Consider the following 57,671-nt stretch of genomic DNA (forward strand, 5'->3'; position numbering starts at 1 on the left):
AAGACGACAAGCCTCGTAATCAGGGTGTGCTGGCTTTTAAATAATTCCTTCACCTTCTTTTGATTAGGACTTGTTGGGATAGCCAGGTGAATTGAACAGCTGCATAATATTATAGAGATGGGTAAATATACCCTAAAGCAGACAGATGTTGCTTTCAGGAAGTATCAATGTCTGAATAGCAGATCCTTGGAGCGTGTTGGATGAGTCCTGAAGAACAAGAAATGTATGAACAATTGGATCAAATCTTAGCTCCCTATACCGTAGAGGGGCGAGCTGAAGTTCTAGATAATTCACATAAATTTGTTCATTATACTTCTGCAGATAATGCTAAAAACATTATTCGAAACAAGGAGCTCTGGCTAAGAAACCCCTCATGTATGAATGATTATATGGAGGTTTCACAGGGTTTTGACATGTTGATGAAATATCTTAAACAGCCTGCGAATGGCAGTAGGTTTAAAGATGTTTTGAACCAGGTTGGTGACAATACTTGGGAAAAGGTCGCAAAAGAATTTGATGATTGGTGGAGGAATTTAAGGTTCGATACTTATCTTGCTTCAATATCAGTTCATATGGCAGATGAAAGCCAGCATGGCAGGCTCTCTATGTGGCGGGCTTATGGTGGTGACGCTGGCAAGGCGGCATTGGTTTTTAATAACCCACCACTGATTCCAAATTTGAGAGTCATTTTTAGTCCCGCTCTATATTATTCGGACGAGCGCCTGGGGGCAGAGCTAGAAAAAATATTGAATAATATAGAGGCTAATGTTGATTATCTGAGAAGTTTGCCTGAAGACATTGTTTGGTCATCTTTGGCAATGACGCTGATTGTTTTAACACTCTGCTTAAAACATCCCGGATTCAAGGAGGAGCAGGAATGGAGGGTGATATATCTTCCGGAACTGGACACAGAAGACAAGTTCTTGATTGATAGTGTCGAAACAATTAATGGTATCCCTCAAATTGTATATAAGCTCCCCTTTGCCAATAATGAACAAATGGGAATAATAGGGTTAAGTCTTTCCGATATGCTAGATAGTATATTAATCGGGCCCACACAGTACCCTGGGGTTATTCATCAGGCCCTCTCTAGAGAGCTAAGAGATGGGGGGCTTAATGATTTAGAAGGTAGAATTAGCTTCTCTGGGATACCTTTAAGAACTTAAAGATAATTATGTTTAGGTTAAATTCATAGTGTTTTTGTAATTATGCGTTTACTTACTTTGCTCGTCTTAGCATCGGCCCTAACAGGCTGTTATGAAGCCGAGACTAGGGCTTACGACCGCCAGCAGTGGCTTCCCCGTTGGGCCGATGCGGACGGTGATTGCTAGAACACTCGCCAGGAGCTGCTGACCCGCCTCTCTCGGATTATTCTTGACCGGAAGCTTATGAAGCAGAGTGGGGAGGTCTTGGCTTTCGGTCCGCGCCTGAGGGGCCACGGTTCAATCTTGGGCGTTGCTGGCGTCTTCAATCAGCGCAATTGAATAAGTGTATAAGCTGGAGCAATTATTTACCCATCGCGGTATGTCTTTAGCATAATCGCCGGACAGAGTATCTTCAATTTCTTTCCGTAACTTATCCGGACCGTGTTTGATAAGTCTTTGATTTATACCTACTAAGGTCTGCACCTCAAATTCTTGAGGTGATTCTTTTTTATTGAGTTTTGCGTAGATGGAGCGAGCAAATAACCTTGCTACATTGTAATGCTCATCTCTGCTAACTTGAGATCCAAAGCCCCCAGTTTTTTCCTTATAAAATCCACAGAGGTAATTTGTGGTTAGAATGTTGACGTTCGCAATTTGTTTTTCTTTTGTACTTAAATCCAAATCGATAGTTTTTGGTAGTTTAGTGTCACATGAAGCGATAACCGAAAGACAAATTATCATTGTCAAGTTTCTGAACGGATGAAGGAAATACTTATTTTTAGGGAAGTTCATGTGATCTATGCTGTGTCACCGGGTATGTTTTACATATTCTGATCGAATATTACACTAAGTTCTAGCGTTTTTCTTTAGCGGCTTAACTCTCTTGCTGTTTAATATTTTGTCTTTGAGTTAGCGGCCTACACTCAGTACGATCCCTTAAAAACAAAGGGGGGACGTCATGCGCCTGTTACTACCTATTATCCTATCTGCCGCCTTGGCCGGCTGCCTCGAAGTCGAAGCCTAAGAAGAGCGGGGCTATGGCCGTCACGAGTGGCTACCGAAGTGGTCCGACACTGACGGCGACTGCCAGAGCACCCGTCATGAGCCTCTGGTGCAATACTCCCTGGCTCCGGTCAGTTTTACCAACGAGAAAGGTTGCACGGTAGATACTGGCCTGTGGTTGGACCCATACACCGGTAACTTCTATATTCTGGCCTCTGATCTGGATGTTGAATACATCGTCCCACTTTCCAGGGCGCACGAGCACGGTGGTGCCAACTGAACTGTAGAGCTGAAGAGGCAGTTTGCCGAAGACCCTGAGAACCTCTGGTTAGTCGATGACGGCTGGAACCAGAGCAAGGGCGACAAAGGCTCGGACGAATGGATGCCGCCCTATGAGCCAGTCTAGGCCATCTATGTTAAGCGCTTTATGGCGATAGTTGAGATGTATGGGCTAAAGTTCTAACGGAAAGAGTTAGCCCAAATGTTGGCATTCTTGGGAGAGTAGGCGATTGTCAGATCTCGGAGTTCATAATCTGCTCTATTTATTAGAGAAGCGGCCTCCCCTTATTGTGTAGGCTGCTTCTCTTAAAATAAGCTCATCAAGTGGGAACATTCAACCTGTTGAAATAGTCCTCATTATTAGTGGTATCGTGAAGTTGTTTGTGGTTATTGATAGCTTTTACCAAGAGTATTTGAGGTCTATCCACTCGCCATTGTCATTACAGTAGGCGTTAACGTCGCAATAGTTCTTACAAATCGAACCTCTGCTTATATTAATTATTGTACCTTCATGATGTGCTGCTTCAACATCTCCAAGCCAACAATCTTTTCCGGTTCTGTTGGTGGTATCAATCTCAACTTTATAGGTGCTGGATCTAAATCCTGAAGTTGTTTCCTTTATGACCCCAGTGCATTGATATAGCTCTCCCTGAAAAACAAAGTGGTGTGACAGTTGTTGGGATGGGCAGGTAGCGCTGTTGGCCATTGTAGTGACAGAAGATAAAACTACGGCTGCCAATAATTTTATTTTTAACATCAATAAATCCTTTTTTGATTAAAAGCTTGTATCAAGTCTTGTTTTTTATTTAAAACAACATTAAGTATTTTCCTTTGCGGGAGGTGTTGAGTTCAAGTTATGAAGATATAGTTTGTGCTGTACTACCGGTAATATATGGGCACAATGGTGCCAATTGGATGTGATAGTGAGTAGATTCGTAGATAGAGATAGCTAGAACAATTTATAGGCAGCGCTTTATGGCGAAAGTGGAGGAGTATGGGCTGGAGTTCTCGGAGCAGGAATCAGCCCAATAACTGGCTCTCTTAGAAGAGTAGGGTAGTTACAGCTCTAGGAGATCGTAGTCTGACTTAGTTCTTAGGGCTGTCGCCTTCCCTTCATTGATGAGTTTCATTGGGCCCTGACAGTTTAGCCTAGTGAATCCTCAGGGTTATGAGGGGCAACAGCAAAGAGGGGGGGGCCTGCAGGTAGAAATCTACATGTTTCATAGTCCCGCTTGATGCCGCAGACTCCACGATGACAGAAGATTGAGACAGGCCAACTTGAATCCTGTTTCTTGCTACAAAGAAGTGTCTTTGGGGTGATACGTCTTCAGGGTGTTCGGATACCCAGAGGCCTCCAGTATCGAGTATTCGCATTGCTAGCTTATAGTTTGCCCGAGGGTTTGCAGTGTGCAGGTCATGGGCAAGCACAGGGATAGTGTCTCCCCCGGCTGCCAGGGCGCCCTCATGGGCTACGGCATCAATCCCCAGGGCTAGTCCGCTTATGACAACATTGCCCTTAGTGGTGATGTAACCTGCGATTCTTCGAGCAATCTCCAGGCCGTTTGGAGAAGCGTCTCGAGATCCAACAATCGCAACGCCTGGCCGATTTAGTAGGCTGACATTGCCGCGGGCAAACAGTGTTGCCGACGGATTGGGAGTATCTTCCAGGACGACTGGATACTCTGGATTGCCGCGTTGAATCTCAACTATTTCCATTAAGAAGCAGTTTTGCAGAGAGCTAGTGTTAAAACTAGATGCTTAGGGTTATTGCCCCCGCGATATGGATGGTACTCAAAAAGATATTCTAAGGACATGCCAAAATCCTTGTAACACTTTACATCCTAGTGAAATTTGATCGTAAATATACAGCGGAAATTTAAATCATAAAACTGGATTTATTTTGGTTAAGCTTCTTGGTTTGGTGCGTTTTGTTTTTGCGTTGAATCATCGGTGGGCTTATCTGTCACTTCATGAGTTGCTAAAGTTTTTCGAGTTGCTTTTCGTTGTAGTGATCTTATTGATGTTTTTGTACTAGTGTACAAAAGGCTGAAAAACCTTTTGAAAGGAAGGGTTTCTTTGGTCTAAAAAAAGTTTTACTTTTTTGTTTGTCTGTGTATTCTTCGCACTCTGTTTTAAAGTGTTAAATGGATTTATTGATGAATAAAATAATTAAAATAACCTCTGCAGTATTAGGGTTAACAATTTCCTCGGCTGTATTTTCTGCAACGTGTTCTACAAGTGGGTATGATCCAAGCAGCTATCCTAAGGGAAGCGAATATCCAGCTGTGGGTGTACCGACAACTTTTTATCACGATACCCGGCATGTTGATTACAGCGGGAAAAAGGCAACCTTCTCAACCTCTACCGGATTTATGGGATGGGATGAGTATAATTATCAGGATTTTAAATGGAGAGCCAAAGAGTCCATTACATTTACGACCAGAGGACCACACTGGGTGACAGTTAAAGATCCTTTGTCAGCCAAAACAATTTGTAATGACGTTTCGGTTCAAAATAAACCTAAAATGAGTTTGCTTTCTTTTAGTTCATCTGATAGAACAGCAAAAATAAGTTATACCGTAGATGAGTATTCCAAGTTTGCCAAAGAAAACAAGTCTATGGCAATCGTATTCCGCTGGAGGTCTGATTTCTATGGGACAACTGGTAGCGCTGGAGGAGTCACTATCAATGGCTTAAGTGGTACTGTCACCGGGAATATATCAGTCCCTGGTGGCGATGATCTCTATGAAATTGATGCCGTCCTATCAGATGGTACTTATACTGCGGCGGTAAACCTGGGCTATATTAGAACTCAGGGCGATTCTAATCGGCCATGTGAACGCTGCAATAAGAACTAGATTACACAAGGCTATGAAAATTTCACTCTAGTCAAAAGAGTGTTGTGTGCTGGGTTGACCTTTTGTGAGAACGAGTCAGCCTAGCAACCAGTCTTTTTGGGTGAGTGAGGTACACCTTCAAGCACTCTCCCGGGAGTATCCTCCAGTTTCTTATTCAGCACCCATGTTTCATGCATACCCTTACTTCCAGTGCGGAACGGAATAGGCGCCGAATTCATTCCTTTTTTTATTCTGTATGTTTACACAGTATTTTGGTAAATTGCTCCTGTGTCGCCGGAAAGAAGGAGTTGGACCATGACATTTATAGATGTTGAGGCCGAGATACGCGCTTGCTTGAACACTATTGAGATGACTGCAGACACTACCGACCCGAAAATAAGGGATATGCTAAAGGTGCAGATAAACAACCTAGATGCAGCAACCAACACCCTGGTTGATGAGCTAAACACTCTTAATGAGAAGCAAGAACAGCTTAGAGAATTATTAAAGTAGTCAGGCAAGGTCAAGAGGTGGCGCTGTGGTCATGCGCCCCCTTGCCTGACCGCTCCCAGCCTCTCGACACTGTATGTATAAGCAGTATCTAGCATTACGGTGAAACTTACCCCTCTATACGGCAGCGGCGTCAGCTGCGGCTTCCCCTCACCGGCAGACGACTACAAAGAAGAAGCCCTCAGTCTAATGATCATTTAATAACCAGCGGCCTGACGACGTTCATGGCTCGTGCCAATGGCGACTCTATGCAAGGGGTGGGAATCTTCGACCGGGACATTCTTATCATTCCCGGAGAGAGCAGGAGATTCAGTATCCTGGCCCCATATGTCCTCCTTTGCTAGGAATATGAAGTCAAATTATCGAGAGAATCCAGAACCCGTGAACGAAGGAGGGTCGGAGGAAACTGATCAAGTTGTTGGTATGTAACTACGAGCGGTAAAGGGGCGCAATAAACAAGATAAGGCCAGAATTGAGTTAACAGTATTTTGGCTCCGTTACTTCCGAAGATGGGAATTGCAGGAGGTGGCAAAGGTGGCAGGTAGCTAGCATTAAGATTCTATGCCAAATCATTAAGTCCAGCATAGAAGTGGGCTACAAGATGCGAGAGAGGCTTTAGCAGGGATGAGGAAAGGCCCTTTCCCTTCCAGTTAATTAAGTACAATTTTTTATTATACCAATTTGCTCTGGCCATTGGCGCCTTAATTATTAAGCCTTATTAACAGTTAAAGTCGATTGTATTCGATATCGTATTTTTACATAGTATCTATGTTTTGGCCTAACCTGCTATTTAAGTATTAAGAATTTCCTGCTATTAAGGAGTTTTACTATGCGAAACAAGACCTTAAAGCTGCTAGTCTTGTTCCCATTATTGCTTGGGTTACCTTTATTCGCTAATACGTCGGAGTTAAAGGTCGCTATAGCTAATGATGCACCTCCTTATGTTGCTGATAACGCGAAGAGCGGGCTCGAAGTCGAAATAATCCAGCAGTCATTACCTGGGTATTCAATAAAATTCTTGCAGATGGGTTGGGGGGATATTCAAAATGCTATTAAAAATGGCATAGCAGATGCTGAGACAAATGTGTATGAGCATGGCGAGACGGGTGGCCATTTTTTCTCAAAGAAATATGTTGGATTTGTTAATTACGCAATTAGCCGCAAGAGTGAAGATATTAAAATAGATAATGTGAACGACCTTGTAGGGCACCATGTCATTGCCTGGAAGGGGGCTCACCTGGATCTAGGGCCAGAATTTGAGCGCCTTTTCTCGCCTGGAGGGGCAGGTAGCAAAAATTATGTTGAGATACAGGATTCACGAGATCAGGTCCGGGATTTCTGGCAGAACGAAGATTCTATTGCCATTATCGATAAGAGTATTTTTGCTCACTTCTCCATGAAACAGGGGCACTCAATGGATGAGGTGGATACTCATAAAGTCTTTTTACCGGTTTCGAAATTTAAAATGGCTTTTAAGGATGAAAAGACTAGAGATGAGTTCAATAAAGGGCTGGCCCGTCTTTGTTCTACAGGTGAATATGCAAAGCTTCTTAGGAAACATGGCATTTCGGAAAAAGCGAATATCTGCGAATGAGCTGGTGATCTAGATGCTATTAGAGGCTTTTAGGATTTATTGGCACGCTAATTTCTACTCTGTGCATATATAAAACTGTATTTATTGACAGCTAGCCATCAAAAGAATAATCTTGGGCAAGCTGTCGAGTTGTATGTATAGCGACCGATCATCCTTTCTTAAACCGGCCCCTAAGCCGGTTTTTTGTGTTTATTATTTAATAAGCTTTACTGTCGTTGATAAGCTTCTGTAGGCTTTAACTCATACTTTATATATTTTTTGATTAGATTTTTCGAAAAGTGTGATCAGGTGCTGAGTTTTGATGTGTGTTATAAGGTTCACTTTCTCTTCAAACGGTTAACTCAATTTATTTTTCAGTGAATTTTTATGTTTTTAAGAAATACCATTAAAACAGTGGCTGTCTCTGTGGCTCTATTTGCCTTCGGTGCGCAAGCTAAAACGTTCAAGTATGAACTTCAAGATCTACATTCATCTAACGGTGAAATACAGTACCCTGGCCTAAACTTGAATGGTGCTAGTTCTGTGATTTTGACTGTTGATCAAGCGGATCATTCAGTGCCCGCAATGCTAACTTCGTTAGAAATTAATTTTCCTCATGCGCCCGGTCTGTCAGTAAGTAATTTCAAAGAAGATGATCAAGGTTGGAGATTTTATTCTACCGTCGATGATGTTTGGGTGTATCGTCAGCTTGATATTGCAGTAGATGGTTTCAATGCTGGAAATCCAAATAATGCAATGGTTCACATTGAAGGCTTTGTCTCTGAAGCTGAAAATTTTATTGGGGAAGAGCGTTCACTAAATTTTGAGCAAAGACTATTTTCTGTTCATGGACAATTAGTTGAAGTTACTCCAAGCAAAGTTGTTGATGTTAAATCGTTTACAGTTGATGGCAGTCAGGTTGAGTTGTCGCTTAAAGATAATCCAGCTGTTGATCCAAATTCAAGCAATGGTGATATGGCATTTGTTATCGAATTGCTGTGGTTTGGAGAAGGGAAAGAAGTTTTTCATTTTCACGCACCCTACGGCGATGAGTCAAAGTTTTTTGAGGCATACAAGCTAGAAGTCTCAGCAATGCCTGGGCCTGATGGTGATGAAACAGCTGTCAGTATTAAAGCTAAAGACGCGCAAGGTATGGAGTTTGAAACACATCATATTTATCTTAAAGATATGCTGAGGGAAGCTTACGAGCTTTAATCGCATCCTTATTTTTGATTTAAGCTTTAAGATACGCTGTTTATTTAAAACAGTTAAAAAGTATTAGTAAAATCGTTCTGTAGCGACACTAATTTTTAAAAATTAACCCGCCCTGTGCGGGTTTTTTTATTTCTGGTGCTTCCATGTTTGATAATGACTATTTCACAGAGTTGGAATTGGCCTGTCGTTGTTGTGGCAAAAATTATTTCAAAGATGAAACGCTCAGGCGCCTGATCCAAGTTAGAGAGCGCTTTGGCAAGCCGATGATTATTAACTCCGGTTACCGCTGCCCAGTTCATAACGCTCGATTAAACGCCACCATGACCCATACCACCGGGCAGGCTATTGATGTTCAGGTGGCGTCAGGCAGGGTCTACCGGTTAATTAAAATCACCCAGGAGGAAGGTTTCACCGTTATAGGGGTATGGCAAAAGGGGGCATTCAAAAGGTGATTCCTTCACCTGGATGACCTTGAATCAATGCCGGGCGAGCGTACCCGCCCTACAGTCTGAAGTTACTAGCCGTCCCGCTGAAGTGTATAAAATTTGTTCGGCAGTCTGGTTTGAAAGATTACTTTGGAAAACTGACGCGGAATTGCTTCCGAGGCAGTGATCAGGATAATAGTGGTCAAGATCATCAGTATATAAATGTTAGTAATAAGTATGAATAAAATCGAAGTTAAGATAACACCCGATGATTACTATCATTCCCAATGGGTTCATCAGAAGCTTAGTGTAAGCAAATTTTTTATCATTACGCTTTTAACAGTATGGCTTGCCTATTTTTTATATAGTGCTTTAAACGTTGAATTATCAATCGCCGTTGGTAGTGCCTCTGGCTGGCTACTTTGGTATTTTGGCTATTATTTGGTCTATCTGCGCTACAAGTGTAATAAAATTTATCGGCAGCAAAAGAGCTTAAATCTTCCAGCTCAATTCGAATGGGATCGTGAGGGCATTAACGCAATTAACGAAAGAGGGGTAGTAAAAATCAAATGGTCAGACTATGTCAAGTGGCGTGAAAGCAAGCGGATTATCATGCTTTATCAGTCAGATTTGATTTTTAACATTATTCCTAAATCATTATTTGAAAACACAGACCAGGAAAATGACTTTTTATCAAATCTGCAAAATATCAGCAGCTAATAAGACTAAGCACAATCGACCACTTCTTTATTATTTTGGGCTGACACCTTTTTGGTACTTCTGCGTTTTGGGAGTATAAATAAGCTACCTTGCGATTGTTGTCTCTAGCAGGTACCTAACCATATAAACCGGCCACTGAGCCGATTTTTTTACGTCTGGATAACTTTTAACTGGTGCAAGTCAAATCTACCCGTCCCACAATCTGGAGCTATTAAAGATTTCAGTCATATCAAATTTACTCGGCAAGGTCATAGATAAGGCATTCCCAGGTAAGACAGAAGCCAACCGCTTAAAGGCTCAGGTGGATTCAAAGTTAATCTCAATGGACCTGGAGGAGTTGAGAGCGGCTACCCAGGTAATCACTGCAGAAGCTGGAGGAGAGTCATGGCTTCAAAGAAACTGGCGGCCAGTAACAATGCTCACGTTCGTGGGGCTGACCGTCTTTCATTGGTTGGGGTGGACAGCGCCAAACCTCAGCGAGAACCAGACTCTCGCCCTTCTGGAAATAGTAAAAATCGGCCTCGGAGGTTATGTGGTGGGGCGCAGCGTTGAAAAGGCAGCTATTGCCTGGAAGCAGTCATGACACTTCAGGATGCTCTGAGAGAAATAGCGGATAAGGTTGGCTATACGACTGCTATTGGTGCCGGAGCTTTCGCGGGTTGGCTCGCAAACATCTGGCTAGGCTTTGCTGGTGTGCTGATAGCTGCAGCAGGTTTAATGGTTAATTGGTATTACAACCACAACCACAACCACAACCACAACCACAACCACAACCACAACCACAACCACAAGCGCTAGAAGCTGCAGGGCGGGCACGATGGGCGTTAGTGTAAAGCTGGATACTTCAAAGTTTGATCAAGCATCTGCTGAATTAAAAAAGCAATTACCTTATGCCAGTTCTGTCGCACTCAATAATTTGGCGCTACGAATCCGGGGAGAAGAAGGTGCAGCTATGGGGCGTGTATTTACAAACCCAGCAAAGTTAACTCTGAACTCCGTATTGGTAAAGAAAGCCACGAAGCGTTCAGGTATTGCCAAAGTCTTTATCCGTGATCAGGTTTCCAACGGTACTGCACCCGGCAAATACCTGGCCCCTTCGGTCATGGATATGAACTGGAACGACAAGTGCTTTGAGCGAGCCCTTTGGCATATGGGTGTTCTGCCTGCTGGTATGTATGTGGTACATGGCAAGGCGGCAAGATTAAACAAGCATGGGAATATCTCGGTCGGAGCCTATAAAAAATCCTGGCTGAATTGCGGGGCAGCTCTGGTACTGCTGGTGGTGCAGGTAGTTCGCAGGGTAAGAAGGGTAAATATTTCGTTGGCAAAGTTAATGGTGTCTTAGGAGTATGGAAGAGGGCAGGCGATAAACGCCGGCCAATGGTTAAGCCCATCCTGATTTTCCCCAAAGGCAAGCCATATTACCGCAAACGTTTCCCTTTTATCCGAATAGCTGAAGGCATAGCGCGGCGTCACCTGCCGATTGAACTGAATAAGACCATGGACCATGCGATTGCGACGCAAAGAAACGTTGAGCGGGTCCTCCTGAGGGGACCAACACACGGGTGATTCGGACCGAGTTTTTTAACAGATATCTGAAATTTCATAGGGGGTTATACCTTGGCTGCTGATATCTCTCTTGATGATCAGCCCACTCAATCGGGTTTTGTATGTCTAGTTGGTGCTTCTCAACCTGCTATTGCCAGCACTACAAAGCTCAGCTTTTTACGGTAGGTGCCAGTTTCAGAGTTTGGCTGCGAGCGGCTGCGAACTACCGCAACCACCTTATCCATTGCAGATCCAAGCACCGCCACGATCACCGTCAGCCAGCTAAGTAGCATCACCGGCCCAGGCCCGTCCGCACAAATCACCATATAAGCAGGAAAAAATCATGAGCAACACACCGAATAACGGCATCCCCTACGCCCAGAAAGGCACCCTAGACCCCGCCGCTAGCCTCAATCAGGCCCTGGATACTGCTGCAGCTGGAAATAGGGGGTATTTTTAGCGGAACCGAAAACTGGCCTTTTAACCCTGTACGGTGCTTAGTTAGCTGCGCTGGTTGACAGAGTATTATAGTGGTTTTGTCCATCTCTAAAGATGACTTCTAAAAGAGCAGCTAACTTCTTTTGAAGCCGCTGAAAATGCTCTTGATCCTTATCCAAAATCCCAACCGACTGCGCGGCAAGCTTAGTTGATTTCCTTAGGTCTTCAATCAGTCTATGTACTTCTGGCCCGAAATGCAGGGCCAGTTTCTCCAGCTTGTCATCAACTTTATTAAAGCGCGTGATGAAGGCTTCTTTGGATTTTGTAACTTTGCGGTCTGAACTATCGCCTTTTCTTATTTTCTCGAACTCCGTTAGAAGGCGGTTTAGTTTCGACTCCAGGCCATGTATCAAAAGCACGGCGTTTTCATATGCCTTCATCTTATGGTCGTAAGGGACTTTTCTCTCAGGAACTCCGCCGTCAAACCTTTTTAATGGCTTTATTACCCGCCAGAATATAAAAGCGCTAATTAGGAAAAAGGCTATCGTGACAACGGCAGTGCGAATGATTTTTGTTCCAAGTTCGAATTCGTCCATGATTTTTCCTTAAAAGGGGGGTGTCGTCGTGCGGCTGGAGGTATAGCTGAGTAGGGCCGCTGATCTCGTAGGCAGTTGAAGTGGTCAACCCTCTAGCCTTACATAGTTCCATTGCGGCTATGACCATTCCGAGTGGGTGAGGATGGTTGTGATAGGAGGAGATAGCCTATTAAAGCAGTAAATAAGCACTTGAAAACCTCGAGTCGCAACACGAGGTTTTTATTGACCTGGCTTTAACGGCTAAAAACTAGCCTTGCCCGGGCTCTGGTCTGACTCCGCCTGTCCCACCTTCTACTGTCCCAGCTTTGATATCAGTTTCTACATTCATCATGTATTCCTTTTAACTAAAAATAAAGAGTATTCAAAAAGGTTGGTGTGGAGTCTATGGAAACTTAAAGTATTCATGTGACTTCCATATGGCAATTATCAGGCCACCTGAAAATACCTAAAATCTATTTATGGGGCAATAGTTGTCTTAATTTATAAAACATTATTTTTAGTGCAATTGTACTTATTAGGTTGTTCTGGTAACTCTGCAGCAGGCCGCGAGGGCTGACTCAGTAGCGAGCTGTATTGTTGAGGTGGTCAACCGCCTGGCCGTGCATCGTTCTATTACAGCTATGGCGAAACCTAGTGGGTGAGCGTTTTATTGGCTGCCTTGTGGTAATCAGGCAAGTTGACTCGCTTTATATATCCGAGATAAAAACACCTTCATCTATCCACAGGAAAAAAGTACTAACCTTTCGATTTCTAAGGGGTTTTCAAAATGATATATAGCAGCGAAAATGTCGGGATATGATGTGGCTGCAATACATCCACATATGTACGCTGGTGCCAACTGTCGGTAGTCTAATGTTCCTACAGGATTTTTTAAATCGTTGCCGAAAGAGGTCTGTAGATATAGTGATGGGTGATATATTACAGCTGCTTTTGAATACATTGTTATAGGCTAAGGAATCGTTCCATGAAGCCAGCATTTCTAATTCTAATTTCGTTATTATCGATTTCCGCTTTTGGATAGATTGGTGGTGCATGGATAGCTGAGAGTACTATCAAAAACAGTTATGGTGAACCAGCGGATATCTTTGAGCTAGTCCTCATCAGAGATGGCATAGACGTGTGTAGTTATTTTTATGGTACAACGCGGAGTAGAGCGAAGATCGATGGCTCCATTTTAGACGATATAAATGACCCAAAGGTGATCGGTACGTTTAAATCGAATGAAAATATGATTTTAACTCTATATAGTAACCATCAGGCACGACCTGTAAATGGATCGGTGAAAATTACCGATGATACTCTAATCTGGTCTGTGGGAAGCAAAGACTATCCACCAACGATTTGGCGCACTGCCGAGCTATCGCGCCGTAAATTGAAAGAGTATTAGCTTTTTACACTAAAAAAAATGTGCAGTAAAAGCTTATAACAAGTGCGTGCATTTGATCTTCGCTGTGGCAAATGACTCGGGCGTTAAGCATCCTATGGAAATTAGCCACGAGGAATATCTCGAAGAGAAGTGTAAGCGTGCCGTTGAATTCGCAAGCGGAATGATTGATGGCTCTATTCACTATCTTGAGGGGGCAATTGAACTTTCTTTACTAAGGTTTGAAGTCGGTCTGCCCGAAGATGATAAAGATTTTCTGGCAATTGCTGGTGTCGCTTCAGAAATCGATCATTTGCCGATCGGTACATCAAGGCAATATTGGTCTAATGAAGCCCTTGAGCGGCACGAGCCAGAAATAGAGCAATCTATCAAGTGGGCAAAGGAAGTCTCTTTGTCAGAATGTATATCTATCGTAGCAAGGTTCAATACTTAGCAAGGCCAGGCAGTATCGCCAGCAAAACTGGCTGGACCCCGCTACGTTCGCCCGCTGTTGGCGGCGTTATGTGTAAAGTAAGGTAGTACTAATAAGTATGGACAAAGAAAATATCTCAGACTTTTCTGGAAAATGTATTTCAATGCGTTTGACAGACTTGGAATGCAGTCATGATTTGCACAATCCACGCTTTGAATATCAAGGTGGAAAACTATTTATTGTTGGTGAGATTTCAGTTGGATGCAGTGAGTCAGGTTGGAATGCTGGTCATATTGGCGCAGCTGAATGGGCGCAAGTTAGAAGCTATATGCTTTTCGATGGTTTTACAGCGTATACAAAAGCAATAAAAGTGTCTGAGTCGTATTACGAAAATAGTGAAGAGAAAAACTCATAAGAAGTTACTGCATCCGACCGCCTACACTGCTCTCCCTTTGTGCTGTACGCTACGCTAGCACAAAGCGGCTCCATTCCGATGGTGGCTGAGTAAGGTGTTAGCCGTTGAACACACGGAGGTATGATGAGGGATAGAAACCAAGCATTAGTCTTTATCGTCTTGGTGCTTGCAATTAGTTGGAGCTTGGAGGCGTTCATCATCGCCAGCGGGGGTGTCAGGAATTTCGGCCCGCTTTGGATAGTCGCCCTGATGTGCATCCCTGGCTGTCTTTCAATAGTGCTGAGACTCATCCTGAAATCTGGATATGAAGATGTCAGCTTTCGGATCGGAAAGGGACGCTACTACGTCTATGCAGTCGCAATTCCATTCCTATTAGTATTGCTAACGGGTCTGGTATCTGCAGCCATCGATATCCGGCAATTCTCGCTGGTGTCATTGGAGCAACTGATCCAACTCAGCCCTGTTCTTCTGTCCGTCTTAGTGCTTGGCCTGATCGGCGCATTTGGGGAAGAGCTCGGATGGCGCGGATTCCTATTGCCAAAGTTGGTAGGTGGTGGTGTTAAGAACCCCTATCTCGTCAGCGGACTTGTATGGGCGTCCTGGCATCTTCCACTCATTGCTTACGGAGGTTTCTACCAGGCAGATTATACGTTGCTCATGGCGTTGATCTATGGCCTAGGTATTATCGCCATGAGCTTTGTATTCAGCGAGCTCAGAATGCGCTCTGGATCAGTCTGGGTTGCCACCATCGCCCACGCTGCTCACAATTTCTTCTTCCAGTTCGCGGCTCCTATATTGCTTTTAACGGAACCGGGTTCGCGTTCAAAGCTTTGGGATATAGTGGCCAGCGATACTGGTTTGTGTATCGCAGTGTTCTATGCTGTTGCGTACCTCGTTTTTCGTCATGTCGTTCGACGGGGCAAGGCTTTTGATCGGTGTTTATCGCCAAAAGCCCCGATAAATCAGTAGCGGGCCTTGGCGGGGGTAAGCCACCGGGGTCAGTGCCTTTGGTGGTTAGGTTTTGTCGTTCCTACAAGGAGGTAGACCATGCCTTTGACCGCTCACGTTCAACAACTTCACCACGTTAATAATCTATGTGCCGGCCTGGAATGGGTGGTTGGTTGCCCCAATCAGAATGCGCGCACCGCCTTGCTGCAGCTGATTGGTGAGGAGGCGGCCCTCAGCCTGGATGAGCACATGCACAACAAGCCGGCGGCGACCTTTATGGCGTGGGCAAATGGGGATTCCATAATGGGGCTCGGTATCTTCGACAAGGATTTGTTGATTGTCGATCGCTTCCTAAAGCCTACCCATGGCGATGTGGTGGTGGCCCTGGATGGGCAGCTGACCTGCAAGGTGCTGGACCAGCAGCAGGAGCGGCTGCTCTCTGCGAATGATGACTACGCGCCGATCCCTATTTGGGAAGGGCAGGAATTGATTGTGGAGGGGGGTAAAGGCTTCGGTGCGTTACCACCGGCTGCGCTGAATGCTGGTATTGGTGGACTGCAGTGAGCAGATATTCCGGCCCGATCTGCGCGGGAGCCCGGTGGTGGTGCTCTCCAATAACGATGCTTTGTGGTGGCGCGCTCCAAGGAGGCGAAGCTGTTGGGCATTGGCGACTTGGAGCCTTTCTTTAAGGTTTAGCACCTGCTGCGTGCGCATGGAGTGGCTAGCTTCTCCAGCAATTACCTTCTGTATGGCGATATCTCCCACCGGATAATGACAACACTGAGGGAGTTCAGTCCCAACGTGGAAGTCTACAGCATCGACGTGATGTTTTTGGACCTGCACGGGCTGCAGGAGGACTGGCAGGACTACGGCCGCAAGATCCGCAATACCCTCTGACGTAATATCTGTATGTCCGTGGGTGTGGGTATTGCGCCCAGTAAAACCCTGGTCAAGCTCGCCAACCGCGCGGCCAAGAAAATCCCCAAGTGTGATGGTGTCTGTGCGTTGGACACGCCAAAGAAGTGGCAGTGGATGCAGCGCCGCACAGCTGTTTTTATCATATCTATTCCTTCTGAAATATCTCTGTAGAAGCCTTGTCTAATTGGTTGATTTAACATTTTTCTGTAGGCTTTAAGTCGGTAAGCCATCCGCACAGAAATGGTCAGATCTTAGCTTTGCCGTTTTGAGGGAATCTCGGAGTTGAAAGGGAATATTTTGAACTCTGTCTTGAAAAAATGCAGCTGGCAAGAAATTGTACTTTTTTGGTGTTATATCGTCTAATTTTGTCATTTTTTTGGGTGCGGTCGATTTGGGAATTATGTACACTTGGTTTTATTAGTTTTAGGGAGTGATAATGAAAAATTTAGGCTTAATTGCAACTTTAATGCTTGCTTCAGTACCAGTTTCAGCAAGTGACTCACTAGATATATGCTTAGTTACGGGGCACCCAGCATCAGATATAAAATATGAAAAGATCCAAAGAATTAAAATAGGTAAAAATTCTTATGGCAGTGTAACTGATGTTTTGCAGGTATTTGCTGATAAGGCTGATGCCTTAGGAGCTAATGCAGTAATAAATTATGTCGGCTCTCAGCGTTTCGGATTTTGGCCTTGGCGTTTTGTTCGCCCAGTGGTTAGAGGTGAAGCTGTCAAGCTATATTTTAGTAATGGTCAAACTTGCAGAGATATTGGTGGTGCAACGGTTAGAGAGGTTATTAAAACCAATAAAGAGCCTCATCACATTTAACTATACAATTGTTGTAATCTAAGTTTTGGTTATGGCTATCTTCTACTGTATCTTAGCGCAAAAGGTGTCAGTAGCCTCAGGCAATTGAGTTGTGTACTGGGTTTAATTCACTTCAGGACAATGGTTCTGAGTAGAAGTAGCCATATAGACGATGGGTTGAATCAGCAAAAAAATAGCAGTGGCTCTTTGTTTATAGGGGACAATGGTGTCCAGAGAAAATTGAATGTGCGGTAAGTATTTACATTGCCTACTTGAATCGCTAGATGGGAAGATTTCCCTTGGGAGTGACTTGAGTTTTGCTGGACTGCTCAAGCCACACCCTTTATTCACTCGGTTAGTCTTGATGCAGATACGTATTCGATAAAGATATGACCGTTAACCCTTCCTATAGGATCGTAACCGTTGCACCAGTACGAATATCCAATGTGAGGACGGTCGGGCCCATTACCTGCGGCACCTGGTGGGATGTCATCCATATCTATAATAAGAGACCAGGTGCGCTCTCGGGTACCATGCCCCACCGTTCGTGAGCATTTCCACTCAACTGGTGTATATCGACTAGTATCGCCTGAAGCCGTCATAGTTACCTCAAAGTCATCCATTGTTAGGTTTAAGCCAGTTGCAACGTTAATTCGCGCTAATGCACGTGCTCTAGCTTTGTCCTCTTTGCCTCTTGCGGCAAACCCAGTGCTTGGTGGATTGTCTTGTAAGTCTTCGTCGTGTTCTGTGAGTTGATAAGGCGGAATTTTTGTAGAACCTCTTAAAGCAACCATTCGGAAACTCCTTGATTAAATATGTGTTTTAAATGGCAGCCAGAATGCATTTTAGGCTACCTCGAGAGGGTTCGATATTTGCCCCCAAGACGAATTTAATAACTTATTAGGAGACTTCTCTATCATGCGATACTTCACAGTGTTTTCCTGATTTTCACCTGAATAAGAGGATAAAAGTTCTTAAATGTAAATTAATATTGTAGCTCCACTAATAAATGCTTCTTTATTTACCCTTTACTTCAGCAGAGCAGCAAAGCTGTTTTACAGTCTCCTTGCTCCATCGATGACATTCGGAATTGTACGATTGAGAGGGGAAAGGTTGTTGCGAATTTAAACCGTCCAGGATGACTTTCTATGAAAGAAGGAATGGGGCATATCGAGATTACTCCCACCAGCGCAATTGCTCAGAATAAGGGAAGTTATATAGGAGATTGATCGAATCAACAAAATATTCGTCCAGGAGTCGCTTCCACTTGTAGTAATACACTAAGGGATGATCAAAGGCTCGCATACTGCCTGCCTTGATCTGAGAGCAGCATAGCACCACTGGGTATTTCTTGATATTCCCGGGCCATTACCAAGGCCTTTGTCGTTAATGTGGCATCTGCTTGCTTTAAGAGGGACCATTTGACGATGCATGTGAGTATGCAAATCTATGGTGGTTGCTAGGCAACGCCAGTCTTAACCAAGCCCAGATATAGGTAATATCAACGCGCTAAATTTTGATTGGGCTTCTCTGCATTAAACTGGCGATCAAGTTCATTTGGCGTGTCTAAGTGCGCAATTATTTCCCTTCTGTATTGATGAGAGTTAGGAATACTTGCATACTAAACCTGTCTCACACACTTGCCTTCTAACTTTGAATCTCACGATTGATATCCCTGCCGATAAGGTAAGTTGACGATTTTGTGGCTTTCTCCTGAGCTATGGCTGCGTTAGAAGGGCTCCGTGACTTGGGAGCGGTGCTACATTCTAGGTAGTTCAGAGGAGTTTTTCTTTCTGCTATATTCGAAACGGTATGTCCGACATGCTTCAATCACTTTGCGGGCCAGCTCCAAGCTAATCAGTCTCTCAGCGTGTGCGATTCTTCTCGTTGAGTACCAAGAGGGCGAGCTCCCTTTTAAACCTTTTTCTCTCTTACTGGGCTGTCAGGATGGCTTTAAACTCTTAAATTTCTATTGCTCAGTTGTTAGCGCTTTATTTGCGGGTATGTCTCCATACGTTCTGTCTCATATCAAAATGTTGATAGTTTAGTGGCGCTATAATCTATTTCTGGCGGATTTCTTAGGTGTCATGTTTAATTTGATGTCTCAATTTTGGCGAATATTTTTGTCTGAAATAGTATGGCGGCATTAGAAAATAGAAACTTGTGAGCTGGTACCTATTGTTGGGAGAAGTTGTAGTTGTACTAATTTAACGAGGAGGGTTAAGGTGGGGCTGGTTTGGAGAAATTATAACGTCTATGGCAATGATGTGAGTTAGCTGGTAAGGCTTGCTGGAAAATATTTAATTGTTGTTTAACTAATTCTGCTGAATTGGTTGTAAATAAAAGCCTAGTTGAACCTTGACAATTGCCTTGAAGAGTAGCGGTTTTGTTTGGTTTTCGTGCGATGAAGATATTTTAACTATTTATTGAAAAGCTTCTCCTTTAACATGAAATGGGTTTGAAAGATGAAAATATTTATGCGTGCATTGGCTTTCTATGTTTTTTGTGTTGGATATTGTAATCAGGCATTTTCTATTGAGATTCTCGCACATAGGGGGGCATCTGGTGAATACCCTCAAAGTACAAGGCTAGCGTTTGATAAAGCATTGGAGCAAGGTGCCGATATATTAGAGTTAGATGTTCATCTGTCGAAAGACTATTTTGTCATCATTAATCATGATTCAGACCTAAAGGATAATGTTGGGATATCTGAAAAAATTGCGGATTTGACGCTGGGTGAAATTAAAAGCCTTGATGCTGGTCACGAATTCACATTAGATAATGGCAATAGCTACCCTTTTAGAGGGCAAGGACTCACTCTGTTAACTCTCAATGAATTGTTTGAGTGTTACCCGGATGGCTATTTTAATATAGAGATTAAGCCCAATGATAAGATTCTTTCTGAGACTCTTTGGCAAGTCATTGCAGATTACCGTATGGAGCAGCAAGTTACTGTTGCTAGCCAGCATAGTAAAGCCATGAAGCGCTTCCGTGAACTTAGCGGGGGTCAGGTTAGAACCAGCGCAACTATAGGTGAGCTTATCGAAGCAAGTCTTGCTTGGAGTACGGGTTTTGGCTGGGCTTTTCAGCCCAAGTTTGATGTTGCACAATTGCCATATAGTATTACGACCAAGCCCTATGTGCGCTTTTTTCAGAGAAAAGGAGTGGCTGTGGACCTTTGGACAGTGAACAATGAAGACCATATTGAGCGCAGTATATCATTGGGTGTAGATGGGATTATTGGCGATTATCCAGGCCGAATTTATCGAGCGCTTGTTGATGCTGGTGAGCGTTAACTGATCACTTTATTTTTAAAGGCTATGGAAGGTTGAAATGTAAAAAATTTTAAAGTGAATTGGATCCTTATTGTATTTTGGGTACTCTAGTGATACTTAGTTGGTTCCAAGGCGGCTTCTTTTAGCCCCAATTCCTGATGAATTAAGTACCTTCCTGATTGAATGGTTTGGATCTGGTTACAAATACAGAGATGCCGTATGAGTAGGCTGGAAATTGATGTATTTGGATTTTTGGTGGGTACTTAGGGGGGATTTCGGTGTGACAATGAATCTAGCAGTTGGAGTTTTGTGTTGATCTGCTGTTTTTAGTAGTGTTTAGTTATCATAATAAGGGGAGGGGGTTAGATGTATAAAACAATTCTTTGCGCTATAGAGGCTTCCAAAGAAGGGCGCTTTGTGCTTTCTAGGGCTGTAGAACTTTCAAGGCAGCATGAAAGTAAGTTAATCGTATTAAATGTGCTTCCCTACAGTTTTTTGCCTAAGGATTATCAGCGAGAGCTTAAAGAGGATGCTATTCCGAAGTTTGAGGAGATAGTTTCAGATTTCGGTATCTCTAAGAAAAATAGACTCCTGAAAGTAGGCAAGCCCTATGAGGTGATTTGCAAGGAAGCTGAAAAAAGAAGTGTAGATTTAATCGTGCTCGGGACTCACTCTAAGAAAGGTATAAGCTCTCTAATAGGCTCTACGGCAAATAGTATCGTAAATTATGCTCATTGTGATGTAACTTTGGTGCGAATTTAATTGACACTGAACTTATTTTTTGTTGTTAGTTGAGTTACTCGCTACCAAACCTAGCCGGTGCTGTTATCTAAGTAATTGTTATGTGAGTAAATCTTAGCCGAGTAACTATTGATTATAGTTACTCGGCTCCGGTTGTACGATTTAAAGCGGAAATTTTAGGCCTACCACAAATCTACCCTGCTACGAGACGGAATGAGGCGGCAGTCCAGAATTTGAGTTCTCAGCTTCCTTGAATTCATCCTCTTGCTCTTCAGAGATAGGTGCATTGCGTAGAACTAGGAAGCCGGCAACTCCGGCGATTACAGAAGCTAGTAGGATACCGGCTTTCGCCTGCACCAGAAGTTCGTACTGGGAGCTAAATGCCAGCTCGGCTATAAAGATAGACATAGTAAAGCCAATGCCGGCGAGTAATGCCACACCTACGATATGCTGAAAGTTCGCAGCCTTGGGTAGCTTGCCCCAGCCAAGTTTCCAGCCTATCCAAGTTGCGCCTACAATGCCAATTAGCTTGCCAACAACCAAGCCGCTAATGACACCAAGTGTTACTGGGTTGAGTACCGCTGCTGAACTACTAAAGCTATCGAAAGGGATGCCCGCATTAGCCAGTGCGAAAATTGGAATTACTATAAAGCCCACCGGGATATGTAAGCGGGTTTCCATACGCTGTAGGGGGGACTGAGCTAGATTTACACCGTTACCCAAGGCCATTACACGTGCATGGAGGGCATCGTTTGCAATGATCTTATCACCGGGGCGAAAGTATCGATCGAAACTGCGGATAATATCTTTAACAAAGGTGCTGAACGCTACGGGATCATACTTTGGCTTGGCAGGTAGTGCCATTGCCGTAATTACGCCTGCTAGAGTGGCATGAACGCCTGCCTTGTAAAGTCCGTACCAGAGCAAAATACCGGTAAAGACGTAGGCAGAGGAGCGGCGAACCCCGGCGGCATTGAGTAAGCCCATGATTGCAACTAGAAATCCGGAGGCCATTAAAGCGGTAGTGTTCACTTGCTCTGTATACCAAATAGCAATTACAAGAATTGCTCCTAGGTCATCTACAATGGCTAGGGCTACCAGAAAAGTTACCACAGCCCTTGGTACTCTGTTTCCTAGTAATGCTATACAGCCCACGGCAAAAGCGATATCAGTAGCCATAGGGATGCCCCAACCGCGTTCTGCGATGTCGCCACTGTTTAGGGAGCTATAAATCAAGGCTGGAACTACCATACCGCCAACCGCTGCCATCACGGGCAGGACTGCTTGGCGTAGATCTGAAAGTTCCCCAACTAAAAATTCACGTTTAAGTTCTAACCCTACCAAGAAAAAGAAGATGGCCATTAGGCCATCATTAATCCAATGATGTAGTGATAGAGAAAGCACCCCGTCACCAGTGCCAATGCTGACAGGCATATGGAGCAGGTGCTTGTAAGCATCCTGTAGGGGGGAGTTGGCAACAATCAGTGCAACCATTGCAGAGAACATCAGTAAGATACCACTGCTGCTTTGGCGATGGATAAATTCTTCAAAAGGTGTAACCAGGCGGCCAAAGGCCTCCTCTAGCGGTGCCTCAAAGACTTTTCCTTTACGAATTTTGAATCTATCCAGAACACTTTTTGCCATCGGCTAATTGCCTCCTTTTATAAAGCTAAGCCCCACTAAATGCAGGGCTATTTCATGCCTATTCAAACCAGAGGTTATCATGGTCATAGTGTCATTTTCTATATTTGACGTGTTTTATTGAGTAGGGTGTAACTGGGTTTAGCTTTGAAAATAGGGGGAGAGATAGGCATATCTTGTTTACGAGTAGGCACTAAGTAAGCACAAATTTATATGTATGATATTGCTTACATATGTAATTGGAGGGTGAAGCATGGCACATACTAAAAGATAATCTCCCTTTTGAATATCAGCTAATTATTAAAGAGTTTATCCCACCTTATAACTTTTTAGGGTTACTTGTTTGCTAACTCTCTGATAGGTTGTGCCATAGTCCTTATGTGGCACTTCTATATGCGGAATGCGGAATGCGGAATGCGGAATGCGGATTATATTTAAAGGCATAGTTGTATATGCTTGCATAATTTCATTAGATGAAGCAAAGCTAGAGTCATAACGTAATATTCAATTGTTTATATGTGTTATAACTGCAATATAGAGCACAGTGAGATAATGCTGCGTGATATGCTTTAATTGCTATTTGGTTAATACTGATTGTTGTTTAATGAAGCTTATTTGAAAGTGCACAGTATTGAGGCATTGAATTTATGATGCTCTCAATAGAATCATTATCAAATTTAGGTTAAATCTATTTGCTGGCCCATAACAGTCAATGGAAAAATAGTCTCTACTTCTCGATTAGGGAAAAAGGCGCTTTTTCTTAGGGTTAAATACCTCAAATTTTTCTATTTTGGGTGCCGTTGTTCTTGCTTGAGGTCAAAATTTAGAATTAAGTGACCAGAGGTGCTTATGCACATCCACCACTATATGTGGTTGAATATGCTATAAGCAAAGCCTTTACGCTAATGCTTCAAATGCCTGATAATTGGCCGTCTAGCCTCTGGAGGAGTGGTTTCCTGCGAACCTCTCACTGAAGAGAGAATAGGAATTGAATCAAAATCTTGGAGTGATCGGTGACGACAACAGTTGAACGCAAGGCGACCAATGTACATTGGCATGATGGCGATGTAACTCGTGACAACAGGGCCAGTATTCTTGGTCACAAAGGCGTGACCCTTTGGTTCACCGGCCTGTCGGGCTCCGGCAAGAGTACGGTAGCAGTAGCGGTTGAGAAGGCTTTGGCTGCGCGAGATGTCCTGAGCTATCGCTTGGATGGTGACAATATACGTTTGGGGATCAACTCAAATCTAGGCTTTTCTGCTGAAGATCGCAAAGAAAATATCCGTCGTGTAGGTGAAATTTCCAAACTGTTTGCGGACACTGGGATAGTGGTTCTCAGTAGCTTTATTAGTCCATATCGAGAAGATCGCGATATGGTTAGAAAGATGCATGAGGATGGCAATCTGCCTTATTTGGAGGTGTTTGTAGACTGTCCACTGGAGGAGGCAGAATCTCGTGACCCTAAAGGCCTTTATAAAAAGGCTCGTGCGGGTGAAATTAAGGGTTTTACTGGAATTGATGACCCTTATGAAGCGCCTATTTCCCCTGAGTTGCGTCTCAATACGGCAGAAATGACCTTGGAGCAAGAGGTGGAAGTGATTATTTCTACCCTGCAAGAGAAAGGTCTTATTGCCAAGGATTAAGCTGACTTTTTTGAGGCATACTATAAGGGAAGCCTGATGGGCTTCCTTTTTGTCTTTGCCTGATTTGTTGGGCTACTTGGTTCGATATTTCTGATACATCCTTCCTATAAGTCCTCCCCGGCGCCAACTGTCGGTTGACCTCTTTATCCCTTCATATACTCAAGCTGTATCACTTGGTGAAGTTGACAGCTGTGGAGGCGTTTATGTCGACAAGGGGAGCTTGGTTTCTCTCTGTATTTTTCTTGGCGCTGCTCGGAGTGCTGGGGGTAGTCGCTTGGATCGCGTATGCGAAATTGCCAAAAGTACATGGTAAAGCAGATGCTCCAGTAATAGGGGTGCCGGCTGGCGCTCTTGATTATGCTTCTACTCCGGCTTATGCGGGGCCTCACCCTAGAATGATGTCACGTCCGCCTGAGTATTTCCCATTCCCTATCTCAATTGGTGAGGTTGGGCCAGTAGAAACGTTATTTACTGGCCCCTCAAAGTACCCCTTCTTTTGTGGTCGTAATGCGATCACCGATAAGCAGCCACTGGTTGATAACCAAGCTAAGGAGGGAGTCCCAGTTTTTGCTTTAGGTCCAGATGGGAAGAAAACCAAAGAGGTGATTGGTTATAGCCGAGACTGTAGCCATGCAACGGAGGTAACGTACTTCTATAGGAGTACAACGGATGGAAGTTTTTATTACCTGCATGAAGCACGTAACGATATTGATAAGGTAACAGTAAATGGTCGCCAAGTAGATTTTATTGTCCGTGTCGAAACAGGCACGATTAACCGGCATCATTATGCTATTGCAGCTCTACGAGGAGACGGCGAAACTGCCGAAAAACCAAATGCCAGCAATTGGAACCGGCGTCTGATCTATCAGTTTCGTGGGGGAGTAGGTATAGGTTGGCGCCAAGGTAATTTGAGCAAAGGAGATGTGACAACTCGGCGAATGGACCAGTTGGCTCGAGGGTATGCCATCGTTTATTCGACGGCGAATCAAACCAGAAATCACTATAACTTATGGTTGGCAGAGGATACGGCACGGCGCCTAAAAAAACAGTTCCAAGCACTCTATGGTGAGCCCATGTATACGGTTGGTATCGGTGGCTCGGGAGGTGCTATTCAGCAGTACATCTTGGCGCAAAATGCACCGGGGCTACTGGATGCGGCGATACCACTTTACTCCTATCCAGATATGGTAACCCAGACTATCTATGCCTTTGACTGTGAGCCTTTAGAGTATTTTTTCGATGTCCTGGATACTAACAACCCCCGCTGGCAGGATGTTGAGGAGCGTCAACGGATACAGGGGTTGGCTGCGAACCCTGAGGCGGATAGCCGCTTCAAGCTGATTACTTTAGCCGCTGGTTTGTTTGATGGCCGTTATAGGGGACGACCAAGCGGCGCAACTGAATGTGTAGAAGGTTGGCGTGGTTTGGTGCCACTGGTAAATAACCCAAATTTTGTACACTTCTTTAAAAGTTTTTCCGGTGATTTGCCGGATAGAGTGCATTGGACACATTGGGAAAATCTTCGCCAGTTCTATGGTGCTGCTGAAAATGGCTATGCGAATACAACCTGGGATAACGAAGGGGTTCAGTATGGGTTGAAAGCGTTGGTTGATGGAGAGATAAGCATCGATAATTTCTTAAAAATCAATGCTGCAATAGGTGGGTGGAAAGCCCCGCAGGATCAGTCGCAAGAAAAGCTCTGGTTTCTCAATGGTGGGCTTTTTCCTGTGCGCCTTTCCGTATGGAGTGAGCAAAATTTAAACATGGGGACTCTGGCGAGCCCAGCTAAGCGTAGCCGCGCGGATATGGAGGCAATCAAGGGGATTTATAGGTCTGGTCATGTTTTCCTTGGGGATGTAGAAATTCCGATAATTGATATGCGCCACTATCTGGACGAAGAACCAGATATGCATCACAGCTCGGCTTCTTTTTCGACTCGAGAGCGTATCCGGAGGGCCCGTGGCCACGCTGACAATCAACTGATCTGGATGAGCCACAAAGACTACAACCCATTGGATGATGCACTTGATTTGGTCGACCGGTGGATGCAAAACATCATTAATGACCCTGCTAAAGGTGTAGTTGGTAATCGACCTGAGGATGCCAGTGACCAATGCTTTGATAGCGAAGGTAATGTACTAGCATCAGGATCTGATGTTTGGAATGGAGACTGGAACCGCCAGTCGAAAGGGAAATGTATGCGGGAATACCCTGCCCACAGCACCTCAAGGCAGGTAGCCGGAGCACCAGTGACTGATGACATCTTTAAGTGCGCGCTTCAGCCGGTGGAGAGGGCTCTTGCAAAAGGCATCTATGGCTCTCATACGGAAGAGATATCAGGTCGTCTCGATGACTTACGACGCATCTTCCCAACAGGGGTATGCAACTACAATGAACAGGATTTGGCCCGTCCAAGAGAGCAGTTGATTCCTAAAGGGGTCCCAGTGCGAATCGCGGGTCATTTAATTGACCCAGACTATCGACAGGGCAAGCTATTGCAGGAGGCAAGTGTTGGGGAGGAGGAGATGCAGCCGGTGTCTGTACCTTCGGAAAGCATGCCCGATGAATAATAGTGGGACTTGGCGCGAAAATTATTGACAGGAAATTATATTCCAGTAATATGCGCCTCGCTCAAGGGGCAAGGCCCTTTAAGAAGATGAGCCGCGGGTGGTTAGCTCAGTTGGGAGAGCGACGGCCTTACAAGCCGTAGGTCACAGGTTCGACCCCTGTACCACCCACCAACTTCCTAAATGGAAGTTTACTACCGAGGACCGGTAGTTCAGTTGGTTAGAATGCCGGCCTGTCACGCCGGAGGTCGCGGGTTCGAGTCCCGTCCGGTCCGCCAGATACGATAAAAGGCCCGTACATACGTACGGGCCTTTTTTATTTGTGTGTAGGCGAAGTGGTATTAGGTCTGAAAAGCTCTGGAACTGCGCCTTGCTTGGCCCCTTCAAGCTATTTGAGGTGAGTGGCACAACTCTTTTTTCTTGTGCTCAAGCTTGTGGTATTTGGCGGGAACGAAGGAGCTTGCAGCAGTTATATTACCCCTGCGCTAGGGGCTCTTCACCTTGTACATATGATCTCTGGTTAAGTGCCGAGCGCTAACCTAATACGGAGGGCGTTAGACTGCTGGCCCTGGATGGGTTGGGATCCACACTTTGCTCGTGAACTTTTTTTGAGGGGGGGATTGTGTCTTTATCGATAAAGGGCTGCTTTTATGGAGTAAACCCTGTCAAACTGCCTCTTTTTAAAGGGGTTGGAGATACGTGACAGTTTCCTACCTGACCACTCTTGATCTGGATGCTTTCACTAAGGCTGCGCGCGCGATTCCTTACCAAAAGGTCCGAAGTAATCTTTTTCCGGGGGTTGAGGTTTGGATTCGTCGTGATGACCTGCTGGACCCACTTATTTCAGGTAATAAAGCGTATAAGCTCATTTTTAACTTGATTAAAGCGAGGGAGCTGGGTGTCGAGACGCTAATCACTTGTGGTGGAGCATGGTCAAATCACTTGCATGCCACTGCTGCTGCTGGAGCGCGGTTTTGCTTTCGCACAATTGGTATTGTTCGAGGTGAGCGCCCACCGGTGCTTAGTGCCATGCTTCAAGATGCCGAGCGCCTCGGTATGAAATTTATATTCGTGTCCCGTGAATTATACAGGCAGCGCAGCCAGTCAGACTTTCTCAATCGCGTTGGTGTTGGCTCTGCTATTGGGGCCTATTTGCCGGAAGGTGGGGCAAATCTTGCCGGGGTAAGAGGAGTTCATTTACTGGGGGAAATTATTGAAGGAACTGTCCCCATCAACTTTGACCAGCTTTGGGTGGCCTGTGGAACTGGACTAACACTGGGCGGCTTAAACTCTTCCATAAGTAGCTTTCCTGTACATGGTGTTGAGGTGCTAAAAGCGGGAGGCTCTGTTCGTCGAGCTGCCTGGCATTGGTTTGCGACGTTATCACAATATAATACATCAGGTCTCAAAAAGAAAAACGCAGGTGAGGTTGAGCTGACTGATGAGTTCCATTGTGGAGGATATGGTAAATACCCCATTCGACTACAGGAGTTTCACCGGGCTTTTGAGATGCAAGCTGGCATCCCTCTAGACCCTATTTATACTGCCAAGCTGCTGTATGCGATTTCGCAGAAAGCTAACGAGGGTCATTTCAGCTGTGGCACCAAGATTTTGGCGCTCCACTCCGGCGGACTACAGGGTCGGCGTGGATTTCAACTAGGCTGCTAGACTAAAAATTCCCTTCTTCGTATGGTAATTTCTCCTACCCCGGGTGTGTTTGTTCGACTCTAAACGCAAGCTAAGGCATAATCTCCTGTCACTTTTTGAGAAGCTTTTCCCGCCGTCGTGTAGTACCAGCTTCGATGTCTGAAAGGTAAAGTATCAATCGCAAGGCCCAGGCTCGGGCACCTGAGAGGGAGCGGTGTCGGAATTTCAAAATATCGGTCTGATCGGCCGCACAGGAAGTGATAGTGCTGTGCTTTCACTCAAACGCCTTATGGTATTTCTCGAGCGGGAAGGTTACACCGTTGTATTGGAGAAGGAGACTGCTGCGGCAGTGTCCGCCCCCAACGCGCGGGTCTCTTCAAAAGAAAAGCTAGGTGAATTCTGTGATTTAGTCATTGTCGTCGGTGGTGATGGTAGCCTACTCGCCGCCGCCCGTGCCTTGGCAAAATTCAGTGTGCCGCTGCTTGGCATTAACCGTGGCCGGCTGGGTTTTCTTACCGATATCACTCCAGATCAAATTGAACAAAAAGTAGGTGAGGTACTTGCTGGCAAATATATGGCCGAGAGTCGCTTTTTGCTAGATATGTCGGTGACCAGAAGTGGCAAGCCTATTGGCAAAGGGTCCGCACTAAATGATGTGGTTCTGCACCCAGGCGAATTTATCCGCATGATTGAATTCAAACTCTACATAGATGGTCAATTCGTTTATACCCAGCGCTCTGATGGGCTTATTGTTTCGACACCAACAGGCTCCACCGCCTACGCTCTATCTGGTGGGGGCCCAATCATGCATCCGAAACTGGATGCCATTGTCTTGGTGCCGTTGAATCCGCATACGCTGAGTAGTCGTCCAATTATTGTCGAGGGCAGCAGCGAATTCAAAATCATCGTAGGTGAACACAATATTGCTAATCCGTATGTGACTTGCGACGGCCACGACCAAGTGATTACGGAGCCAGGAGATGTAGTCCGGATTCATAAAAAGCCACATCGATTGACTCTTATTCACCCCATTGGTCATAACTTTTATGAAACCTGTCGATCAAAGTTGAATTGGCAAATTAATTAATAGCGAGGAAGTAGATGGAAAAGCGAACCATAACACCTGTAATTTTATGTGGTGGTTCGGGCACTCGTTTGTGGCCTAAATCTCGGCGTATGCTGCCTAAGCAGCTGCTAAGCCTTACCGGAGAGCAAACGATGCTGCAGCAGACCCTGGAGCGGGTACGTTGCTATTCGAAGCCTATCGTGGTCTGTAATGAAGATCATCGGTTCATGGTAGCGCAACAGGCTCGAGAAATAGGATTCGATGATCTTACAATCATTATTGAGCCGATAGGGCGCAATACGGCTCCAGCAATAGCCTTTGCCGCCCTTGCTGCAATTCAGAATAAAGGAGATACCAATTTATTGGTGCTGCCTGCCGATCATCTGCTAGATGATGTCGAGCAATTTTACAAGGCTGTGGACAAAGGGCTGCAGACTAGTACAGAGGGAGGCTTGGTCACCTTTGGTATCGTCCCAACTGCGCCGGAAACCGGTTATGGTTATATCCAGATGGCCAGGGAGGACGCAGGGGGAGTTAGGCGAATTGCACGATTCGTGGAAAAACCGGATTTAGAAACGGCTCAGAACTACCTAGATGGTGGCAGTTACTACTGGAATGCCGGTATGTTCCTGTTTAGAGCCAAGGCTTTCATGAGTGAGCTTGCAAGCTATGCACCTGTAATCGCAGAGGCCTCCGAAAGTACCGTCAAAAATGCGGTGGTGGAAAGTGATTTTGTACGACTGCAGAAAAAGGATGTGGAGATAATCCCGGAGGACAGCATCGACTATGCGGTAATGGAGAAGACAACTGTTGGCTATGTGATTCCGCTGGATTGTGGCTGGTCTGATGTGGGCTCTTGGTCTTCGCTCTGGGAGGCTCTCGACAAGGACGAGCAAGGCAATGTCGCCCTAGGTGATGTAATTATGGAGGATTGTAAAAACTCCTTGGTTTTCGGCGAAGACCATTTGGTCGCCGCTGTTGGCATAGATGATCTCGTTGTTGTTGATACTAAGAATGCTACTTTGGTAGCTCCCAAAAGTCGCGCTCAAGAAGTAAAAGCGATAGTAAGTAAACTAAAAACAGATGGACGGGATGAGCATGAGCTACACAGGGAAGTTGTCCGTCCTTGGGGTAAATATGATTCGATTGGAAGCGGTCCTCGATTCCAGGTGAAACGAATTACTGTAAATCCGGGAGCAAGCCTTTCCCTTCAGATGCATCATCATCGTGCAGAGCACTGGGTCGTCGTTTCTGGCACAGCCATTGTTGAGCGAGACGGCGAAGAAATCATGTTGTCCGAAAATGAAAGTGTGTATATTCCGATCGGTACAAAGCACCGTTTGACGAATCCTGGGTTGCTGCCTTTAGAGCTGATTGAAGTTCAAAGCGGTAGTTATCTAGGTGAAGATGATATAGTTCGATTCGAAGATATCTATGGTAGATCTAAGAAATGACAGCTGTTAAATATAGGGTTGAGATTGTCTGAACGTTATATGGAAAAATTTTAAGGTTGGTATTATGCAGTTTGTCTCACACGCCCAGAATTTTGAAGATGTTATGTTAAGGCGTGCATTGAAGGGTGTTGATAAGGGATTTTATATTGATATTGGGGCAGGCTGGCCTGATGAGCACTCTGTTACAAAAACTTTTTATGACATCGGGTGGCGAGGTATTAATATTGAACCAAATCCATATTTTTATCGTAGGCTGTTAAAGGATCGAGCGTTTGATGTAAATTTACAGGTGGCTATTGGAGATTTACCTGGCGTTCATCCTTTCTATTGTATTAAAGATACTGGGTTATCTACTCTTGATTTTGAGATTGCTAATAGGCATCGATCCTCTGGCTGGGAAGCTGAGGAATTGAATGTTTCTGTTCGAACTTTAAATGATATTTGGGAGTGTGAAATTCCAAAGTCAGTCTCGAATGTACATTTTTTGAAAGTTGATGCTGAAGGCTTTGAAAAGAAAATTATATCAAGCAATGACTGGAGTCTGAATAGACCTTGGATTATTCTTGTTGAGTCTACTTTACCTCTTTCCCAGGAAGAGTCCTACAGAGAATGGGAAGGGGAGTTGTTAGGTAGTAGATATATTTTTTGCTATCAGGATGGCTTAAATAGATTCTATCTTGCAGAGGAAAAAATTGAACTGGTTAGGTTTTTTCAATCTCCGCCTAATGTGTTTGATGGGTTTAAGTTGGCAGGTTGCTTTTTTGCAGAAGAGCAGGCAAGAAAATTAAATGATGAGGTTGAATTGCTCAATCGTAAGTTCGCTAAGATGTCTAGTGATTTGGAAAAGGAAGAGTTTAAATATTCCTTATTGCAGGCTGAAGCGTTTGAATTAAGTAGGCAAAACTCGACCCTTATCGGAAAGTTACATTGCGCAGAGAAGCGTGTTGGTGAAGTAGGAGTTTTGTCCGAGTTTAGGTTGAAGAAAATTAGAGAGCTGAAAAGCCAGTTAGCGGCCAACTCAAATGAGATTGATCGTATGGTGGGCAGTTTTTCTTGGGCAGTGACCAAACCACTTAGAGTACTCAATCCGAAGTATCCAGCTTTAAGATTTATCAAGTTTTGTATTTGGCAGGCCGCTAAGTATAAGTTTTTAGTTTTTTTGGGTAAAAAGATTCTGCCAGAAAATTCTAAGTTAAGAGTTAGGGTGGGCGATTATTTGGCGGCAAGGTCACAATTGAGCCATTTATCACTCATATCTAAAAAAGATAAATCGGTTGATAGTCTCGGTTCATTTTCTTATTTGTTTTTTGAGCAATTCGTTATTGCATTTTCTAAAGATGCTCTCAAAGATAGGCGCGGGATAGGTCGTGTTTCTAATGAGCTCTATCGTAGATTGGAGCTGAGAGCGGTTAAGGTAAGTGATTCAGCTGATTTTCATGCCTCTACCTCTAAGGGTATAGTATATTTTTACTCGTCAATTCATTGGTGCCCAAATCCATTGCCTGCTTGTTCTGTAGTAATGGTGCATGATGTAATTCCCCTATTGTTCCCTGAAAAATTCCCTGAGGCATCGGTGCAGTGGGCGAGCGTCTTCAAGGGGGTCGCTCAGCAGGCCGCCCGAATACTTACGATTAGTAAGTCTAGTGCTTCAGATATATGTTCCCATCTTGAGGTGCCTAGTGAGAATATTAAAGTTATCTATAACGGTATATCTAAGTTGCCTTTGCCGGAGGGTAGCGGTGTAAGCCATATTGAGGGAGCTTATTTTGTTTTCTTTGGTTCTCACGACCATCATAAAAATGTGGATGTGCTGTTTAGAGCTTTTTCAGATTCTCGTCTTTCATCTAGTCGACTGGTGATGATTGGTGACAATGCAAAAAGTCGGGAAGACGCTATTCGATTGGGGATAGACGATCGAGTCTCTTTCGTTGGAAGAATACCTGATAATGAAGTTGCTGAAGTGATTTCTGGTGCGACGGCATTACTATTTCCAAGTCTCTACGAAGGTTTCGGTCTGCCACCTTTTGAGGCTGCTTTGCTTGGTGTGCCATCTATTTGTAGTCGTCGGCCAGCGATGACGGAGTTACTGGTTGATGCAGCTCTTTTTGTTGATCCCCATAATGAAGAAGAGTGGGTGGAGGCAATTATTACGCTTTCAAAAGAGGCTGAGGTTCGTGATGCGCTAGCAGAAAAGGCTCTTGATATTGCTACAAGTTATACTTGGGAGCGAGCAGTTGATAATTTGTTGTGCAATGTTTCAAGTGTTGCTAGCGAGGAGTAATGGTGGTAAAAACGTATTCAGGCAACCTTTCTTTTGTTTGCTTGACAAAGGCTGCCTTGAAAAAGCTACTCTCGGTTGTGCTGGTGAACCCCTGTGCTATTTTCATCTGATAAGAAATTTATTTTCATAGCAAACTTAAAGACAGCATCTACTTCAATTGAAGAAATGCTTGTCCCCTATAGCCAGATATCTTTTCTCGCAACTAGCTGCGGGAAGCATATGTCTGCAGAGCAAGCTCGCTCAATTGTGAATTCATTTGCTGCTTCTGTTCGGTACGAAGACTGTTTTAGCTTTGGAGTTATGCGTGACCCTTTGACTTATGCCTTGAGTGTTTATAACTCTCACTCAAAGAAAGCGTTTATTGGTAAGCCATCATACACGGGCAGCATCTCATTTGATGAATTTTTACGCTCCTGGGTTTTAGAGAAACCTAGTTGGCAAATGCGCCCTCAATTTAGGAGGTTTGTGGATTCAGCAAGTGAAAAGCCAATGGTTAATTATGTGGTTCCCTTTGAGTCATTAGAGCGAGGTCTATCCTTTGCTTTTGATCGCCTTGAGCTGAATTGCGTACACAATAACTCTGCCTCCACCATCCCTCGATTACTCAAATCTTTTGTTGCGTCAAGGGGTAGGATCAACCGGTTAAAGCGTTTAAATAAGAGCCCTCAAAAATTAATGGCTCCAAAAGTAAGCGATTGGGCAAGGGATTTTATTTGGAGGGAGTTTTCTGAGGATTATGCTTTTTATAAATCATATGTAGGTAAACTTTTGTGAAAGTATACAGCGCTCTACCACAAGCAGAAACTATCAGTGCCATTGAAGCATTACTACCTTGGAATATGAGGTCAGCTGGGCTATCAAGGAAAAACGGTTAAATTTAGGGGGGTAAGATTGTTGTGGTCAACTCCAACCGGACACTTCTTTAAGCACATTTCTCAAATTCGATAGGGGCTACATCCCCCAGTGATGTATGTATTCTGCGTGAGTTGTAATAAGCGATATAGACTCTTACATCTGCTATCGCATCCTCTCTTGTCGGATAGAGATTTCCCGTTAACCATTCCCGCTTCAGGCTGCTGAAGAAACGTTCAGTTGGTGCGTTGTCCCAACAATTTCCCTTACGGCTCATTGAACATAACAGCGCTTAGTAGGTATGACTGGCATACTGGCTGCCTCGATCTGAATGGTGCAGGAGACCTTTTGGTGGCGCACCCAAGTTGACAGCCATCATCAGCGGCCGATTTGTCAAGGCCGTTTCCATCTGGTGGTCTAGATGCCAACCAACAATTCGGCACGAATAAAGATCAATCACTACTGCCAAGTACAACCACCCCTGCAAAGTCCAGATGTACGTAATATCAGTAGTCCAAACTTGGTTTTTAGTACTCGGTGAAAAATCCCTATTCAAAAGATTCTCAGCGACCGGCAGTTGATGTTTACTATCTGTTGTCGGTGTAAATCGCTTCTTGCGCTTTACTGCCAAAACTAGCTTTTTCATCAGCTTTCGGACGCGATAGCGTCCAACTTCAAAGCCTTCTTTGCGTAACAGTTTCATTAATCGATGACTTCCGAGACTCTGTCGAGATTCTGCAAATAAAATCTTTAAGCGATGGCATAGTTGCCATATTTGGCTATCAATTGACCTATCACTACGGCAGCACCAATCGTAGTAGCTACTCTTATTTACCTGCATTACACGGCAAAGTACCCTAACTGGAAAGCTGCCTTTCTGCTTTTTAATGAAGCTGTACTTTATTTCATTTCTTTCGCAAAGAAGGCACTTGTAGGTTCAACCTGTCAAGGCAACACCCTGTTTAATAACCTGCTTTGGTGTCGCAAAGTTCAGTGTTTTTCCTGGCCTGCTATTAAGCTCGTTAGTAACTTGATTGAGTTTCCTCTGAGTATGCTGCGCCAAGCATGTCTTTTTTGGAAAGTACTGACGGATTAAGCTGTTGGTATTCTCATTCATTCCCCTTTGCCAGGGGCTCTGAGGATCGCAGAAGAAGACAGGAACACCTGTCTTTTCTGTAAATTCAGCGTGCTTCGCCAGCTCCATTCCTTGGTTCCACGTCAGTGATTGGCAAAGCTCTTTTGGCAGTTTTTTAAACTTAGCAGCAAGCGCCTGGTTCACAGAAGTCGCATCTTTCCCTTTCAACTTAAGAATGATCGTATACCGCGATTTTCGATCAACAAGCGTGGCAATATGAGTGTTGTTTGAACCTGACACTAAGCCACCCTCCCAATGACCTAAAACACATCGTTCTTGTATCTCCTGAGGACGCTCCCTTATCAATGTACCGTTGACGATGTTGATAGTACCGCGCTCACCTTTACGTGAATGTTGTTTGCTGTGACGAAGACTGTGAGACCGACGCAAATGCTTTACTAGCTTATGATGAAGTGCTGAACGCACACGGTAGTAAAGTGTTTTATAGATAGTCTCTGCTGATATCTTCATTGATTCATCAGCCTGATATGTCTTCCGTAACCAACCCGATATCTGCTCTGGTGACCAGTTCAACTCTAATTTTTCCAAAACAAGCTTCTTTAGCCTCGGGTTTTGCTCCAGCAAATACGGCTTGGGACGCCTTGCCATCCGTTTTGCACGGTTGTTTGCGTCTACTGCTTTAAAGTATCGTCGCCCGCGACCTCTCTGAATCTCACGCGAGATTGTGGATAGATTCCGATTCAAGGAGCGAGCGATTGCTCGAATACTGTGTTTTGCAGAAAGACCTGCACGTATTTCCTCGCGTTCGGCTAATGTGAGGTGTTGAGGAGAAGGCTTTCTGGGTATTGGTTTAATTCCGCCAGTACCTCTCAAAACAGTAAAAATGGTTCCTTGCTTAGAGTCTATGGCATTGGCAATTTCACTAAAGCCAATGCCCTTTTTCCAAGCGTCGAAAATCCACTCTTTTTCTTCTGCTGTAAATATGCGCTTCATTCAATGATCCCACGATAGGCCATATTCCTACAGGGGTGTTGCACTGATCAATTGAATCTACACTGGCTTTTTTTAGGATCTCCTTCTCCATACGTAACTGCTTTACCTCACATCGCAGTCGGTCTAACTCAGCTCGCTCATCGGTGCCTGGTCTCACACCGCTTTCTTCCTGCTTCAGATCCTTTATCCAGCGTCGTAGATTTATTGGTGGTGGTTCCAACAGCTTCAGCTGCCTTAGAAATCGAATACCCTTGCTCGGAGACTAGGGCTACTGCGTCTTTTTTGAGCTCCGGCTTGAAATGCCGACGTGTACTTTTTGTTGTTATACTTCACCTCGCTTGGAAGTTTTACCATCTTAGCGAAGTGTCCGGAAGGATTAGACCACTACAGATTGATCGCTTACCTTCAATTGGTGTTATGGCTTAGCCAGTTACTTCGCAAAAAATGATTTAAAAGGTAGTTTAGAGGGTCATCAAGCTGGATCACCCTCTGAGTGGTTAAGCAATGACTCAAAATACTAAAATTTTCTCAAGTTCAGACAGACTAATAGGATTAAGATTTGGCTTGCCTAATGGAAATGAAGCGACAAAGTCGTCCTTTTGAAATTCTTTTTTCTCCCATGTCTCATCAATATAGTCTATAAGATCTTCCCAGTCTGTTGGGCCGCTAGTTCGATCTTTTGCGTACGCTGGTATCCTTTCAATATTTAGGCCTGAATATAAGTCTCTAAAGCGATGATCAATTATTGAAGATTCTTCAAAAATAGAAAGTACCTTTCTTCCGCCGCTATATGTTGGAAAATATATGCAAGGAATTTCGTAAGCTTCAGGGATAACAATACCATGTAAGCTGGTTGTAGCTATTCGCTTGCAACTTAATATCTCATTAGTTTTTTCTATAATTCCCTCTGCGCTTGCGGGTATCACGGTGTTTATGATTTTTATTTTGTTCTTGAGATGTTCCGGAATTTGGTATCGGCTAAACTCTCTGATCGGATTTGCTGTAGGTTTATAGGAGTCTATCTCAGTTAAGTGTATAATAACCCCTAATTCATATTTCTTTTCAATTGTGTTAGGCAGTAAATTTGGCAAAAGCCAAACAGGGTCGCCATATATGTCTGGACATTTTACTCCGCCAGATTGTAATAATTTCTGACTCATGCGCCCCCTAAGTGAATGGACTATAATTTTTGTGGATTTTGGTACAGCATATCCCGTTTGCTTCTTTGTTAAGGGGTTGTAGCTTTTGTCAAAGCCAGTACCCCAAAAGTGAGCGGTACCAGAGTGAATGTTATGTCCAATTGTGCCCGTGGATACCAGTCTGGTAGATGGTTTGTCAAATGCTCGTAGTTTACATTTTTTTCTACTTAGAGCAGATACAATGAGGGGGCTTAAGGCGTCACCATAGTTTGATACATCCAATGGGGTGCTAGATCTTGCCCATGAAAGCTTGATTTCCCCATCTTCAATAAGTCTATTGTTTAAGTATGAATTTATTTTTTTCTTGGCAAAATTTCTAAATTTTTTCAATCTCTTCTTCCTGTAGAAAAACTTAATAATAGATATTTCTTGAGAGGCTTCTTTTCCTTCCTACGCCATGCTGATTTTTTCAGAGCTATATGCCCTAATAACTTCATTGGCTGGACCATGCATGCGTAGAATCCCTTTATCTATCCAGAGTGTTCGGTCGCAAAACTCCTTTATTGTACTTGTGGAGTGGGATACAAGAACGGCTGTTTGATTGGAATTAATGCGGCGTTTTAGCTCTTTAGATGACACCTCTTTGAATGCTTTATCGCCTACGCCTAAAATTTCATCGAGGAGTAAAATGTCGGGTGTGGTATTCATGGCAATTGAGAAGCTAAGTCTAGCACGTTCGCCTGCCGAATAAGTACCAACCGGCTGCTCCAGAAGGTGCTCAATAGCTCCAAACTTTGCAATACTGGGGGCTAGTTTTTTTGCGTCTTTAATGGATTTTCCTTGTGTAACCAGTGCCATTATTGCATTTTCGTATCCAGAGAGGCTCTTGTTAAAGCCAAGAGATAATGATAGCAATTGACTAGTTGTATTGGGTGCTCGATAAATAGACCCCTCATCGGGTCTGATTATATCGCCAAGTAGTTTCAGAAGTGTTGATTTTCCGGCACCATTATGACCAATTACACCTAGGGTTTCTCCTTTGTAGAGGTCGAAGCTTATGTTTCTCAAAGTGAATTTTTTTGAGGAAAGCAAGCTTCTTTTTCTTCGGAATGCGACTCCGACATTTTCAAATGATAATGCTATTTCTTTCATGCTGGTAGCCTAGGGTAATATCTATCAAGCTTTAAGATTAAAGCTAGTCCGACTATTGCCGCGGACACCCCAAATAGGCAAGGGTATAAAAGTTTGCTTAACTCTAAACCTTCACCTGCAAGCAAAACTGTTCGATATGCATTGAAGATATTTACAAAAGGGTTAAAAGCTAAAATTGCCTGAGTCTCTTCGGGTCTAGTGCTAATATCAAAAAAAATCCCAGAAGTGAACATAATGGCCGTAATCCCAAGAGGAATTAGGTGCTTTAAATCTGGAATAAGTGGCGTAACAGCAGCTGTTAAATATCCAATGCCGAGATTTATTAGCAGTTGACAGATGATAATAGGAATCAGGTATCCCCACTCAAGTGAAGGTGAATGGCCTCCTATTATAAGAAAAAGAAGAATAACTGGAATTATGATAAAAAACCTAACTAGTAATGATAAGTTAGTGGCTGTTGGAAATATCCATTTAGGGAGATAGAACTGTCCAAGTATGCCCATGTTGGAAGTGATGGAGGAGCTGCACGTATTAATTGCGCTAGAAGTCCACTTGAATGGCATAAGTGCGCATATTAGAAAGTAAAAAAAATCTGTCCCGCGCCCTTCTCCTTTAAGTCCACCAGAGAATGCTATATAAAATAGGCAGGATAATAATAGGGGTTCCAAAACCCACCATAATGTACCCAAGTAAGAATCCTCTGCATCAGCTTTTAAAGCACCTATTCCGCGCACCCAAATTATACTGAAGTAATTCCGCAGCATTGTTGTTTGTCACTTTCCATTTTGTTACTTTGGAGGGTAGTCATGGGGGATCAGCTAGGTGTCGTTAGCTATCTATAGAGTTAGCCTTACTTCCACTCTAAGAGACCGATAAGCTACAAGAGCATCACGACTACTTGCTCAGAATGATATAATATACAGGATTTCACTAGCTGAAAGTACCCCGGGTTATGTAAATTGGTGGTTCGTCTGGTTTTCTGGGGGCTAGAGATAAGCCCTATAAGTGTGAGGTGTATAGTTGAACCAAGGATTCAGAGTGGCTCATTGTTATCGAACATTCTTTCCTGAAAGTCATGGGGGGATAGAACAGGCAGTTCTTGAAATTGCTCGGGAGTTGGACTCCCCAGTGTTGACCCTGTCCAAGTCATGTTTGGAGAGTGAATATGAGGGCGTTCGCCATACTGCCGCTCGGCGCTGGTTCTCAATAGCTTCATGTTGTATTGGCCCTGGTTTATTCAAATTGATTTATCGGCATTCAGCAAATTTATTACACTTCCACTTCCCCTGGCCGTTTGGCGACGTAACCTATTTGCTGGCTGGGCGTTCACGCCCTCTGATTATTACTTATCACTCAGATATAGTTCGTCAACGCTTTCTTGGGGCAATTTACCGGCCCTTAATGAGATATTTTCTCAGTCGAGCTGACCGCATTGTGGCAACTTCCCAGGCCTATGCGGATACAAGTGGGGTACTTTCGGGATATCGAAATAAGGTCGAAGTGATCCCTCTTGGCATATCTGAAGATAGCTATCCTTGTCCAGACAGTCAGCGTGTCGAGTCAGTTGAATCGAGGTTTGGTCATGACTTTATGTTATTCGTTGGGGTTCTTCGTTACTACAAAGGACTGGACTTCCTAATTCAGGCTGCGGCTGGACAGTCATACAAAGTGGTGATTGCCGGTAAGGGCCCAGAAATAGAGCGACTCAAGGCTTTGGCCAGCAGTTTGGGAGCTGACAATGTAATCTTTGCTGGTTTTGTTAATGAAGAGGAAAAAATGGCCTTGATGTCCCTCTGTCGTGCAGTAGTCTTCCCCTCTCATCTGCGCTCGGAGGCTTTCGGAGTAACCCTGATCGAAGGTTTGATGAACAGCAAGCCTCTCGTCTCCTGCGAAATTGGCACCGGAACCAGTTTTGTTAACCGGGATGGGGAAACCGGGTATGTGGTGGAGCCCGCTAACCATCTCGCACTGCGCAAAGCTATGGGTGACTTGTGGGCCGACCCAGTGAAAGCAGAGGAAATGGGTCGTGCCGGCCGTTGTCGATACGAGAGGTTGTTTACTGCTGACAAAATGGCAGAAGCCTATCACCAACTCTATCGGGAAGTTCTCTTGGAAAGGGGAGTGGTGGATTAATGGCCAAAATAGCAGTGGATGCTCGGCCACTTTCAATTCCCACTACAGGCATTGGGCGTTATACCCGTGCACTTTTGGAGCGAATGTTAAGAAGTGAGCATCATTGGTACTTATATAGCCATCAACCTCTTCTGGTTGATTTTCAATCCCTACCAAATGTAACTATCCGGTCAGGAAATGTTCAAAGGGGGAGCCTCAGTACTTTCTTTGCTCAGACAGTTTTTCCATTTTGGGCTTGGAGGGATGAAGTAGATCTGTTTTGGTCCCCCCGTCACCACCTACCGCTTTGCCTGGGGGCATCGGTATCTAAGGTGCTCACAATCCACGATTTGGTATGGCAGCGCTTTCCTAAGACTATGTCGCGCTTGGGTCTGCAGCTTGAGAGATTACTGATGCCTCCCGCTGTCAAGTCGGCTGATTCAGTTATTGCCGTTTCTGAATCTACAGCAAGTGAGTTGAAGCAGTCATTTTCCGCTTGTGCTGATAAGGTTTTGACTATTTATGAGGCTCCTTTTCTCGAGGTTTCTGAAGCTCCGGGTCCTCTTGGTGGGTATTTTCTATTTGTGGGTACGATTGAACCCCGCAAAAACCTCAGGAGGTTACTAGAAGCTTATGCCTCATATCGTACGATAGTGGCAGAGCCGCTGCCGTTGAAAATTTGTGGTGGTAGGGGATGGGGAATGCCTGAGCTGCAAGAGAGAGTGCGGGCGTTGGACCTAGAGGGAAGCGTTGAGATTCTCGGTTATATGGCCGACGATCAACTGCCAAAGCTCTACCGGGAGGCTAGAGCACTACTAATTCCATCGTTATATGAAGGATTTGGCTTGCCAATAGTCGAGGCTTATAGTCAGGGAACCCCTGTTTTGACGGCTAACCGAGGTGCTATGGCTGAAGTTGCTGGGAATGCAGCATTAACAGTCAATCCAGATTCCTCCGCAGAAATTACACAGGCACTCGCAGTAATGACTGAAGATCATCTGAAAGTAATTGAGTTGCAATCCTGTGCACTGAAAAGGGCGAGTGAGTTTTCTTGGGATAAGGCAGCCGCTGAGACTCTCTCAGTGATGGAATCTACTTTGAATCGGGCCCAGTAATAGCGCTGATCAAAGATATGCCTGGGTTGGGGCTTGGCCGGCTAAATCGATAACAGGATTAGGTAGCTGTCAGGTCAAGCCCACTACTAAAGTTCAGGTGAAGAGTTTCGGTAACTCTTCAACCTCCGATGCCTTGTCCATACCACCCTCTCGACTCATCAACCTATCAACCAGAACTTTTATCTTCACTATATTTAGTGGTTTAACAGGTTCTTGATAGATGGCTGCGCTGAGCAGCGATTGGATCTCATGAAGCTCCTCAAAGCCTAACTGGTGCGAAACCTCACTTAAATTATTACCCTCAACTTGTGGCCAGCGTTGCTGAAGCCAGTCGAGTAGGGCCTGTTGAATGTGTCTAGGGTCTTCACTTTCAAGAGCCTTCTTTAGCTTGGCTTCGTGGTGCATTTTTCTTGCTGGCTTGGCGCTCGTTGTGGACTGTTCCAGGCGTTGGGGGCGATATCGATAGAGATAAAAAATCCACAGTAGGTGGGAGGCAAGTGCGGCTATGGCCAGGTTGCGCCAGAAATGATCTTGCTCCTCCAAAGTGGTGGTTCCAGGTACCAATGTGGGGAGATTTCCCGGCTCTTGAGTTTGGGGTGTGGCTGCAGCAGTACCGCTGACTTCAAAGCGGAAGGCGGGGAGCTGGGTGGCGCGCTGTTTTTGGCTCTTGGTATCCCACCAAGTGAGTGTGACGGCGGGTAGCTGATAATTACCGGGCTGGGTGGCGACGATTGCGGTAGTTTCTATGCGGCTACCTGTTACCCCATTTGGGCCTATCTGATCTTCTTGTTGTGGTTGATCTGGGTAGGTTTTAAGGCCTTCAATTTCCAACTTGGGGAGAGGTGGTAGTTGGGCTGCACGCAGACCCTCTGCCCGTATGGTGAGAATACGGGTTATGGGCTCGCCGACAGTGAAGGTATCTGGGTTTTGGCTCCAACTTTGTACGATTCCGAGACTTGCAGCGGGCAGCCAGTGGGCACCGCTGTAGCTGTCAGGCTTGGGAAGGACCTCAATAGTTTTTGCCTGGGAGCGCAATCGTAATCTCTGGCTGTTGCGATTGAACAGTGAGAAAGGATCTCGGCGACCGGCAACCGCAACATAAGTCATTGCCGGGATAGAGAGCTGGCCAGAGCTATCGGGAAAAACGGCATAAGTGAGTTCATATACCGCATGGCTGACACCTCCGAGCTTGCGCTCATAGCGCTGTTCGTCGACTTTTTCTACATGGGCGCCGGCTACTTGTAAAGGTTCGGTGGCGATATCGTGCAGACCGATTGTTGTGTATAGGCGCACCTTAACAAGTAGCTGTTCTTGTACGTAGACTTTATCTTTATCTAATTCGATCTCCAGAAAGGCTTTGCGATCGGCACCGTCGGGTGCACTACCGGCTTCGCTGACTTTTATGGGGATTGCATCAGAAACTTGTCCTTTATAGTGCAGAGAGGGAATAAACAGCTCTCCTTCCCGCTTTGGTGCCAGTGTGAGCGTCCATTCGACGAAGCTTTCCGCACGACCATTAATTACCCGATATTGGTTGGACTGCTGACGGGATAGAATATCGAAATCCTGCTCAAGTAATTCGAAATCGGGTTGGCCGCCATTCTCATCACCAGAGTAGCGCACGCGCAGATTCAGGGTCTCATCAATACCAATTTTATTGCGGTCCACGCTGGCATTGAGGTCGCTGCCCCAACTGCTTGCGGGCAGGCAAAAGAGAGCAAGAAAAAATAGCAGGCAATGAAGTCCTGTAAGGTTTAGTGGCCGAGTAATTTTATGTTTTCTAAAAAAGCTATCCATAAGCCTTCCTGGGATTTGGTCACATCTAAAACCGAAAATATTGTTGTGCATTGTGGGCATCTTTCTACCACCTCTGGGTAGCGCCGTTTTCAGGAGGCTCCCACTCGCCACTGCGATAGGCACGGCGTCTTTGCAGACTTTCGTATTTAAATTTTTCTCGCATTAAGCCGGCGGGGTCATCGGGAATTTGGCGCAGCCATTGGTCAAGAGCCTGCTGGGTTTCTGGGTCTAATTGGCGCTCTTCGGCGCCGGCGGGTTGGGGCTTTCCTTGCTGTTCTTTTTGCTCTTCTTCGCCCTGTTGGCCTTGCTGAGACTGCTGCTCCTGTTCATTTTTCTGTTGCTCAGCATTTTCAGGTTGCTGTTGGTCTGATTGCTCCTGCTCTTGACCGGATTGCTGCTCGGAGGGCTGAGGTTCGCCAGAGGAGGGCTGCTGTTGGCTCTCCTGTTGTTGATTCTGTTGATTTTGCTGTTGGTTGCCGGCCTGCTGCTCCTGTTGTTGGTCCTGCTTATCTTGTTGTTCTTGTTGATCACCGGATTGCTGTTGGTTTTGTTGTTGTTGACGCTCTTGAAGCTCCTTGAGTTTCTCGGCAATTTCCCGATTGTGTTGCGCATCGGAGAATTGCGGGGCTTGGGCCAGAGCCTGGTCATAGGCTTCAATGGCGCGCTCATAGTCGCCCTGTTGCACTAGGCTATTGCCCAGGTTGTATAGGCCTTGCGCATCATTTAATTGGGCAAAGTCTTGCTGAGCAGCGGCATAATCACCGGCGCGATAATTTGCCGTGCCCCGCCATTCCGGGTTGCGGAAAGTTTCGGCGGCTTCGGCAGACTCCCCTTTGTTGAGTAATTCCTGTCCCTGCTGATCTTTGCGTTGCCAGAGGTCTTTCCATTCAAAAGCCTGACCTTCACTCGGTAGGCCCAAGTAAAGGGCGAGGGGCAGGGTGCAGGCGAGAGTGCCACGGCGAAACAGTAGGGCAGCAAAGGGCAGGAGGAGTAAAATCAACAAGGGGCCTTCATCGCGCCATTGGTCGAATTCTCGCTCGGTCAATTCGGCCTGCTCGGGGGTTTCGCTTTGCGGCAACAGGTGTTCTATGTCGGCGTCGTTGACGGTGATCTTGGCGTAACGGCCGCCGCTGCCTCTAGCGAGTTTGCGCAGCTCCCGTGGGTCAAAATTGGCAATCACAATTGCGCCATTACCATCTGTGACGAAGCCGCCGCTATTGCCGCGGGGGATTGGGCTGCCCTCGCCACTGCCGACAGCGAGGATATTGAGTTCAACTCCAGCTTCGGCCAGGGATTTTGCGACGATATCCGCTGCCGCAGGCTCAATGCCGTCTGTAACTGCGAGCAGTTGCCCGCGTCCCGCAGAGCCATCCCTGAGTAGGCGAATGCCGGTCGATACGGCCATCTCAATATTGCTTCCCGGTACTGGCATAATGGCCGGCGATAATGCGGGGACCAGGTTGGCGATGGTGGCGGTATCTTCTGTCAGTGGTGTGACCACATGGGCTTCGCCGGCATAGGCTACCAGGGCGGTCAGGCCATCTTTGCGCTCACGAAGAATGTCCAGAATTTTCAATCTTGCACGGGTGAGGCGGTTGGGGGCGAGATCTGTCGCCATCATAGAGGGAGACAGATCCAATAAAATCACCAGGGCATCTTGATTACTGTAAACCGGTGTCGGCAATTTTCTCCAGGTGGGCCCCGACATAGCGATAATCATGGCGGCGAGTAATGCAAAGATTAGCCCGAATAACCAGGGGCGCTTGGCACCGCCGCGCATTAAAAGGTGCGGTAAAAGATCTGCATCAATCACCTTTTGTAGCTGGGCATTGTTTAGAACGATTTTGCCCAAGCCCCAGCAAATGAGTGCTGCGGGGATTAATAGCCATAGCCAGTAGGGGCGGAGAAAATGAAACGATTGGAGTAGCTCAGGGGTGCTCACTATGCCTGGCCTCCGTTGTTAGTGGTTTGTTTATTGTCGTTGCCGGAATATCTGAAATTAGTGGTGAGAGGAGCCACTGCCCAAATAGAAGACAGGAGTAGGGCTACTCCAAGCGGCCATACAAATAGGGACTTCAGTGGGCGGTAGCTTTCTGCTTCCTGCTCCACAGGTTCCAGTTCATCCAATTCCGAATAGATTTCTGCCAGTTCCTGGGGGTTATGAGCGCGGAAATAGCGCCCCCCCGTTGTATCGGCAATCGCCTGCAGGGTTTTGCTGTCGAGATCCCTGGAGGGGTTAATTCTGCGGCTGCCATAGCGGCTGCCCAATAAGCCCGGTTGAACCATTTCTTCGGCACCCACACCGATGGTGTAAACCGTAATGCCCGCTTGCTGTGCAAGTTCGGCGGCTTTCAGTGGGGAGACTTCACCGGCAGTGTTGGCGCCGTCGGTGAGTAGGATTAGCACGCGCTGTTCGGCTGGGCGCTGGGTTAGGCGCTTAACAGAGAGGCCTATAGCATCCCCTATAGCGGTACCCTGGCCGGCGAATCCGATTTGCGCCTCGCGCAATAGGGTCCCTACAGTTTCCCGATCGTAGGTTAGTGGTGCTTGAAGGTAGGCGCGGGTGCCGAATAGCACTAGGCCCAGTCGGTCGCCTTGGCGTCGCTCGACAAAGTCTCCCACTACCTGTTTGACCGCATTAATACGCATTGCTGGGCGCCCGCCAAGGAGCATATCGGGAGTCTCCATACTGCCGGATATGTCTACGGCAACCAATAGATCCCTTGCGCTGCTGGCTTGGGAAATCGGCTCCCCATACCAGCGAGGCCGCGCGGCAGCGCTGATCAGCAGTAACCAAATCAGTGTGAGTAATAATAAATTGAGATAGTTGCTTTGCTCCCCACCACTGCGTTGGGAAAGTTCAGAGTAAAAGGGTACTTTTAAGGCACTGCTCAATGGCTTTGAGCGGGGCATTAGCCACCGCGCGAGTAGTGGCAGTGGGGTGAGCAGGAAAACCCAGGGCCAGGCAAACTCAAACACCGGCATGTTCCTCACTAACTTGTTTTTCAGGTTCCTGCATCGACAGTTGATGCTGCAGGACCCACTGAATAGCGTATTGTTGAAAAGCCTGGCTGCTTTCTGGCTTGGAAGTGCCGCGATAAAGTTGCTCGAGCAATGCTGTCCGTGCCTCATCAGGACACTTCAGAGAAGCGCTCTGTTCTAAAAAACTTAACCATGCACTACCGGTGAGGTTGCCACAGCGGGTTCTGCCATAAGTGGTCACAGCAACACGCTTAAGAATTTCGTTGATCTCCCCGGTGGCCTCAGGTCGGCTTATATCTACCGTATTCAATAAATTAACCGCTTTAACCTTGTAGCGGTTGCGCTCAGTTTGTTTGCGCCGATATCTGATCCATAGGGCAATTCCCAACAGAGATAACATGATTAATAGGGCTAGGAGCCACCAGCCGGGAGCAGGTGGCCACCAGCTTACTGGTGCTGGTTCCTGGATATCGTATAGTTGTGCCAGTAATTCCTGGGCCTCAGGCGAGGGGGGCTGTAGTTGTTGCTGCTTTCTCAGCATAGTTGCCCCTCCGTTGGAATGACTTTGTTGGTAGCGCTAATCGCTCCAATTACATAAAGCCTGCTTGGCGAAAATATAGAGTGCTGTCTATCGCTCACGGCTACTGCCTTTTATTTTTATGCCAACCGTTTTGCTGGCGTGAACCGTAAAAAGACATTAATTCCCCAACAATGGGTTTTGTATTGTCAAAATCCAAAAGCGGAAGTCGGTGCCTCCGGCATAATTGTTCAACATCGGCGCGGGCCTGGGCCTGCTTCTCTGCAAAATGCTCACGCAGGGGGCGGTTGCCTGCGTACAAAAATGTGCGCTGGCGGCCATCAGAAATTGTCAGGGACTGATCGGGTAAATGCTGTTCCAGCGGATCGGTGATTCGCAGTACCTGTAAATCCGCATGTCTCGACAGCAAATATAATGATTGTGAGCAATCCTGATTGAGGTCATGGCAATCACTTATAAGAAAAAGTGCACTGCCGGGGCGAGCGATACGGCGGGCTTCCTCCAGCAGAGTCTGCATGGATTGGCTGCCATTCTCGGCGATAGGGCTCTGTAATTTAGATGCTCTGTCCACCGCGCTGTGAATCATCGCTAATACGGCATGGTGGCTGCGTTTCGGGCGCACTGTATCGATGTCGTTATCCGAGAAGAGCAGGGCACCAATGCGATCGCTATGTTGCAGTCCAGCCCAGCCCAGCGCTGCGGCAATACCGCTCGCTGCTACAGATTTGAAGGCGCGATGGCTGCCAAAAAACATCGGTGAGCGCAAATCGAGCAGGATAACAATGGGTCTCTCCCGCTCCTCTTGATACAACTTGGTGTGGGTAGTGCCGGTGCGGGCGGTAACACGCCAATCAATTGAGCGCACATCATCGCCGGCCTGGTAATCTCGTACCTCTTCGAAATTCATACCTCGCCCACGGTAGCGGGTAAGAAGGCCACCAGCCTGGTCGCTACGTACCAGGCGCGGTTTAAAGAGTTGTAGCTGGCGTGCGACATAGCGCATTTGTACGAGTGAGTTGACTTCCGGATAGGCGCCGCGCAGGTCCAAATCTGATGGAGGTGTTGCTGTGTGCATCAGATAGCCGGCACCTGTTGCAGCAGGCGCTGAATAACCTGGTCGGTAGTGATACCTGCGGCTTCGGCTTCAAAGCTGAGTAGCAAGCGATGGCGTAAAATATCCGGGGCTACATCCATTACATCATCGGGCGTTACAAAATCGCGGCCATCTAACCATGCGCGTGCACGGGCGCAGCGGTCGAGTGCAATTGTTGCCCTTGGGCTTGCACCAAAATCTAGCCATGATGCCAGCTCGCTGTCATACTTCGCCGGCTCGCGCGTAGCAATGACAAGTTGGACAGTATAGGTTTCCACGGCTTCGACCATCTGCATTTCCAGAATCTGGTTGCGAGCCTGAAAAATGGTCTCCTGACTAATGATTTCGGTAGGGCGATTTTCGCCAAGGGTGGCCTCGGATCTGGCCAGGCGCAGGATTTTTGCTTCCGCCTCGGCATCGGGATAGGCAAGATTCACTTGCATGAGGAACCTATCCAGTTGAGCCTCGGGCAGAGGATAAGTCCCCTCTTGCTCAATGGGGTTTTGAGTGGCCATCACTAAAAATAATTGCGGCAGCGGATAGGTTTTTCGACCCACACTAATTTGTCGCTCAGCCATAGCCTCAAGCAGTGCCGACTGTACTTTGGCCGGCGCGCGGTTTATCTCATCCGCCAGGATCAAGTTGTGAAATACTGGTCCCGGTTGAAAATGGAACTCTCCGGTTTCCGGCCGGTAAATGTCGGTACCGGTAATATCGGCCGGCAGTAAGTCTGGCGTGAATTGAACTCGATGGAAGTCACCCTCAATAGCTTCGCCCAGTGTTTTAATCGCCTTGGTTTTGGCCAGGCCTGGCGCCCCCTCGACAAGCAGGTGTCCATCGGCAAGCAGAGCAATAAGAATGCGATTAACCAGCGTTTTCTGGCCTATGATCTGCTCTTTAAGCCAGTCGCCCAGTGCGATGATGTGATCTCTGTTATTCCGGTTTGCTTCCATAGCGTCTCTTCTTCTACAAATGTACCCGCCCTATTCATTCGGGTGGCTATCTACCATCTTTTATATATAGTCGCCGCCAAAGCGGTGGGGCCTGTTGATTTTAACGGCACCAGAGGAAGAGGCAACCACCGCGCCCGAGCCCACTTTTTAGGCGACATTTTTTCGGTGGCACCAGTGCCACTTACAAGGTTACGTGAAAGTTTAATTTTTAGGACTCGTCCCTGCAGCACTTCAGGGATGAGATGACGATCTTTTCGGATCTACAGTCATTGGATTCGATGTGACAAAAATGAGATTGGGAGGTTCCCCGTGAATATGGCGACGGTGATTACCGAAAGCCGTGAAGAATTGGTAGCACAGATTTGTGAGCTGATTCGCGACAAGTTGGCATCTGATGCAGAACCAGTAGTGGCTTTTGCGCAGCAGTTCCTGCACCAGTACCCGCTGGAAGACCTGCAGGGCCGACGCCTGGTAGATATCTACGGTTGTATCTACACCTGGTGGAACTTTATCCAACAACGCTCTGACGGCCTGCCGAAGGTGCGCATCTTCAATCCACGCCTGGAAGACGATGGCTGGGAATGCTCGCACACTGTTATTGGGCTATTGGTGCGAGATATGCCTTTCCTGGTGGACTCGGTGCGTATGGAGGTCAACCAGAGAAACACGGTTATTCATTCCATTAAGAGTACGGTGTTAAAACTAGAGCGCAGTGCCAGTGGTAAATTAAAACATCTACTGCCTCCGCGGGATGAAATTCCAAATCTATCTTTCGACCATGTTACGGCCAAGGATCATAAGCCCGCCAAGGGATCGAAGCTGGTCAGTGAGGCCCTCATTTATATTGAGGTCAACCATGACACTTCCGCCAAGTTTGCCTCGGAACTCAGTGCGGCGCTAAAAGATGTTCTAGGTGATGTAGAGCTGGTAGTGGATGATTATGCGCCGATGCTCGAGACCTGTGGGGGTATGGAAGGGCAGCTGAAAGCCGGGGTTTCGGAGGACGACACCAATCTTCTCGAGGCCTGTGCGTTTCTGCAGTGGATGCGCGATGGCAACTTTACCTTCCTTGGCTACCGGGAATACGAGTTCAGTCAGGTTGATGACAAGAAAATTCTCAGTGAGGTGGAAGATCGCCGCCTGGGTATTTTCAAAAAACTGGAAGAGTCTGCTGCACCAATGCTTGAAGCCGCCTTTAGCGAGGGTAAGCAGCGCTTTTACCAGGGCCCGAACTATCTGACTTTTGCCAAATCCTCAGTGAAATCCCGTGTGCATCGCAGCGCCTACTCAGATTATGTGATGATCAAACGTTACAACGCCGAGGGTGAGGTAATTGGAGAGTCGGCATTTATGGGGCTATACACTTCCCCTGTGTATACGGAAAGCCCAGCCAAAATTCCGATTATCCGACGTAAGATGGCCTCCATTATTGAGTCCAGTGGCCTTTCCGGTTATGGCCACGATGGCAAGGCGTTGCGCCGTATTTTGGATACCTTCCCCCGCGATGAATTGTTCCAAAGTAGTAGTCAGGACCTGTTTAAAGTGGTGATGGGAGTGCTCAGTTTGAATGAGCGCGCTCATGTTCGCCTGTTTATGCGCAGAGACCTTTTTGGAAAATTTGTTACGGCCACCGTGTATGTGCCGAGAGATCAATTCAACAGTAACGTACGTGAGTTGATCTGCTCCCATATTTCCAAGGCAATTAAAGCCAAAGAATCGGACTTTACGACTTATTTTTCTGAATCCATTCTCGCGCGTGTGCATTTTGTATTCCGCATCTCGCCCGATGAACCTGTCGATATAGATGTAGCGCTGTTGGAGGCGCAGATTGTGGATATTACCCGTTCCTGGGAAGACGTTTTTCAAAGATCCTTAGTTGAAAGCAGTGGAGAGGAAGAGGGTAATCGACTTTTCCGTATCTTTGGTCGTGCCTTTCCCGCTGGTTACCGTGAGGATTTTGAGCCGCGTATCGCTGTACAGGATGTGGCAGCAATCCAGAATCTCAACGAAAACAACCGGGTGGCCATGAGTTTCTACCAGCCGGTAGGTGCGGCCCAGGGCAGTTTGCGCTTTAAGGTATTTAACTGGGGTAGCGGCTTAACCCTCTCCGATGTGATCCCAGTATTGGAAAATCTCGGTCTTAGGGTTATGGGGGAGTTCCCATATACCATTCGCCCTTGTGGCAGTAGTGATGTATGGATGCATGAGTTCCATCTGGAGTTTGGCCTTCCAACAAAAGTTGATGCCCAAGCATCGCGCGGGCTGTTCCAGGATGCATTCGCTGCTATTTGGAATCACACTGCGGAAAGTGATGCTTTTAACCGTCTGGTGCTGGCGGCTCGCCTGAATTGGCGAGAGGTTTCTATGTTGCGTGCCTACGCCCGTTATTTGAAACAAACAAAATCTAGCGCTAGCCAGAGCTTTATTGCTGCGACTTTGGCCAATCAAGTTGAAATTACCCGCAATCTGGTGGCTTTGTTCCGCGCATTGTTTGACCCGCGTCTTAGCAGTGGCAAGCAGGAGCAAACACGAGTTGATCGATTAATCGCTAAGATCCATGACGGTTTGGATGCTGTTGAAAATCTCAACGAAGACTTGGTGCTGCGTCGATATCTCGAATTGATCCTGGCTACTTTGCGGACCAACTTCTTCCAGGCGGGTGCTGACGGCCAGCCTAAAGACTACATCTCTATTAAATTCAGCCCGCGGGATATTCCCGGTATTCCCGAACCTCGCCCGGAATTTGAAATCTTCGTTTACTCCCCCAGAGTGGAAGGTGTTCACCTGCGCGGTAGTAAGGTAGCCCGTGGCGGCTTGCGTTGGTCCGATCGTTTAGAAGATTTCCGCACCGAGGTGTTGGGGCTGGTAAAGGCCCAGGCTGTAAAAAATGCCGTGATTGTCCCCAGTGGAGCCAAGGGCGGTTTCGTTGTGCGGCGTCCTCCGGCGGATGGCAGTCGCGAAGCCATGCTGGAAGAGGGCATTTCCTGTTACAAAACCTTTATTCGCGGTTTACTAGATATCACCGACAACCTGAAAAATGGTGAGATAGTAGCGCCTAAGCAAGTGGTGCGCAGGGATGAGGATGACCCCTATCTGGTAGTGGCTGCAGATAAAGGAACCGCGACTTTTTCCGATATCGCCAATGGTATTGCTGAGGACTACGGTTTTTGGCTGGGGGATGCCTTTGCCTCAGGTGGTAGTCAGGGTTACGACCACAAGAAGATGGGAATCACCGCGCGCGGTGCCTGGGTATCTGTACAGAGGCACTTCCGCGAGATGGGGGTGGATGTTCAGAAAGAGGACTTCTCTGTCATCGGTATTGGCGACATGGGTGGGGATGTCTTTGGCAACGGTATGTTGCTATCTGAGCATATTCAGTTGAAGGCCGCCTTCAACCACATGCATATTTTTATCGACCCAAGCCCTGATGCAGCGGCTAGCTTTGAAGAACGCAAGCGCCTGTTTGAGCTGCCTCGCTCCAGCTGGAGGGATTACGATCGCACTCTCATTTCCAAAGGGGGCGGTGTTTTTGAGCGCCGGGTGAAGGCCATTAGCATCACACCTGAGATGAAAGAAGCCTTCGATATCAAAGAAGACCGACTCACGCCAAACGAATTAATCAGCGCACTGCTGCGTGCGCCGGTTGATTTAATCTGGAATGGTGGCATTGGTACTTATGTAAAAGCCGGGACTGAATCCGACAGTGAGGTGGGTGACAAATCCAACGACCACCTGCGGGTTAATGGTGCTGAGTTGCGTGCCAAAGTTTTTGGTGAGGGTGGCAACCTTGGTATGACCCAACAAGGACGTATCGAATTTGCCCTCAATGGCGGCCGCTGTAACACCGACTTTATCGATAACGCGGCAGGAGTGGACTGTTCCGACCATGAGGTGAATATCAAGATTCTCCTCGATAAAGTGGTTGCCAACGGTGACTTGACCGAGAAGCAGCGCAATGAGCTGCTGCATGGTATGACAGACTCCGTGAGTGATCTGGTGTTGCACAATAACTATGATCAAACTCGCGCATTGAGTGTGGCGGAATACCAGGTTTCCAAACGCCTTGACGAATACCGCCGCACTATTAATACCCTGGAAGATGACGGTCGACTGAATCGGGCTCTGGAGTTTATCCCCGATAACGAGCAGATTTCCGATCGGGTACATAAGGGGCAGACCCTGACCCGGCCGGAACTTTCCGTTTTGATTTCTTATGTGAAGGTGAAGTTAAAAGAGGAGCTTCAAGAGGCGGAAATCACGGATAACCCACGAGTGCGTGAAGCCGCGGAATCCGCTTTTCCTTCGGCATTGGTGGAGCGTTATAAGGGCCAGGTTTACGAGCACCCCCTACTGCGCCAGATCGTTTCCACCCAGGTGGCCAACGAAATGGTGAACAGCATGGGAATCACCTTCTACAACCGCATCAGCACGGCAACAGGCGCAGATGTCAATGATGTCGCGGCGGCTTATATCAGTGCCCGCGATGTTTATAAGATGGTGGAATTCCAGCAGCAACTGGCTGAATTGGACTACAAAGTACCGGCCGAGCTTCAGACCGAGTTGCTCAACTCCATGATCGGTCGGGTCCGTCGTGCCACCCGCTGGTTCCTGCGCAATCGTCGCAGTGATCTGGAGCCGGGACAAAACTGCGCACTGTTCCAGTCTCAGGTGCAGAGGGTGATCAAGGCCCTGCCGAAAGTCCTGAGTGGTGGTCCGCTGGGTGAGTGGGAACAGCGCTACCAAAAATTATTGGAGGCGGGGCTGCCAGAGGAGATTGCCCTGCTATCAGCATCCCCGACCTACCTTTATTCGGCACTGGGCATTTCCGAATCTGCTTATGCCAGTGACCGCCCTGTAGAAGAGGTGGCCAAAGTCTATTTCAGCCTCTCTGACGAGTTGAATCTACACTGGTTTGGCAATTTGATTGTCGATCTACCGGTGGACAGCTTCTGGCAAGCCCAGGCACGCGAAACGAGTATGGATGACTTAGACAGCCAGCTCGCCACCCTGGCAGTGAATATCCTGCGCCTTGCCACTGTGGAGAAATTGGACGTAGATAGTGCAATGTTGCGCTGGGGCGCTATTATGGCGCCGGCTATTCAGCGTTGGCACAACATGATTGCCGAGCTGAAGGCAGCTGCCGTCGGTGATTTTGCGATGTTTACAGTAGCGCTGCGCGAGTTGATGTACCTTGCCCACGCAACTGCAGACCGCGAAACCCTGGCTGAGTAGGCCGAAGTGAGTTCGGGAAATAGCGCTAGGGAGTTAGTTCTCCTTGGCGCTATTTCACGGGTGGCAATGAAATTCTATCCCCGTTCGTTGACTCCTGGCGGACGGGTTCAGTCCCCACGTAAGGAAAGGTATGTATTCAACTCTGCGTAAAGCTCTGTTTGCGCTCGATCCCGAGCGGGCCCACCACCTCTCTCTGGATGCAATTGGTGCCGTTGAGCGCCTTGGCCTGATGTCTTTTTTCAAACAGGCAGTCGCTCACGACCCGGTAGAGCTGATGGGGTTGACCCTACCAAACCCTGTTGGTCTGGCTGCAGGATTGGATAAGAATGCCCAGGCTTTTAACGGTTTGGGTGCTTTGGGTTTCGGTTTTGTTGAAGTTGGCACCGTGACTCCGCGCCCACAGCCGGGCAACCCGTTGCCACGACTGTTCCGTGTGGAAGAGGCGGGTGCCATTATCAACCGTATGGGGTTTAACAACCTGGGAGTTGACTACTTAATCGACAGAGTGAAGCACCGCCGTTACAGAGGTGTTTTGGGAATCAATGTTGGTAAAAACTTCGACACTCCGGTAGAAAAGGCGGCGGATGATTACCGGCTCTGTATGGAAAAGGTGTATCCCTATGCGGATTACATCACCGCCAATGTTTCTTCGCCGAACACCAAGGGGCTGCGGGACCTGCAGTTTGGTGAGAGCCTCAACAGGCTGCTGGGAAGTATCAAGGAGAAGCAGGCGGAACTGGCCCAAAAGAGCGATCGCTACGTGCCCGTTGCGGTAAAAATCGCGCCAGACATCGAAGGGGATGCCATAGAGCAGATCGCTGAGGCTCTGTGCGAATACGGTATTGATGGCGTCATTGCCACTAATACCACCATTGATAAGTCATCTGTGGCTAATCTGCCCCATGGTAACGAGCAGGGTGGGCTGAGTGGTATGCCTCTACAGCACCGCTCCACTGAGGTTATTGCGCAGCTGTCGAAGGCTCTGGACAAGCAGATCCCTATTATTGGTGTTGGCGGAATCTTCGACGGTGACAGTGCAGCAGAAAAAATTCGCGCAGGGGCAACTGCCGTACAGGTTTATACCGGGTTTATATACCGGGGACCGCAGCTTGTTCGCGAAGCGGTGGAGTCTATAGCTATGGAGCGTCGTCGCTCAGCTGGTGAATAGCGCCAGTATTGCCTGGTCCTATAAAACTAGATTGAGATGTTGAATTCATCTTTATCGTAGAACGGGTTCAGAGGGATGCAGGTGCAGCCTGGTGGTGGTCGTGTAAAAGGTGCAGGTGAACCTGCACCTTTCCTGCAGGCTAAATAGTACTCCAGCCGTCTGGATATTGAATATCGGTGGAAATGGCGCCATAGATTTCCAGTTTTTGCGCCTTGGTAGTCCTGTCAAAGCCATTCCAGTAATCTTCCCGCCCTTCACGCCAGCCGTTAACCCATTCCTGGTGTGGGTCATTTTCGACAAAGGGACAGCTATCTATAGACTTATTGTTCAGGGCTGCCAAATACCCTTTGTAGAAAGCCCTGTCGGCGTGATTGCGTTTTTGGCGTTTCATCTATACGGCACCTCTGCTTGTAGATTTACGAACTGCGGCGCAGTCCGTTGGATGCTTATTACGGTTTTGTTGCATCGACAATTAAAGCTTAGCGAAACTTTTACGCGGGCAGTTGTGTGACTCCTATCGCTTCCCACATAGCAAGAATATGGTGGAGACAGCAAAAACGGAAAACGGCTGGGCGTCGCTCTTAAGATATCTACAGAGAGGCATTTAAAAGTAGGGGTGACTGTGTAGACACTAGCAAGATATCCCGACTACATAGGCTCCGCCGCTACAAAGTGGGATAATCGCGCCAGAAAATCTGGCCTGTTGAGGGGAATACTGACCTCCGGGTATGTCTACCAGGCTCTTGAAAATCTAATTTGCGCCAAGGGGCGCCATATTTATCCCCCTGATGCTAGGGGTTATCGAGTAAAAGTTTTGATCGACTCACGTATAGAAGAATTTAAGTTTACTGCGACATGTCCGAAAGGATTGGAAAGCTTACTTGCTGTAGAGCTTGGGTCTCTGGGGGCTAAGGTCCTTCGGGAGCAGCCTGCGGCCATACATTTTGCAGGCTCCTTGAAGCTTGCTTATCGTTGCTGTCTGTGGAGTCGCCTGGCAAACCGGATTTTGCTGCAACTCGATCAGGTTCGCATCGGTGATGCTGAAGACCTCTACCGGGCGGTGGCTGCACAGCCTTGGGAAGAGCATATTGGCCCTTCGGGCAAACTGTGGTTGCAGTTTTCGGGGACAAATCGGGAAATCCGTAATAGTCAGTTCGGAGCCCAAAAAACAAAAGATGCCATCGTTGATCGCTTGCGTGATAAAACCGGGGCGAGACCGAGTATTGATAAGCACAATCCCGACCTGTTTGTGGCTTTGCGACTGCAGCGGGACAGGCTGGATATTGCCATAGATCTCAGTGGGGATAGCTTGCATAAAAGAGGCTACCGAACGCATATCGGTGCTGCCCCCCTCAAGGAAAACCTGGCTGCAGCCCTGTTATTGCGCGCTCGTTGGCCGCAGATTGCGGCTGAGGGCGGGGCTCTGCTGGATCCAATGTGTGGTTCGGGCACTATTTTGATTGAAGCGGCCATGATGGCTGCTGATATTGCTCCGGGTCTCTTCCGTGAGAGTTTTGGTTTTGAGCGCTGGCTCAACCACCAGAGCGATATTTGGAATGAGCTTCGTGAAGAGGCTCTACAGCGTCGCGTTGCCGGTTTGGAGAAGCCTTTGCCGGAAATTCGCGGTTATGATGCCGATGCTAGGGTGCTATTTGCTGCCGAAGCCAATATTGATAGGGCGGGATTGGAGCGCCAGGTGCGGGTAAGTTGCCGGCCGGTCGCCGCATTCAAGGTTCCGAGTCATCGAGAGATCAATACTGGTTTGGTATTGACCAACCCCCCCTATGGTGAACGCCTTGGTGAGCAGGAGGCTCTGCGAGAAACCTACGCCGAGTTGGGTAAGCAGTTAAAGGCGGAGTTTCCCGGTTGGCAGGTGGGAATTTTTACCGGCAACCCTGAGTTGGGATATTCCACCGGGCTACGCTCTCACAAGCACTACCAGTTGTATAACGGCTCAATCC

Annotated in this window: 52 protein-coding genes, 2 tRNA genes and 1 pseudogene (2 of these 55 running past the window's edge); 35 read left to right on the forward strand and 20 right to left on the reverse strand. The window is 46.6% G+C overall.

All coding sequences use genetic code 11. From position 1 onward, the window contains the following. Both ACJJIV_RS19680 and ACJJIV_RS19685 read left to right on the forward strand, forming a co-directional pair. On the forward strand, window positions 1-44 hold the 3' end of the coding sequence (locus ACJJIV_RS19680; RefSeq protein ID WP_444890079.1) for a hypothetical protein. The gene continues 1,042 nt to the left of window position 1, outside the view; 44 of the gene's 1,086 nt are visible here — the last part of the coding sequence; its start codon lies off the left edge, out of view; the stop codon is at window positions 42-44. 156 nt (window positions 45-200) lie between these two features. Beyond that, complete coding sequence (locus ACJJIV_RS19685) at window positions 201-1,166, forward strand: DUF2971 domain-containing protein (RefSeq protein WP_444890080.1); 966 nt, start codon at window positions 201-203, stop codon at window positions 1,164-1,166. A 276-nt stretch (window positions 1,167-1,442) separates the two neighbouring features. Here ACJJIV_RS19685 and ACJJIV_RS19690 read toward each other — a convergent pair whose 3' ends face one another. Then, window positions 1,443-1,937, reverse strand: coding sequence for a hypothetical protein (locus ACJJIV_RS19690; protein ID WP_444890081.1), 495 nt, complete (start codon window positions 1,935-1,937; stop codon window positions 1,443-1,445). A 319-nt stretch (window positions 1,938-2,256) separates the two neighbouring features. Between ACJJIV_RS19690 and ACJJIV_RS19695 the strand changes: the two genes are divergently transcribed. Further along, window positions 2,257-2,427 (forward strand): hypothetical protein, encoded by a 171-nt coding sequence (locus ACJJIV_RS19695; RefSeq protein WP_444890082.1) that lies wholly within the window; start codon window positions 2,257-2,259, stop codon window positions 2,425-2,427. A gap of 399 nt (window positions 2,428-2,826) precedes the next feature. Here the strand turns inward: ACJJIV_RS19695 and ACJJIV_RS19700 are convergent, their stop codons facing one another. Together ACJJIV_RS19700 and ACJJIV_RS19705 are read right to left on the reverse strand one after the other, a co-directional pair. Further along, window positions 2,827-3,183 (reverse strand): hypothetical protein, encoded by a 357-nt coding sequence (locus tag ACJJIV_RS19700; protein WP_444890083.1) that lies wholly within the window; start codon window positions 3,181-3,183, stop codon window positions 2,827-2,829. Between the two features lie 392 nt (window positions 3,184-3,575). After that, window positions 3,576-4,142: a DNA-processing protein DprA gene (locus ACJJIV_RS19705; RefSeq protein WP_444890084.1), complete on the reverse strand. Its 567-nt coding sequence runs from the start codon at window positions 4,140-4,142 to the stop codon at window positions 3,576-3,578. A 440-nt stretch (window positions 4,143-4,582) separates the two neighbouring features. On the opposite strand from ACJJIV_RS19705, the gene ACJJIV_RS19710 reads away from it, so the two are divergent. The 9 genes from ACJJIV_RS19710 to ACJJIV_RS19750 all read left to right on the forward strand — a co-directional run bounded on the left by ACJJIV_RS19710 (window position 4,583) and on the right by ACJJIV_RS19750 (window position 11,051). Beyond that, a complete protein-coding gene (locus tag ACJJIV_RS19710) occupies window positions 4,583-5,284 on the forward strand; it encodes a hypothetical protein (RefSeq protein WP_444890085.1) in 702 nt (233 codons plus the stop codon). Window positions 5,285-5,578: 294 nt separating this feature from the next. Continuing rightward, on the forward strand, window positions 5,579-5,776 hold the full coding sequence (locus ACJJIV_RS19715) for a hypothetical protein (RefSeq protein WP_252082020.1): 198 nt from the start codon (window positions 5,579-5,581) through the stop codon (window positions 5,774-5,776). Between the two features lie 826 nt (window positions 5,777-6,602). Further along, window positions 6,603-7,367, forward strand: a complete 765-nt coding sequence (locus tag ACJJIV_RS19720) for a substrate-binding periplasmic protein (protein ID WP_444890086.1) — start codon at window positions 6,603-6,605, stop codon at window positions 7,365-7,367. Window positions 7,368-7,733: 366 nt separating this feature from the next. Further along, window positions 7,734-8,561, forward strand: coding sequence for a hypothetical protein (locus ACJJIV_RS19725; RefSeq protein WP_444890087.1), 828 nt, complete (start codon window positions 7,734-7,736; stop codon window positions 8,559-8,561). Window positions 8,562-8,704: 143 nt separating this feature from the next. Next, window positions 8,705-9,013, forward strand: a complete 309-nt coding sequence (locus ACJJIV_RS19730; protein WP_444890088.1) for a D-Ala-D-Ala carboxypeptidase family metallohydrolase — start codon at window positions 8,705-8,707, stop codon at window positions 9,011-9,013. 210 nt (window positions 9,014-9,223) lie between these two features. Beyond that, window positions 9,224-9,706, forward strand: a complete 483-nt coding sequence (locus ACJJIV_RS19735; protein WP_444890089.1) for a YcxB family protein — start codon at window positions 9,224-9,226, stop codon at window positions 9,704-9,706. Window positions 9,707-9,932: 226 nt separating this feature from the next. After that, a complete protein-coding gene (locus ACJJIV_RS19740; RefSeq protein ID WP_444891733.1) occupies window positions 9,933-10,289 on the forward strand; it encodes a 3TM-type holin in 357 nt (118 codons plus the stop codon). After that, entirely contained in the window at window positions 10,286-10,504 is a 219-nt protein-coding gene (locus ACJJIV_RS19745) for a holin (protein ID WP_444890090.1), read from the forward strand. The genes ACJJIV_RS19740 and ACJJIV_RS19745 overlap by 4 nt, the downstream gene beginning before the upstream one ends. A 19-nt stretch (window positions 10,505-10,523) precedes the next feature. Continuing rightward, on the forward strand, window positions 10,524-11,051 hold the full coding sequence (locus ACJJIV_RS19750; protein WP_444890091.1) for a hypothetical protein: 528 nt from the start codon (window positions 10,524-10,526) through the stop codon (window positions 11,049-11,051). A 343-nt stretch (window positions 11,052-11,394) separates the two neighbouring features. On the opposite strand, the gene ACJJIV_RS19755 is transcribed toward ACJJIV_RS19750, so the two are convergent. After that, on the reverse strand, window positions 11,395-11,550 hold the full coding sequence (locus ACJJIV_RS19755; RefSeq protein WP_444890092.1) for a hypothetical protein: 156 nt from the start codon (window positions 11,548-11,550) through the stop codon (window positions 11,395-11,397). Between the two features lie 201 nt (window positions 11,551-11,751). Then, a complete protein-coding gene (locus ACJJIV_RS19760; RefSeq protein WP_444890093.1) occupies window positions 11,752-12,288 on the reverse strand; it encodes a hypothetical protein in 537 nt (178 codons plus the stop codon). 1,481 nt (window positions 12,289-13,769) lie between these two features. On the opposite strand from ACJJIV_RS19760, the gene ACJJIV_RS19765 reads away from it, so the two are divergent. From ACJJIV_RS19765 to ACJJIV_RS19795, 7 genes are all read left to right on the forward strand, one after another. After that, complete coding sequence (locus ACJJIV_RS19765; protein WP_444890094.1) at window positions 13,770-14,105, forward strand: DUF2489 domain-containing protein; 336 nt, start codon at window positions 13,770-13,772, stop codon at window positions 14,103-14,105. 97 nt (window positions 14,106-14,202) lie between these two features. Then, window positions 14,203-14,499, forward strand: coding sequence for a hypothetical protein (locus ACJJIV_RS19770; protein ID WP_444890095.1), 297 nt, complete (start codon window positions 14,203-14,205; stop codon window positions 14,497-14,499). A gap of 123 nt (window positions 14,500-14,622) precedes the next feature. Next, window positions 14,623-15,468 (forward strand): CPBP family intramembrane glutamic endopeptidase, encoded by an 846-nt coding sequence (locus ACJJIV_RS19775; RefSeq protein WP_444890096.1) that lies wholly within the window; start codon window positions 14,623-14,625, stop codon window positions 15,466-15,468. Window positions 15,469-15,546: 78 nt separating this feature from the next. Further along, window positions 15,547-16,011 (forward strand): LexA family protein, encoded by a 465-nt coding sequence (locus ACJJIV_RS19780; protein WP_444890097.1) that lies wholly within the window; start codon window positions 15,547-15,549, stop codon window positions 16,009-16,011. Window positions 16,012-16,218: 207 nt separating this feature from the next. After that, window positions 16,219-16,344 carry a hypothetical protein gene (locus ACJJIV_RS19785; protein ID WP_444891734.1) on the forward strand — a complete coding sequence of 42 codons (126 nt, stop codon included), beginning with the start codon at window positions 16,219-16,221 and terminating at the stop codon, window positions 16,342-16,344. Between the two features lie 12 nt (window positions 16,345-16,356). Then, on the forward strand, window positions 16,357-16,536 hold the full coding sequence (locus ACJJIV_RS19790) for a hypothetical protein (protein WP_252082001.1): 180 nt from the start codon (window positions 16,357-16,359) through the stop codon (window positions 16,534-16,536). Between the two features lie 265 nt (window positions 16,537-16,801). Further along, complete coding sequence (locus tag ACJJIV_RS19795; RefSeq protein ID WP_252082000.1) at window positions 16,802-17,194, forward strand: hypothetical protein; 393 nt, start codon at window positions 16,802-16,804, stop codon at window positions 17,192-17,194. Between the two features lie 326 nt (window positions 17,195-17,520). Here the strand turns inward: ACJJIV_RS19795 and ACJJIV_RS19800 are convergent, their stop codons facing one another. Then, entirely contained in the window at window positions 17,521-17,967 is a 447-nt protein-coding gene (locus ACJJIV_RS19800) for a hypothetical protein (protein WP_444890098.1), read from the reverse strand. A gap of 1,671 nt (window positions 17,968-19,638) precedes the next feature. On the opposite strand from ACJJIV_RS19800, the gene ACJJIV_RS19805 reads away from it, so the two are divergent. Together ACJJIV_RS19805 and ACJJIV_RS19810 are read left to right on the forward strand one after the other, a co-directional pair. Next, the gene (locus ACJJIV_RS19805; RefSeq protein WP_444890099.1) at window positions 19,639-20,469 is read left to right on the forward strand and encodes a glycerophosphodiester phosphodiesterase family protein; all 831 of its coding nucleotides are present in this window, start codon (window positions 19,639-19,641) and stop codon (window positions 20,467-20,469) included. 345 nt (window positions 20,470-20,814) lie between these two features. Continuing rightward, window positions 20,815-21,210 (forward strand): universal stress protein, encoded by a 396-nt coding sequence (locus ACJJIV_RS19810; RefSeq protein ID WP_444884573.1) that lies wholly within the window; start codon window positions 20,815-20,817, stop codon window positions 21,208-21,210. Window positions 21,211-21,390: 180 nt separating this feature from the next. On the opposite strand, the gene nhaA is transcribed toward ACJJIV_RS19810, so the two are convergent. Beyond that, the gene (gene nhaA / locus ACJJIV_RS19815; protein ID WP_444890100.1) at window positions 21,391-22,833 is read right to left on the reverse strand and encodes a Na+/H+ antiporter NhaA; all 1,443 of its coding nucleotides are present in this window, start codon (window positions 22,831-22,833) and stop codon (window positions 21,391-21,393) included. A gap of 1,010 nt (window positions 22,834-23,843) precedes the next feature. On the opposite strand from nhaA, the gene cysC reads away from it, so the two are divergent. From cysC to ACJJIV_RS19860, 9 genes are all read left to right on the forward strand, one after another. Beyond that, window positions 23,844-24,473, forward strand: a complete 630-nt coding sequence (cysC, locus tag ACJJIV_RS19820; protein ID WP_252081996.1) for an adenylyl-sulfate kinase — start codon at window positions 23,844-23,846, stop codon at window positions 24,471-24,473. 203 nt (window positions 24,474-24,676) lie between these two features. Beyond that, window positions 24,677-27,043 (forward strand): DUF6351 family protein, encoded by a 2,367-nt coding sequence (locus ACJJIV_RS19825; RefSeq protein ID WP_444890101.1) that lies wholly within the window; start codon window positions 24,677-24,679, stop codon window positions 27,041-27,043. 95 nt (window positions 27,044-27,138) lie between these two features. After that, window positions 27,139-27,214 (forward strand) — tRNA-Val (locus ACJJIV_RS19830). Window positions 27,215-27,241: 27 nt separating this feature from the next. Continuing rightward, window positions 27,242-27,318, forward strand: a tRNA-Asp gene (locus ACJJIV_RS19835). 421 nt (window positions 27,319-27,739) lie between these two features. After that, window positions 27,740-28,708 (forward strand): 1-aminocyclopropane-1-carboxylate deaminase/D-cysteine desulfhydrase, encoded by a 969-nt coding sequence (locus ACJJIV_RS19840; protein ID WP_444890102.1) that lies wholly within the window; start codon window positions 27,740-27,742, stop codon window positions 28,706-28,708. A 193-nt stretch (window positions 28,709-28,901) separates the two neighbouring features. Then, window positions 28,902-29,774 (forward strand): NAD(+) kinase, encoded by an 873-nt coding sequence (locus tag ACJJIV_RS19845; protein WP_444890103.1) that lies wholly within the window; start codon window positions 28,902-28,904, stop codon window positions 29,772-29,774. A 14-nt stretch (window positions 29,775-29,788) separates the two neighbouring features. Next, window positions 29,789-31,207, forward strand: a complete 1,419-nt coding sequence (locus tag ACJJIV_RS19850) for a mannose-1-phosphate guanylyltransferase/mannose-6-phosphate isomerase (RefSeq protein ID WP_444890104.1) — start codon at window positions 29,789-29,791, stop codon at window positions 31,205-31,207. Window positions 31,208-31,271: 64 nt separating this feature from the next. Beyond that, window positions 31,272-33,488, forward strand: coding sequence for an FkbM family methyltransferase (locus tag ACJJIV_RS19855; protein ID WP_444890105.1), 2,217 nt, complete (start codon window positions 31,272-31,274; stop codon window positions 33,486-33,488). Window positions 33,489-33,581: 93 nt separating this feature from the next. Then, entirely contained in the window at window positions 33,582-34,262 is a 681-nt protein-coding gene (locus tag ACJJIV_RS19860; protein ID WP_444890106.1) for a hypothetical protein, read from the forward strand. Window positions 34,263-34,410: 148 nt separating this feature from the next. Here the strand turns inward: ACJJIV_RS19860 and ACJJIV_RS19865 are convergent, their stop codons facing one another. From ACJJIV_RS19865 to ACJJIV_RS19890, 6 genes and pseudogenes are all read right to left on the reverse strand, one after another. Continuing rightward, the gene (locus ACJJIV_RS19865; protein ID WP_444890107.1) at window positions 34,411-34,617 is read right to left on the reverse strand and encodes an integrase core domain-containing protein; all 207 of its coding nucleotides are present in this window, start codon (window positions 34,615-34,617) and stop codon (window positions 34,411-34,413) included. A 15-nt stretch (window positions 34,618-34,632) separates the two neighbouring features. Then, a pseudogene (locus tag ACJJIV_RS19870) lies at window positions 34,633-35,253 on the reverse strand (IS3 family transposase); the annotation flags it as partial. 24 nt (window positions 35,254-35,277) lie between these two features. Continuing rightward, the gene (locus ACJJIV_RS19875) at window positions 35,278-36,429 is read right to left on the reverse strand and encodes an IS30 family transposase (RefSeq protein ID WP_444890108.1); all 1,152 of its coding nucleotides are present in this window, start codon (window positions 36,427-36,429) and stop codon (window positions 35,278-35,280) included. Window positions 36,430-36,938: 509 nt separating this feature from the next. Continuing rightward, window positions 36,939-37,958 carry a polysaccharide pyruvyl transferase family protein gene (locus ACJJIV_RS19880; protein ID WP_444890109.1) on the reverse strand — a complete coding sequence of 340 codons (1,020 nt, stop codon included), beginning with the start codon at window positions 37,956-37,958 and terminating at the stop codon, window positions 36,939-36,941. Window positions 37,959-38,018: 60 nt separating this feature from the next. Further along, on the reverse strand, window positions 38,019-38,720 hold the full coding sequence (locus ACJJIV_RS19885; RefSeq protein ID WP_444890110.1) for an ABC transporter ATP-binding protein: 702 nt from the start codon (window positions 38,718-38,720) through the stop codon (window positions 38,019-38,021). Further along, on the reverse strand, window positions 38,717-39,484 hold the full coding sequence (locus ACJJIV_RS19890) for an ABC transporter permease (RefSeq protein ID WP_444890111.1): 768 nt from the start codon (window positions 39,482-39,484) through the stop codon (window positions 38,717-38,719). Before ACJJIV_RS19890 ends, ACJJIV_RS19885 begins: the two co-directional genes overlap by 4 nt. Window positions 39,485-39,758: 274 nt before the next feature. On the opposite strand from ACJJIV_RS19890, the gene ACJJIV_RS19895 reads away from it, so the two are divergent. Together ACJJIV_RS19895 and ACJJIV_RS19900 are read left to right on the forward strand one after the other, a co-directional pair. After that, entirely contained in the window at window positions 39,759-40,853 is a 1,095-nt protein-coding gene (locus ACJJIV_RS19895; RefSeq protein WP_444890112.1) for a glycosyltransferase, read from the forward strand. Continuing rightward, window positions 40,853-41,947: a glycosyltransferase family 4 protein gene (locus ACJJIV_RS19900; protein ID WP_444890113.1), complete on the forward strand. Its 1,095-nt coding sequence runs from the start codon at window positions 40,853-40,855 to the stop codon at window positions 41,945-41,947. Before ACJJIV_RS19895 ends, ACJJIV_RS19900 begins: the two co-directional genes overlap by 1 nt. Before the next feature lie 93 nt (window positions 41,948-42,040). Here the strand turns inward: ACJJIV_RS19900 and ACJJIV_RS19905 are convergent, their stop codons facing one another. From ACJJIV_RS19905 to ACJJIV_RS19930, 6 genes are all read right to left on the reverse strand, one after another. Then, a complete protein-coding gene (locus ACJJIV_RS19905; RefSeq protein ID WP_444890114.1) occupies window positions 42,041-43,744 on the reverse strand; it encodes a BatD family protein in 1,704 nt (567 codons plus the stop codon). A 64-nt stretch (window positions 43,745-43,808) separates the two neighbouring features. Then, window positions 43,809-45,686 carry a VWA domain-containing protein gene (locus ACJJIV_RS19910; protein ID WP_444886430.1) on the reverse strand — a complete coding sequence of 626 codons (1,878 nt, stop codon included), beginning with the start codon at window positions 45,684-45,686 and terminating at the stop codon, window positions 43,809-43,811. After that, window positions 45,686-46,723: a vWA domain-containing protein gene (locus ACJJIV_RS19915; RefSeq protein ID WP_444886429.1), complete on the reverse strand. Its 1,038-nt coding sequence runs from the start codon at window positions 46,721-46,723 to the stop codon at window positions 45,686-45,688. The genes ACJJIV_RS19910 and ACJJIV_RS19915 overlap by 1 nt, the downstream gene beginning before the upstream one ends. Next, window positions 46,716-47,267: a DUF4381 domain-containing protein gene (locus ACJJIV_RS19920; protein WP_444886428.1), complete on the reverse strand. Its 552-nt coding sequence runs from the start codon at window positions 47,265-47,267 to the stop codon at window positions 46,716-46,718. Before ACJJIV_RS19920 ends, ACJJIV_RS19915 begins: the two co-directional genes overlap by 8 nt. 100 nt (window positions 47,268-47,367) lie before the next feature. Further along, window positions 47,368-48,339 carry a DUF58 domain-containing protein gene (locus ACJJIV_RS19925; RefSeq protein WP_252081977.1) on the reverse strand — a complete coding sequence of 324 codons (972 nt, stop codon included), beginning with the start codon at window positions 48,337-48,339 and terminating at the stop codon, window positions 47,368-47,370. After that, a complete protein-coding gene (locus ACJJIV_RS19930; protein ID WP_444890115.1) occupies window positions 48,339-49,310 on the reverse strand; it encodes an AAA family ATPase in 972 nt (323 codons plus the stop codon). Before ACJJIV_RS19930 ends, ACJJIV_RS19925 begins: the two co-directional genes overlap by 1 nt. A 315-nt stretch (window positions 49,311-49,625) precedes the next feature. Between ACJJIV_RS19930 and ACJJIV_RS19935 the strand changes: the two genes are divergently transcribed. Next, on the forward strand, window positions 49,626-54,542 hold the full coding sequence (locus tag ACJJIV_RS19935) for an NAD-glutamate dehydrogenase (RefSeq protein ID WP_444891735.1): 4,917 nt from the start codon (window positions 49,626-49,628) through the stop codon (window positions 54,540-54,542). 130 nt (window positions 54,543-54,672) lie between these two features. Next, window positions 54,673-55,710 (forward strand): quinone-dependent dihydroorotate dehydrogenase, encoded by a 1,038-nt coding sequence (locus ACJJIV_RS19940; protein ID WP_444884592.1) that lies wholly within the window; start codon window positions 54,673-54,675, stop codon window positions 55,708-55,710. A 139-nt stretch (window positions 55,711-55,849) separates the two neighbouring features. Here the strand turns inward: ACJJIV_RS19940 and rmf are convergent, their stop codons facing one another. Next, on the reverse strand, window positions 55,850-56,101 hold the full coding sequence (rmf, locus tag ACJJIV_RS19945; RefSeq protein WP_444884593.1) for a ribosome modulation factor: 252 nt from the start codon (window positions 56,099-56,101) through the stop codon (window positions 55,850-55,852). Between the two features lie 423 nt (window positions 56,102-56,524). Here rmf and rlmKL point away from each other — a divergent pair, with 423 nt between their 5' ends. After that, window positions 56,525-57,671: the 5' portion of a bifunctional 23S rRNA (guanine(2069)-N(7))-methyltransferase RlmK/23S rRNA (guanine(2445)-N(2))-methyltransferase RlmL gene (gene rlmKL / locus ACJJIV_RS19950; RefSeq protein WP_444890116.1), read on the forward strand. Its footprint extends 1,052 nt past the window's final position; only the first 1,147 of its 2,199 coding nucleotides appear in the window; it begins with the start codon at window positions 56,525-56,527; the stop codon falls past the right edge of the window.

The sequence above is a fragment of the Microbulbifer mixtoriginis (SeqCode) genome, assembly GCF_052466765.1.

What these genes read in the sequence shown, in the direction of transcription:
- ACJJIV_RS19935 (WP_444891735.1), top strand. Translation starts at nt 49,626, where the DNA reads ATGGCGACGGTGATTACCGAAAGCCGTGAAGAATTGGTAGCACAGATT.
- ACJJIV_RS19850 (WP_444890104.1), top strand. Translation starts at nt 29,789, where the DNA reads ATGGAAAAGCGAACCATAACACCTGTAATTTTATGTGGTGGTTCGGGC.
- ACJJIV_RS19780 (WP_444890097.1), top strand. Translation starts at nt 15,547, where the DNA reads ATGCCTTTGACCGCTCACGTTCAACAACTTCACCACGTTAATAATCTA.
- ACJJIV_RS19775 (WP_444890096.1), top strand. Translation starts at nt 14,623, where the DNA reads ATGAGGGATAGAAACCAAGCATTAGTCTTTATCGTCTTGGTGCTTGCA.
- ACJJIV_RS19855 (WP_444890105.1), top strand. Translation starts at nt 31,272, where the DNA reads ATGCAGTTTGTCTCACACGCCCAGAATTTTGAAGATGTTATGTTAAGG.
- ACJJIV_RS19940 (WP_444884592.1), top strand. Translation starts at nt 54,673, where the DNA reads ATGTATTCAACTCTGCGTAAAGCTCTGTTTGCGCTCGATCCCGAGCGG.
- ACJJIV_RS19810 (WP_444884573.1), top strand. Translation starts at nt 20,815, where the DNA reads ATGTATAAAACAATTCTTTGCGCTATAGAGGCTTCCAAAGAAGGGCGC.
- ACJJIV_RS19765 (WP_444890094.1), top strand. Translation starts at nt 13,770, where the DNA reads ATGGAAATTAGCCACGAGGAATATCTCGAAGAGAAGTGTAAGCGTGCC.
- ACJJIV_RS19920 (WP_444886428.1), bottom strand. Translation starts at nt 47,267, where the DNA reads ATGCTGAGAAAGCAGCAACAACTACAGCCCCCCTCGCCTGAGGCCCAG.
- ACJJIV_RS19885 (WP_444890110.1), bottom strand. Translation starts at nt 38,720, where the DNA reads ATGAAAGAAATAGCATTATCATTTGAAAATGTCGGAGTCGCATTCCGA.
- ACJJIV_RS19710 (WP_444890085.1), top strand. Translation starts at nt 4,583, where the DNA reads ATGAATAAAATAATTAAAATAACCTCTGCAGTATTAGGGTTAACAATT.
- ACJJIV_RS19795 (WP_252082000.1), top strand. Translation starts at nt 16,802, where the DNA reads ATGAAAAATTTAGGCTTAATTGCAACTTTAATGCTTGCTTCAGTACCA.
- ACJJIV_RS19875 (WP_444890108.1), bottom strand. Translation starts at nt 36,429, where the DNA reads ATGAAGCGCATATTTACAGCAGAAGAAAAAGAGTGGATTTTCGACGCT.
- nhaA (WP_444890100.1), bottom strand. Translation starts at nt 22,833, where the DNA reads ATGGCAAAAAGTGTTCTGGATAGATTCAAAATTCGTAAAGGAAAAGTC.
- ACJJIV_RS19715 (WP_252082020.1), top strand. Translation starts at nt 5,579, where the DNA reads ATGACATTTATAGATGTTGAGGCCGAGATACGCGCTTGCTTGAACACT.
- ACJJIV_RS19790 (WP_252082001.1), top strand. Translation starts at nt 16,357, where the DNA reads ATGTCCGTGGGTGTGGGTATTGCGCCCAGTAAAACCCTGGTCAAGCTC.
- ACJJIV_RS19770 (WP_444890095.1), top strand. Translation starts at nt 14,203, where the DNA reads ATGGACAAAGAAAATATCTCAGACTTTTCTGGAAAATGTATTTCAATG.
- ACJJIV_RS19685 (WP_444890080.1), top strand. Translation starts at nt 201, where the DNA reads ATGAGTCCTGAAGAACAAGAAATGTATGAACAATTGGATCAAATCTTA.
- ACJJIV_RS19900 (WP_444890113.1), top strand. Translation starts at nt 40,853, where the DNA reads ATGGCCAAAATAGCAGTGGATGCTCGGCCACTTTCAATTCCCACTACA.
- ACJJIV_RS19730 (WP_444890088.1), top strand. Translation starts at nt 8,705, where the DNA reads ATGTTTGATAATGACTATTTCACAGAGTTGGAATTGGCCTGTCGTTGT.
- ACJJIV_RS19750 (WP_444890091.1), top strand. Translation starts at nt 10,524, where the DNA reads ATGGGCGTTAGTGTAAAGCTGGATACTTCAAAGTTTGATCAAGCATCT.
- ACJJIV_RS19800 (WP_444890098.1), bottom strand. Translation starts at nt 17,967, where the DNA reads ATGGTTGCTTTAAGAGGTTCTACAAAAATTCCGCCTTATCAACTCACA.
- ACJJIV_RS19785 (WP_444891734.1), top strand. Translation starts at nt 16,219, where the DNA reads ATGACAACACTGAGGGAGTTCAGTCCCAACGTGGAAGTCTACAGCATC.
- ACJJIV_RS19905 (WP_444890114.1), bottom strand. Translation starts at nt 43,744, where the DNA reads ATGGATAGCTTTTTTAGAAAACATAAAATTACTCGGCCACTAAACCTT.
- ACJJIV_RS19930 (WP_444890115.1), bottom strand. Translation starts at nt 49,310, where the DNA reads ATGGAAGCAAACCGGAATAACAGAGATCACATCATCGCACTGGGCGAC.
- ACJJIV_RS19700 (WP_444890083.1), bottom strand. Translation starts at nt 3,183, where the DNA reads ATGTTAAAAATAAAATTATTGGCAGCCGTAGTTTTATCTTCTGTCACT.
- ACJJIV_RS19705 (WP_444890084.1), bottom strand. Translation starts at nt 4,142, where the DNA reads ATGGAAATAGTTGAGATTCAACGCGGCAATCCAGAGTATCCAGTCGTC.
- ACJJIV_RS19805 (WP_444890099.1), top strand. Translation starts at nt 19,639, where the DNA reads ATGAAAATATTTATGCGTGCATTGGCTTTCTATGTTTTTTGTGTTGGA.
- ACJJIV_RS19825 (WP_444890101.1), top strand. Translation starts at nt 24,677, where the DNA reads ATGTCGACAAGGGGAGCTTGGTTTCTCTCTGTATTTTTCTTGGCGCTG.
- ACJJIV_RS19725 (WP_444890087.1), top strand. Translation starts at nt 7,734, where the DNA reads ATGTTTTTAAGAAATACCATTAAAACAGTGGCTGTCTCTGTGGCTCTA.
- rmf (WP_444884593.1), bottom strand. Translation starts at nt 56,101, where the DNA reads ATGAAACGCCAAAAACGCAATCACGCCGACAGGGCTTTCTACAAAGGG.
- ACJJIV_RS19720 (WP_444890086.1), top strand. Translation starts at nt 6,603, where the DNA reads ATGCGAAACAAGACCTTAAAGCTGCTAGTCTTGTTCCCATTATTGCTT.
- ACJJIV_RS19690 (WP_444890081.1), bottom strand. Translation starts at nt 1,937, where the DNA reads ATGAACTTCCCTAAAAATAAGTATTTCCTTCATCCGTTCAGAAACTTG.
- ACJJIV_RS19925 (WP_252081977.1), bottom strand. Translation starts at nt 48,339, where the DNA reads ATGCACACAGCAACACCTCCATCAGATTTGGACCTGCGCGGCGCCTAT.
- ACJJIV_RS19890 (WP_444890111.1), bottom strand. Translation starts at nt 39,484, where the DNA reads ATGCTGCGGAATTACTTCAGTATAATTTGGGTGCGCGGAATAGGTGCT.
- ACJJIV_RS19735 (WP_444890089.1), top strand. Translation starts at nt 9,224, where the DNA reads ATGAATAAAATCGAAGTTAAGATAACACCCGATGATTACTATCATTCC.
- ACJJIV_RS19865 (WP_444890107.1), bottom strand. Translation starts at nt 34,617, where the DNA reads ATGAGCCGTAAGGGAAATTGTTGGGACAACGCACCAACTGAACGTTTC.
- ACJJIV_RS19745 (WP_444890090.1), top strand. Translation starts at nt 10,286, where the DNA reads ATGACACTTCAGGATGCTCTGAGAGAAATAGCGGATAAGGTTGGCTAT.
- ACJJIV_RS19760 (WP_444890093.1), bottom strand. Translation starts at nt 12,288, where the DNA reads ATGGACGAATTCGAACTTGGAACAAAAATCATTCGCACTGCCGTTGTC.